Origin of the sequence: Microcoleus sp. w1-18aA5 (assembly GCF_036701705.1) — a bacterium.
Lineage (GTDB): Bacteria > Cyanobacteriota > Cyanobacteriia > Cyanobacteriales > Microcoleaceae > Microcoleus.
Genome location: NZ_JAUPTE010000005.1, coordinates 57,672 through 115,342, shown reverse-complemented (window position 1 = coordinate 115,342; position 57,671 = coordinate 57,672). Strand labels below are relative to the sequence as shown.

Here is a 57,671-nt window from a genome sequence, read left to right as displayed (position 1 = left end):
ATGAATCAAAGCTGCTTTCCGGTGCGCGTTTTCACCTAAATGAAAACCAATCAAATCAGCTTCAGGATCTTTGACATCTTCAGGATGGAACACCTCCCAACTGATGTCTCTGCAGTCATGAAATACTATGCTATAAGGCAATCGATCGCCTGTCGGATCGTAAATACATTCAAATAAAATTTCATTCCCCCACAAAGACACATTGACATTGGTGATGAGGGATGTAAGTCCACCTAAATTAAGCAAGTTGTAGTCATCGGGCATATTAATTACTCACTTTTTCTCCAGTATTGTGCGTCCCAGGAATATTATTGCCAAATTCATCGCTTGTTTTGACCAAACTGCCATCTTTGTCAAGACGCAAACCTTTGTTTATTTTTCGGCCATCTGAACCGTATCTGGGAGCTGGGGTGCGTACAACTTCACCATCAGGACGGATATTGACTCGCGAACGATCGGCAAATTCGTATTCAAGATAACCCCCTTCAGTAGTTCTGATTTCTGCACCCAATCCGCGAAAAAAATCATCGACTTCTTGGCGAGTCATCCCGGTTAAGTCTCCAAACTCAGATGCAATTCCATTTGCTCCCACTCCCTGACTCGGCACGCAAGTCTCCTCACCAACCATTGCTTATTGGAGTTTAGCACAGGTGGAAAATGGGAAAAAGGAAGTTTGACAACGAGCAATGTACGGGATGTAACGGATGGATGGATCGATGGATATCGAAGAAGGAAGAATCCTTCCTCAAACTCCCAATGCCCAATGCCCTGTTTGGCCAATACCCAAAACAAATAGGGCGCGCACCGCACGCCCTATCTATCAGCAATTAGCCAACAATTATTAGCCGCCGATTTGCACTTTAACCACGCGGTTCTTTTCTGCTTCCGCTTTGGGCAAATTCAGGTGCAAAACTCCATTTTTGTACTCAGCTTCTACGCTGTCATTTTGAACCCGTGCCGGTAGGGGAATCACCCGGCGGAACGAACCGTAGCGGAACTCAGAGCGAGTCATGCCTTTATCTTCACTCTTAGTTTCTTGACGGCGTTCGCCACTGATAGCAACAGCTTCTGCGGTTACTTGTACATCCAAATCCTTAGCTTCCATGCCCGGAATTTCTAACTTAAGGTGGATGGCTTCGGGAGTTTCATCGAGTTCGGCGGGGGGTAGAAAAGCAGAACCGTTAGATCCGCGATCGGTTGCCGGAGTCAAGCTATCAAACAACCGATTCATTTCTCGCTGCAAGGAGTCCATTTCCCGCAAAGGTTCCCAACGAATAAGTGCCATAACTAATACCTCGACTATCTGAAGTTTTTAGGGGTTGAGAAACACTTGACTCAACTTGTATTTAATATATTCCAGCTCCCGAAACATGGGGATTCGGTTTTCCGCAAAAAGGCCGATCGCATTTCCGAACATTCGCGATCGATACTGCTAAATAATTGCGGGTGCGGAGATCCGATCCAACCCGAACCAAGCAATTTTAGATTTTAGATTCGAGCCAGGAATTCCCATCTAAAATCTAAAATCGAAGGTTCGATTAACTCCACCGCGAATGCTGATAAGAAGCGTAGGTATCAAACAAAGCACCCACCAAACTAAAAGTTAGGCCGATCACGAAAAAACCCTGGAGGGGACAGCCACTGCCGAAAGTAGCTAAGAACTGCAAAATCAGGTCTTCTCCAGAACGACCAACTCCTTGGAGAGCAGGCACGAAGCCAATCAGCGAAAAGCTAGTCAATCCCCCGCCGATTAACAATAAGGGGGCGACAAAGCTCAACAGGCTGGTCAGCAGTACAGAGCGAAGAAAATTGGGAAAAATGCTCATAAGAGTCAGTAAATTCAGCTAAACTGCCGAAAGGTGCAAGCAAACAAAACTTGTCCTTTTCTACGATAGGCAGCGATCGCCCTCCGTGGCCAGTTCTGTCAGAAATCTTAAATGTTATAGAAAAAACTTGTTTAAGATTTGTAGATAGATTTCATTTTTGGCAGTTGTTCTATACTCGAAATCCCCTTGAGCACCAGTACATCTTCGAGCCTCAGTTTGTGGAGTCAGCGGTTGCTGGCAGCAGCTTTATTGGGCGGCCAAGTCATGCTGCACTTGCTGAGGGGCAAAATTCACCGCCGCAACACCCTCGACCAAATGGCAGCAGTCGGCCCGGAATCTCTGCTGATTGCTTTGCTGACTGCGGGTTTTGTCGGCATGGTATTTACTATTCAGGTAGCGAGGGAGTTTATTAACCTCGGTGCAGGCAATGTCGTCGGTGGCGTTTTGGCTTTGTCTTTGACGCGCGAGCTCGGCCCCGTCTTAACAGCCGTAATCGTGACGGGGCGGGTAGGTTCGGCTTTTGCAGCGGAAATAGGCACGATGCAGGTAACAGAACAGATAGATGCCCTGCTGATGCTCAGAACAGACCCGATCGACTATTTAGTAATTCCCCGCGTCCTTGCTTGCTGCTTGATGCTGCCAATTTTAACCATCATGTGTCTCGTCACCGGCATCCTCGGCGGACTGCTGATTGCTACGACGATGTACGGGATCTCTCAAAGCGTGTTTTTAGAATCAGTCCGCAATTTCCTGAGTCTGTGGGATATTTGCAGCGCGGCAATTAAGGCTTTTGTATTCGGTGGCTTGATTGCTGTAATCGGCACTAGCTGGGGTTTGACCACCACCGGCGGGGCAAAAGGCGTCGGTCAATCGACGACTACGGCGGTGGTGACGGCTTTACTGGCTATTTTTATTGTGAACTTTTTCCTGACTTGGCTGATGTTTCAGGGAACGGGTTCTAGCGTACTCAAGGGCTTGTAAGCTAGGAAACAGATAAAATATGAATAATTGGCAACATTCGTTTACTACCCTTGATTTAAACCCGTGACTACAACTGCCTCTTCGACTGCGCCGACAAATACGATCGAACTCGCTCCGAGTTATGCGATTCCCCTAGTCCTGGTACTGGCGGCCCTACCGCTACTGTTCGTTCAGAAGTGGGTGAGTTTGCCGCTTTCTGTGTTCGGCTTGTTTCTGATGTACCAAACCGCCACCCTCCGGCTACAATTTACCCCAACAGATTTGGACATTTATCGATCGTCCAAGTTAATCCGCCGCTTTCCTTACCGAGAATGGCAAAATTGGCGGATATTTTGGCCCGCGGTGCCGATTTTGTTCTATTTCAAAGAAATTAACAGCATTCACTTTCTGCCGGTTCTGTTCGATCGTAAAATGCTACAGACCTGCTTAGAACAGCGCTGTCCCCGTCAAGACTAAAAAAGTTGTTAATTTTTAATTTTTAACTTTTCCGTGCCCTACGCCGAACAAAATTTCCCATGAATTCAGACGAATCTCCAACCCAAGAACCGCAACCACAACCAGCCGCCCCAAGCGGTGACGGCGAACCAAATTTACCCGTGAATGAGACGGAGTACCAAGTTCTATCTCAAACACAAGATTTGTGGATCGACGAAAATGAGCTGCCAGCCCAAGTTCCGGCAGAAACAAACCCGCCGTTGGACGAGGAAGATGCCGAAATCGCCCAATTCGTGGACGAAGCAGGCGCAATCGCCCAAATTGGGCCCAACAACGACGATGCCGAATCAGAAAGTCCGATCGCTCAAATCGAGCTTCCAACAGACTCTGTGCCAACAGCAACCGCAGAAACGGTAACGCCCATCCCCGACAATGTTACCGAACAGTTGGCAGAGAGAGTCAAAGAATTGCACCAGCAAGAACAAGCTTTGACTGAAAAAATTGCAGCATTGGAAGCCGAGAAAGCCAATGCTATAGAAGCGTTGGGCCAGGCTCAAGCCTCGATCGGGCGTTTGGTACAAGACGGCTTGATTCAATTAGATCAGCGCAAACAAGCGCTACAAATAGAAGTAGAAAAACTCGAACGTCGGCGCGATCGAATTCAAAAGGAAATGCGAACCACTTTTGCCGGCGTTTCCCAAGATTTAGCAATTCGAGTCCAGGGTTTCAAAGACTATTTAGTAGGCAGTTTGCAGGATTTGGCCGCTACCGCCGAACTCTTAGATTTGACACCGCCAGTGCAAGAGACACCACAGCGAACTGCTGCTGAGGAGTCTCAATCCTCAGCACCGGTAAATCCCAAATTTGCCGAACAGGGATTTCAAGAACAAGCCAAACAAATTCGCCGCACCCTCGATCAATACCGCACTGTCCCCGACTACTACGGCCCGCCTTGGCAACTTCGCCGCACTTTTGAACCCATCCACGCGGAACGAGTTTCTAACTGGTTTTTCACCCAAGGAGGAAGGGGTGCTTTGCGGACTATGGGTTCGCGCTTGCAAAATATCTTGATTACTTCGACAATTATTTCTGTACTCAGAAGCGTCTACGGCGGGCGGGTGCGGACTTTGGTGCTCGCGAACAGTCCCGAACGTTTGGGAGAGTGGCGCCGGGGTTTGCAGGACTGTTTGGGCATTACTCGCAGCGATTTTGGCCCGGAAAGGGGGATTATTATGTTTGAGTCTGCGGAGGCTTTGGCTCAAAAAGCCGATCGACTGGTGAAAGATGGCAAATTGCCACTAATTGTCATTGATGAAACTGAGGATTTAATTAGTTTGTCAATCCTGCAATTTCCGTTATGGCTGGCCTTTGCTGCCGATCCGCAAACTTTGATGGCGGCTAAGGATTTTTGATAGGGGGTAATGGGTAATTGGTAATTGGTAATTGCTAATTAGTAATTGCTAATTGCTAATTATGCTAGGGGAAAGGTTGAAAATTTTAAAAGTACACGAAATCTAAAATTAAAAAATGGCTAGCTGGATAATTTTAAATGGCGCATTGCTAATAGCCGCTTATCTGCTGGGATCGATTCCGACTGGGTACGCCTTGGGGAAATGGATGCTAGGAATTGATATTCGAGAGGTTGGTTCGGGTTCGACTGGTGCGACTAACGTACTGAGGACTTTGGGGAAGTGGCCGGGGTTGGGGGTGTTGCTGGTTGATGTGTTGAAGGGGGTAAGTGCGATCGTCCTAATCCGCTATATTTACTCTCTCACTTTTACCAGCCAGCTAGCAACCGCCGCAGGTTTAGAAAATACTGCAACTGTCCTCCCTTGGATGGCAACTTTGGCGGGTTTCTCGGCTGTTTTGGGCCACAGCAAATCTATTTGGCTGGGGTTTACCGGCGGTAAATCAGTGGCTACGAGTTTGGGAGTTTTGCTAGGTTTGTACTGGCCTGTTGGTTTGGGAACTTTCGGAATTTTCGGGATAGTATTTGCGGTATCGCGAATTGTCTCTTTAAGTTCGATTATCGGGGCAATTAGCGTTTCTGGATTGATGTTTGCTTTACATCAGCCGCTGGCTTATGTATTGTTTGGAATTGCGGGCGGGGTATTTGTAATTGTGCGGCACAGGAGTAATATTCAGCGCTTGTTGAATGGTACTGAACCGAGGATTGGAGAGAAATTGGAAACAGCAGCTAGCGATTGAGCGGTAGAATTGTTGTTGTTTTGTAAATATATGTTGCAACCAGTAGAAAAAAGAGCCAATTTCATAAAATTGGCAACGCAAGTCTTGATTTCGCCCAAATATTCATAGAGAGTACCAAAATATGCGGCCAAATCAATATTAACTAACCGATCGAGTCGGGGAATCGGAGAATCTATGTGCCTAAAGCCAGGGGATATTCTGCGCGATCGCTACCGAATTATCGCTAAATTAGGTGAGGGAGGGTTTGCTAAAACCTATACGGCTAACGACGCTTTGGGCCGCCCCGAAAATCTCCTGTGCGTCGTCAAGGAAATTCCGCCTCCTGAATCTAACGATGAGCGGCTGTTGGAGGAAGCACAGCACCAATTTGAAAAAGAAGCTAAAACCCTGAACTATCTCGATAAGTGTCCGCAGATTCCCAAGTTAATCGATCGCTTTCAAGAACAGGGAAAATTTTACTTAATTCAAGAATACATCGAAGGAAATCCGCTCAACAAAGAACTCGCATCTCTCAGGCAGTTTCAGGAGTCAGAAGTTATTGATTTATTGCAAGATATTTTGTCAGTTTTAGATTGCGTCCACTCTCAAGGTATTATTCACCGCGATCTGAAACCGTCAAACTTAATCCGGCGCAAGCTTGACGGCAAAATTGTGTTAATTGACTTTGGGGCAGTAAAAGCGATCGGCACTTTGGGGATCGAGCACGGTCAAATAACTCAAACTCGCGCGGTTGGTACAGAGGGTTATATGCCAGCCGAACAGTGGAAAAATCAACCAAGATTTAACAGCGATATCTATGCTGCGGGAATCATCGGCATTCAAGCGATCGCAGGGTTAGATATTGAAGACTTTTTTCATGATAAAAAAACGGGGGAACTCGTCTGGCACTACTCAACTGACGATCGCCCGATGGTACAAATTAGCGACAAGCTGAAAAAAGTTTTAAATAAGATGGTGCGTTACCACTTTAACGATCGCTATCAATCTGTTGCTGAAGTGTTGCAGGATTTGATCTCGCTAACAGCGTTGCACTCACCTGCGCCCTCTTCACAACAACCTCTGCTGCCGAAGCCTCAACGCCAATGGCAAGATACATTGAGAGTCTGCTTGCCGATCGCGATCGCAGGATGCCTCGGGCTAGCAGCATTTTTAATACACAAAATTTTCACCCCTCAAACTTGTCCCTTAATCCAGGGAGATGCTGTGAGTTGTGGCGATGAAATTCTCATCAAAACATCTGCTTCGCGATTAAAGCAATGGGGAGTAAATGATTTTTTTAATGGAAACCATCAATCAGCTTTTAATTTATTAAAACAATCGTGGAACGAAGAAGAACGCAAAGATCCAGAAACTTTAATTTACATGAATAATGCTCTTTTGAACGCCCAAAAAGCTGATTACTACACCCTGGCAGTTGCCGTTCCCATCAGCAACACCGAAGGAGGTACTGTCAATTCTGATTTGGCTAGAGAAATGTTGCGCGGCATTGCCCATGCCCAAACAGAAGTCAACCTAGGAGTGTTTCATTCCGATCGCAATAACTACTTTCCCGGTCAAGGTTTTTTAGCAGGGAAAGCCATTAATGGCAAGGGTATTAGAGTCATTATCGCTGACGATGCCAACCTCAAAACAGAAGCAAAAGCTAGGGCCTCTTCACTCGTGAAGCAAACCGAGGTATTGGGCGTCGTCGGTCACTATACTAGCGAGATGACTGTGCATGCAGTCGATACTTATGACAAAAATCATTTAGTCTTAATTTCGCCTGGGACTACAACGGAACAATTAACAGAAAAACCTCGGAAGTTTTTCTTTCGCACTGTCCCTAGACATCAAATTACTGCTGAAAACTTCAAGAACTATCTGATTGAAAACGCAGGTCAGAAAAAAGCGGTGGGTTTCTACTGTCCGGAGATTCAAGCTACTTCCTCATTGTGGGAAGAATTCAGAAAACAGTTTAGACAAGCAGGAGGAAATATTTTAAGCATCACTGAATACAATGTGTGTAAGAAAAATTTCAACGTTGAACTAGCATTACAAGAAGTCGAACGAAGCGAGAAAACAGCGATCGTCTTAAGTACGAGTCATGTCCCGGATGCAGTCAAAAATGCGATGGCACTTATTAAAGCCAATGGCGCTCGCAATTGGGTAGTGGGAACCGGGGGCATCTACAGCCAGAAAACCTTAGAAACTGCCTCCCAGTTACCGTCTTTTGAGAAACTGGTGACATCATCCTCTTGGCATCCCTTAGCTGCTCCCAACCGCACATTTGCCGAAAACGCTCGAAAGCTTTGGGGAGGAAACGTCAACCACCGCACAGCTTTAACCTACGATGCAACTTGGACGCTAATTACAGCAATAGAAATGCAACAGCAACCGAGCCGCGAAGGGATGCAGAAAACTATTGCGAGTCCGAATTTTAGCGCCACAGGAGCAACAGGAACTATTGAGTTTGATGCGAACGGCGATCGCCAAAATTTTCAACCGGATTTAGTGCATATTGTCAAGTGTCGAAAAGAACAGTTCGGTGTAGCTTTTGTTCCCGTCAAATATCGGACGGCAAAATCGGCAGGTTTAAAGTGCGATTGAACTCGTTTTTGACGGTTTCTGTGCGTTATTCCTGACTTATTTACCTAACTCTTGAGAACGCAAACAAGCTGCTTTCACGGCTTCGATTAGCGCAGAACGAAAGCCGCTACTCTCTAATTTAGCAATTCCCGCAATAGTTGTACCGCCGGGACTCGTAACTTGATCTTTCAATTGTGCCGGGTGCATTCCCGTTTCTTGCATTAGCTTCGCTGTACCGAATACTGTTTGTAAAGCTAATTGAGAGGCGATCGCCCGTGGCAGCCCAGCACAAACTCCGCCATCTGTCAACGCCTCAATCAAAATTGCTACATAACCAGGCCCGGAACCCGAAAGCCCAGTCACCGCATCCAGCATACTCTCAGGTACTTCTACCACTTCTCCCACGGCCTGAAAGATGCGCTTTACCAATTCTAAATCAGCCGGTTGAACAAGTTTTCCCGGAGCGATCGCGCTCATTCCCGCCCCTACCGTGGCTGGAGTATTCGGCATCACCCGCAGCACTCCCCGCCCCGGAAAAGCTGGTTCGAGCTTGCTCAGTGGCACTCCTGCCAAAATCGACACTACCAGCGCTTGTGGCGGGGAATTAGCCGTTTCTCCATTATTTCCCTGTTGGCGATCGGCCGCCACCGCCAACTCCAAAGCTACCGTATCAAAAACTTGGGGTTTAATTGCCAAAAACAGCACTTCTGTAGCGACAGCAACTTCTAGATTGCTGGCTGTTGTTCCAATCCCGTATTTCTCAGTCAAAAACTCGCGGCGCTTTACCCCAGGCTCGCTCACCAATATTTCTGAAGGCAAATAAACTTTTTCTGCTATTAAGCGGGATAAGAGAGCTTCTCCCATTACCCCGCCGCCGATCGTACCAAATTTTATGTTTGTCATTAGTCAGTTGTCACTTGTCACTTTTGAGTTATCAGTTGTCAGTTGTCAGTTGTCAGTTGTCATTGGTTACTTAGTTGTTAGCTAATGTTATTAATCCGCAGTGTTTATTCCACAGTTATTAGTTGTTAACTATTGACTACTGACTACTAACTACTCACCACTGACTACTGTCAACTGTCAACTGTCAACTGTCAACTGAACTACTGAGCTACTGGAGCTTGTTCTGCCGGCCAGACTGTCGGTGCAGGAGCAGCAGCACGAGGCCGTCCTTGAGCAGGAGGCACTTCGTGAACCACACCAGACTGAGTTCTCACCTGCACGCAGCTAGGCGTAAACAAGAAAATACTTTCGCCAATTCGCTCTTGATGACCGTCAAGGGCATAAGTACCGCCCGCCACAAAGTCCACAGCTCTTTGCGCTTGGTCTGGGTCCATCACCGTCAGGTTCAAAACCACAGACTTCCGTTCCTTAAGGGCTCGAATTGCTGCCGGCATCTCTTCAAAAGTGCGCGGCTCCATTACTACTACTTCCGAAATCCCGTTCATAGCTCCAGGCATTCCAATCACGTTATTCATTACTGACCCTACTCCGCCGGTTGGTGCAACGACATCCATACCTGTCGATCCTACTACTGACCGCTCTCGCATTCTACGATTTTGACGACGTTCTTCTTCTGCGGCTGCGACTGCAGCGGGGTTCGGTTCAGGCGCTTGGTAGAAGTTCTGATAGCGCTCCCCTTCCGTTTCGTCGTAAACGTCATCGTACTCAGGCTCATTGTTGATGCCTACAAAATCTCGCAGTTTAGAAAAAATATTCATGATTCACGCTCCTTCACGACTTGGCTGCCCCGACTATACTCGCGTTGCGCGTTAGTCGCGGGTAGCTGACTATTCTATATTTAACCCAAATTGTCTTTATCAGAAGATTTCAATTATTTATCCCCTCCTAGAGCCAAATAAGGTTTGTCCTAGCCGTACCATAGTAGCACCTGCTTGAATTGCCAAATGATAATCTCCCGACATCCCCATCGAGAGCTGCTGCATTTGAATGCAGGGCAAATTTTGGTGCTGGATTTTCTGTGCAAGTTCGCGAGTGCTGTTAAATAATTCGAGGATTTGCGAGTCATCTAATCCCAGCGGAGGAATTGTCATCAAACCTTGAATTTTGATATGCTGACATTTGTTGAGTTCTGGAAGGTCGGCCAGCAGTTCTGGAACGCTCCAGCCGTATTTGTCCGGGTCGGGCAACATTTTGACTTGCAGGCAGACTTGTGGAGAGGAGGACATTTCCCCCGCCAAGCGCGAAAGTCGCTGAGCGAGTTTTAAATTGTCGAGAGAGTGAATCCACTGGAAATGCTCTAGGGCTTTGGCGACTTTGTTGGCTTGCAAGTGGCCGATCAAGTGCCAGTTGATATCCGGTAAATCTTGCAGTTGGCTTTGTTTTTCGGCAGCCTCTTGAACCTTACTCTCGCCAAAATCCCGGATACCGGCGTCGTATGCTTCGCGGATAGCATCAGTCGGTACCTGTTTGGTAACGGCAATTAACCGCACTGAGTCCGGCAAGTGTTGGCGAATGCTTTTAATTCGAGAGGCTATGGTCATGGGTACTCAACGCTCTTGACGGGAGGGAAGGAAAATTAAGACAGTTACCAATTACCAAATTACTGATTTTCGTTATTGAAATGTGCGCTGGTGAATGGTCTGCAATTGGTCGTACTCGTGATATTGACCGCTGCGACGCAGGGTTCGCAGGCGAATTTCAACCATGAGGCGAGCGTCGGAGCGGCTAATTGGTTCAAATCTCAGCCCGCCAGGGCCGTTTGTCACCAAAAAAAACAGGCGCTGGGCGTATAGGGTGGTAAATAATTCTTGGCTGTCTTCAACCTGGGATACCCTGAAGAGGAGGCCAAAGTTTGGATGATTCAGGTAAGTTTCGGTAGTCATTCACGCTCACAATCGATCAATTTTAGATTAAAGATTTAGATTTTAGATTTTAGTTTCGCTCGATCGCCCGACGGTGTTGTTTGACGGCGGGCTACAAAGGGCGATCGCCGTAGCCGTGCAGTAGTCTCCGTCGTGGCTGAGGCTTAATTGCCACTGGCAATTTCCCCAAACAGAGGCTTGTGCTGCTGCGGTTCCGTGCAGTTGCACATTGGGAGCACCGTTTTCGGAGCGCCGAATTTCCACATCTGCATACCGTATTCCCCGCCATCCCGTGCCTAGAGCTTTGACAACGGCTTCTTTTGCTGCCCAGCGCCCCGCTAGCTGGTTGCAGGAAACTCGATTCATTTTACCTTTAATGCTGCTGTGTTGAGAATTTAGTTGCCCGCAATCCCTTTGTTCGGCGGGCGTGTAAACTTTTTCGAGGAAGCGATCACCAAACCGATCTAATGCGGCTTGTATGCGCGGAACATATACAATATCTGTCCCAAGATAGATGTTCAAGGTCTTGGTTCTCTAAATATTTGTCTCCATTACTTTAGCAGGACTGTCGCGCACCAGACAAAACTTACTCAAATCTAGGCCGGTGTTCCAAACCCCGCTCGAATCAGTCATTCCCAATTCTTCAATATTATTCAATCTAAAATCTAAAATCTAAAATCTAAAATCTCAACTGTCCCAGCCCCAAACGAAGCGGGCGCTCCAGAGGACGAGCAAGCAGCCGAGGGCGATCCAGTCTCGGATTTTCAATTGCAACTGGTGCCATTCTACCCGGTGTCGATCGGGACTGGTGAAGCCGCGAACTTTCATGGCGCTGGCAATTTGTTCAGCTCGCAGGAGCAAGTTTTCTAACAGCCGCTCTGCTATCATCAACCACACTTGAGCTGCGCTGCGAAATCCGAGTTTTTTCCAGTTTATCGCTCTGGTTCTGACCGATCGCACTAAATTTTGTATTTCTTCCAATACTAGGGGAATGAATCGCAAAGATAAGGTTAATGTTAAGGCTATTTCGGTAATAGGCCAGTTCAAGCGGCGCAAGGGCTGCATTAAGTTTTCAAGGGCGGCGGTAATTTCTTCGCTGGCTGTGGTGAGAAGGTAGAGGTTGGTGCTGTAAATTACTGTGAAAAATAGGGTGCTGACGTTGATAGCTAAATCTAGGGATTTGCGAGTGATTTTAATCGGGCCTTGTTTGAATACAACGTAACGGTAGTTTGTGGGTTGGGGGAGTTGATTTGAGTTTTGGGCTTTGGGATTGGGGATTGGGGAGTTTGAGCCTAAGTTAAAAGATTGGTACCAGGGTTTGGGCTTTTGAGGGGGCGAAAGGGTTGCCGGCTGTTGGGAAAAGGCTAATTCGTCGGCGGGGATGCGGGGCTGGTGTTCTGCGGGGAGTCCGTCGGGGGCGATCGCGCTGAGGCAAAATACTAATAGGCAGAATAGCAGCAGCATTCCCATTTGCTGTTTCCACACGCGCCAGGGAATTGCTGCTGTTAGTGTGAGTACGATTAACATTCCTACTAGCATCAACCGCCAGATGGGATTGGCGAGTATGGGTGCAATCAGAAATGTCATCAACCAAGCTAATTTTACGCGGGAGTCTAGCCGGTGAAGCCAGGTTACTGGTTGTTCTAGGTAAAGTCCTATGGGGAGCGATCGAAGTAAGTCCATCTTGTCGATTTTAGATTTTAGATTTTAGATTTTAGATTTTAGATTGATTGATTGATTGATTGATTGATTGAGGGATTGATTGATTGAGGGATTGATTGAGGGATTGATTGAGGGATTGATTGAGGGATTGATTGAGGGATTGATTGAGGGATTGAGGGATTGAGGGATTGAGGGATTGAGGGATTGATTTATTGATTGAGGGATTGATTTATTGATTTTTGAATGGGATTATTTGATTGAGCAATTGATTTTTTGAGTGGGGATTATTTGATTGTTTGATTTTTGAGAGAAAATTTTTGTTGAATTTTGACATTTTTTTATTTGCGATTTGCTGTTGGGTTTTTAGCAATTAAAGTTTTGATGGACGCAACTGTCATCGCTAAAATCTCATTGGTTTCTGACATGATACTTTTCAATTTAGTGGCATCTACCAATTCAGCTTCAACTATTAACTCCATCCAGTAAAGACTTTCATCCGCTTCTTCTTCCACTATCCTGAGTTTAGAAATTAAGTCTGCTGTTGACTTAGCACGACAAGCCGCTCGATAATTGGCTCCTACAGAAGTTGCTGAACGAATTAACTGCTTGCCAATTACCTGAGAAGCGGAGCCTTTGGGCAGCGCATCTACTAGCTTAATAACTCTCAATGCTAGCTGCTTTGTTCTTCTTTTAAACTCTTGTTCGTCCACCTTGCGATTTTAGATTTTAGATTGTTTGATTTGGAATTGTTTCAAATACCAAGTAATTGAATTGCCAAGAGGCGAAGGAAGACAAAAGAAAAAAATCGCAACTTAATTATACCATTAAACTGCGTTTTCTCTTCAATCTAAAATCCCAAATCTAAAATCTAAAATCACTTCACGCGCAGTGCTCTGTTTGTTGTGCTCATTTCGGTGGCACGAACTTTTTTGCCTCTCCAAAGTAGCCGCATTGGTGTACCGGTAAAGCCTAGGTGTTTGCGGAATTGGCTTTCCATGTAGCGGCGGTAGTTTTCGGTGAAGCGTTTGGGATCGTTGACGAATAGGGCGATTGTCGGTGGCTGCGATCGCACTTGAGTACCGTAATAGATTTTGCCTTGTTTTCCTTGGCGGGTAACTGGGGCTGAGTGCCAGGTTGTGGCTTCTTCTATCACTTCGTTAATGACGGCGGTAGGGACGCGACGTTTGTGTTCGTCGGAGGCTTTATCTACTAATTCAATGATTTTTTCAACTCGCTGTCCACTCATGGCGCTAACAAAAATCATTTCTGCCCAGTCGAGGAAATAAAGTCGGGTTCTTACTTCTCTTTCGTACTCGTATATGGTGTCGGACTCTTTTTCTACGGCATCCCATTTGTTGACGACTATGATGCAGGCGCGACCTTCTTGGCTGATGCGATCGGCTAATTTTTGGTCTTGATCCGTAACGCCGTCAATTGCGTCAATTACTAACAGTATGACATTGGCGCGGCGGATGGCTTTGAAAGCGCGGTTGATCCCGAAAAATTCTGCGCCGTATTCGACGTTTTTCTTTTTGCGAATTCCGGCTGTGTCAATCAGGCGGTAGGTTTTACCGTTGCGTTCTACTAAGGTGTCGATCGCGTCGCGGGTTGTGCCGGAAATCGGGCTGACTATGGCGCGATTTTCTCCGAGAAATGCGTTTAACAAACTCGATTTTCCAACGTTGGGACGACCGATAATTGCTACTTTAATTTCCTCAACTTCTGGTAATATTTCCGTGGGAAGGTAAGTAATTAATTTGTCAAGCAATTCGCCGGTGCCGTTGCCGTGAATGCCGGAAATTGGGTAAGGTTCTCCCATTCCCAATTGCCAAAAGTCGGCTGCTTGGGTGAGTCCTGTATTTTCCGATTCGCATTTGTTGACGGCGAGAATGACTGGGACTTTTTGCAGTCTCAGCCAAGATGCGATCGCTTCGTCGCCGCCGGTGAGCCCGGTTTTTCCGTCAACTACGAAAATGGCTGCGCTGGCTTCTGCGAGGGCCGCCATTGCTTGTTCGCGAATTAAAGGCAGAAATTCGGTCTCGTCGTCGAATACTAGCCCGCCGGTGTCTACGACTTGATATTCCCGATCGCCCCAGTATGCTGGTCTGTAAGTGCGATCGCGCGTGATTCCTGGTTCGTCGTGGACGATCGCGTCTTGGGTGTTGGCTAAACGGTTGACGATCGTCGATTTGCCTACATTGGGGCGTCCAATAATAGCAACTATAGGTAGAGACATAAAAGTAGCAGCAATGAGGCTGCGCCGTAATTTTGAGCTTTAGTCTTGTATTGTAAGCTAATCTGACGAGATTTTTATAGATTGAGGCTGTGTTTCTGTCTTTTCATGCTGTAGGCGGTGTTTTACTGATCGCCCGTTTAAACATCGAACCCTAAAAAATAGCCACAGCCTATGGATCTGCATTCCCAGCCCCACTCTGAGAATTAGAAATAAAACTTAAATAACTCAACAAATCATCTCATCTGTGGTAATTCTTTGATGATTATGAAGGTAGATATAGGATTTTAGCGATCGGCTATTATTGAAAAAAAGCAGGAGTTTAGTTTTTGACGAAAGCTTAAAACAGCAGCTTAAAAATGGAAACTAAATTTCCCTCAAAGCTCAAAACATTAGGTGGTAATATGGCTGTTCTGCAACTAGAAGACGGTAGAACATATACGGATATCCGGGGGATCGCGAGTCAACTGGCCGTTTTAAATATTGAGATCGATTCCCTGCCCACAAACAAAAATCCGGCGTTTCAGGAACTGCTAGTTCAAGACATTCTCAATGTTACAGAAAAACAGCAGATTCTCGGAGCATTTAATAGCGAGTTTGAAGAGTTTAAGCGCGCCAGCGGATATAAGTGGTGCGACTTGAAAGTGCTGCATCCAGGTTCGCAGCAGATTTACGCGCTGATGACTCAAAGCGATCGCACTCACACCCACACAGATGCAGAAGTTCTTCACATTTTAGCTGGGGAATGCGTTTTTGGGTTTGTGTATTCTAACGGCTCTCAGGTACAATTAATGCTGCAAGCTGAAGAATACATTAAAGTGCCTGCCAATACCGAACATTGGTTTTATCTCACTCCGTCGCTGTACTTGAAAGCCTTGCAGTATTACACCAGTGCTCAAGGCTGGGTTCCTCAGTATACTAACAGGAAACTAAAAATTAAAAATTAAGAGCCAGAAGAAGAGGGGAAATTTGTAGAGGAGGAAGAAGAAGATGAAACAGAATTGGGTGACTTACTATCAAGCGGTGGAAGGTCGCCCGCCGCATGAAACTTTGCTGAAAGCTTTGTCAATTTTTGACACGGAACCGTTGCTATATCGTCCTCGATTCGCTGTAGATTTAGGCTGTGGCGATGGACGAGATACGGTGGAACTCCTGCGTCGAGGCTGGCGGGTTTTAGCGATTGACAGGGAACAAAATGCCTTCGATCGCTTGCTGGATCGTCCGATTCAACGCGATCTGCTCCAAACTCAATTGATGCGTTTTGAAACCTTAACTTTGCCTCAATCGATCGATCTAATCAATGCCAGTTTTTGCCTCCCTTTTTGTCAGCCCGCCGATTTCCCCCATCTTTGGGAAACGATCGTGACATCGCTAAATCCAGGAGGATATTTCTGCGGTCAATTGTTTGGCGATCGCGACTCATGGGCTGTTTACCCCGATCGCACTCATCATACTCGCGAACAAATTCAAGTGCTGCTAAAGTCCTTGCAGATTGAGTGGTTTGACGAAGAAGAACATCCTGGAGTAACGGCGCTAGGCGAGGAAAAACACTGGCATATTTTTCACATTGTTGCTCGTAAGAGAGATTAATATATAGTGCCGACTGCTTAAAGAAGTCGGCACTCTCTTGAAGTCGGAGTTCTGGAAAAGTTGCAGCTCGTTTTTACTGAATTTTTCGGAATTTACCGTTAAATTAGCTTCCTAATTGCTAAGGAATGAAAAATAAAGAAGGTGACTAATAGAGCAATAGTTTACCTTGGATCAAAGCTTCTGGGGTTTAATTGTGCAAGTTATTGATTTTTCATTTTTTAGTCTCGAACCTTTCTGATTTTTTAAATGCTCTCAGCTTCATTAGGTGCCGCCATTTCAATTTCTTCGCAACGCTGCAAAAGCGCTTCTATTTCCTGAGCCAAAAAAATTACTTCCGGCCAAGAAGAACCGTTAATTAAATCTTGAGCGTGAGCTAATTTGTTTCTCAATGCTTCTGCTGACTTTAAAAAACGCTCCCCGTAGCGTTTGGATTTGAGCCCCAGCCGATCGACTATTTCAGCAGAAGTCAGGATTAAATCTCGCTTGTCGCAGAATTGCAGGTAATCAATTAAGTCAATTGCTTCATTTCGCGATCGCCCCAATTCCCAAAGGTGTTTGGCGGCTAAAATGCGATCGCCCTTAAGCAATTTTTGCCAAGAATCTTGGGGAAAGTAAATCCGCACGATCCGTAATAAATTCATTTCCAGAAGCGTCACCAATCCAAACAGCAGCATCCGCACCGGTGCTTTTTGCAAATCGCCGCAGGTAACGATCCCGTCGATCCTGTTGCTTTCTAATACAAATAATCTCGGTTTTTCTCGCAGCAGTGGCAGCAATTCCATCAAAGGAGTGGCGGCGGCAATTAATTGGGAGGGGTGAAAAATTTGCTGGTAGTCGCTGCACTTGCCTGTCTTTAAGTGCGATCGTTCTACATAGCCACAAACCGTGCCGTTTTCTTCGATACCGAGTACGTCAAAATCGCGGGCCTCCATCCACGATCGCAACTTGGCTGCGTCTTCGCAAGCGGGGACAGCTTTCAGCGGTTCCGCGAGATATTTAACTGTAATGCTGTCTTTGAATAAATCCCGCAAGTCGGCGGAACTTGATTTTAAATGTTTCATTTCCGGTAATTTCATGGATCGTTGCTGCAAGTAGAGACGCGGCATTACCGTGGGAAGCATCTCAGTTTTGTAACAAGTATTTTTTAGGAGTGGGAGGCGGACGATCGCACAGGGATAGTAAAAGCAAAACTGAGATGCTCGCTTAGCGTGTCTCTCCAAATTTCATGATATTACTTACTGGCTAACTCCGGGCAATAATGGTTGGCGGCAAGAGTAGTAATAATATCGGCATCCGCCAGAAAACTTTCTTTGACAGTTGGATTTTCGATACTCGCTGCTTGCCCGATCGCTCTTAATTTAACTTCCGGCAGAGAAACTCCCGATTTTGCTTCCGCACACATTCTTTTAGCGGCCGCAATTTTTTGACCAGGGGCCCTTTGGATGGCTTGCAGTAAATTATCCGTTGCTTCGGGAGAGTAACTTTTTGCTAAGCGTTTGTAGTCTTCGAGAAATTTCCCATCGTTTCCTGTCAGCTTAATGTCTGATTCTTGAGGCGAACACAACAAATTTAAGTTAATTACTTCTCCCACTGAATTAACAAGAAAACATCCTTCGCGTTCTTGGGCGATCGCGCTTTGGTTGCTGGGTACAAATTGTATAATAACGGCGGATATAACAGCAGTTAAGCGCGAGTAATTTAGCATGGAAATTATGTAATATATTGGCATTTTTAACCGCAGAATGCGGAGCAAGGCGGGTGTTTTTGAGTGAGAGCGTGTCTGGTAAATTAACCAAAATAATTGTAGGGTCTGGTTTCACCAACAATCTGTAATTCTAACTAAAAATCTACATAAGCCCGCCCTCCAAGCTGTCGGTAATTCAACAAACATAATATCAGACGAGCATTTCGTTGTCTATGGAAGTTTTCATTAACAGCAAACATCCCCCTTGTGTGAGGGAGGAATGTATGGAACCGGGAACCGATCGAATGTAGTCGCCTTGATGGCAAATTTCCCCTTCTACAATTAAGTCTCCTTCTAATACAAACACTTCCTCCGAGGCAGCGTGTCGGTGCAGGGGAAATGTTACTCCCGGTTCAAGTCGCAGCAAGCAGGTAATTTGGCGATTTGTTTTGTCAATATAAAGCTTGCCCAATGAGACTCCCGCAACTCCATAAGATTTCCATTTGACATCATTCGATCGCACGATTAAAGATGGAGCATTGTTCTCTTTTGGGGAGGTAACAATTGGGTTGATATTTACTGATTCTGCCTGGGTTGGCGGCAGTTCGGCTATGCGCTGTAACAGGCGGTTTTTGAGGTCGGGGGCGACTGGAAATGGGGGGGCTGTGTAGGCGATCGCGGCAATTGTTGATTCCAAAGCAGCTAATTCACTTGTAAGTTCTGCGGACTCTTTCAATTTTTCTGCAAATGCGCCGCGTTCTGACTCGTCGAGGATATCGAGAGCTTGAAGGGCTGCAAGGATTTTATATTCCTCGTCTGGCATCATTTCCATCTGTTTTCCGCCATTAATTGTAATTCAGCCTAGGTTGATTTTAAACTGGAAATTGGTCTGCTGCCCTCGCACTCAAGATGGATGATTGGAGAGACCATAATTTTAGATTGAGGTTAAACAACTTAAATTTTGTTTTTTGACCATCTAAAAAAAATGTTCGCTCAAAGCTTGACGCAATTTGGAAATACCCAACCGAATTCTGGTTTTAATTGTACCTGTCGGGATACCAGTTTTAGCTGATATCGCCGCGCAAGTCAGCCCTTGATAGTAGGCGAGTTCGATCGCCTCTTGCTGTTCCTTTGGCAGTTTTTCTAAGGCTGCTTTGACTTGTTCCCTGCGTTCTTTAAACATTGCATCTTCCATCGGTTCTGCAACGCTAGAGATGGGTATTTTAGCATCTTCCAGACAAGCTTCAGCAGCCCGGACTGTTCGCTGAATCGCTCGGAGCCGATCGAGGGAACGACTGCGGGTCAGCATGAACAACCACGTATCTGCTCGACTGCGAGAAGGATCGTAAGTTGCTGCTTTTTGCCAAATTTGGGAAAAAACATCGATTACCACTTCTTCAGCTTCTTCTACCGAACCCAGGATTTTGTAAGCGAGAGCGTAACTTGGGCGACCGTAGCGATCGTAAAGTTTAGCTAATGCCGTTTGGTCTTTCCGGGCAATCTGCACTAAAAGCAGCGATTCATCGCCTGACTTCTGGCCTGTCATTTCAGTGTACCCAAAATTTTTGTTTTGACGGCACAGATCCAAAATTAACAATTCGGCGTATATCACTACAGAACATAATTGTAAGTTTGAAGTTGGGGGTACAAGCTGGAGGATGCCTTTTCAGGCTAATTTTGTCGTGCTTTGAATTGTAAAAATCCTAAGTCATCTTGGATTTTACCACCTAATTAGTGATTTTTTGGATACTTACCAATCCGCTTTATGCAGAACGAAAAAATCCCTGAGCGTGAAGAGTCAAAACCGCGCCATTCACTCGTTCCCAAGCTTTGTTCGATCGCTCCCAAGAAGAGTCTGGAAACCCATATAAGCGACGCTCTGTCTCTTGTATAGCGAGGGTGGATGTGTCTCCGATCGGGCATTTCCAAGAATAGTCCGGGCACGAGTAAATCCTTAATTACCCACTTTTTTATATAAATTAGTCTGGCCGCACAGATCCAAAATTGCCAAACCTTCGTATACCACCAATAGGAGAAGGCTCAGCAATAGCGCAAAAGCCCGACAGGTTGACAGATTTCAACCTGTTGCTACAAAAGTAAAACCCGCGAATGCGGGTTATTTAGCATTGATTTGTGCAAAAATTTCATTGAAATAAAGGTGCTAACTGTGAAGCTCACAAAAAAAATTCGCCGAACCATACTAGCTATTGAAGTAGCTTTAATTGCTCTATTAACTCCAGGGATAATTGTCGCTTCCGACCACGACGACGGCGAAGTAGATATCAAAGGTCGCGCGGTCAATTTAACTGACCTGTATGTATATCGCGAAAAAGACCAAAACTCAGGTGCTGCGGACGGGGATTTAGTATTTACTATGAATTCAAATCCCAGGTCTGTCGCCCGTTATCAATATTATTTCAGCACTACAGCCCTTTACCAATTTCATATCACGCAGGTAGGTGACGTGAATTCTACACCTACTGGACGCTCGGATATTATCTTGCGGTTTGCCTTCAGTCCGCCTAACAATAGAGGTATGCAAGCGGTAGCTGTAACTGTTGTTCGCAACGGCTCGGAGACAACTACTAAGGCTACAGTTAACGGCGGGCTAATTGCCACAACTCCGCTGAATTCTAATGCTGTTTTGAATACAGTACCTGTGGGCGGTTCTAACTTGACTGTATTTGCGGGTTTACGGGAAGACCCGTTTTTCTTTGATGTGGAACAATTTTTCCGAGTTCGCGCCGCAGCTTTGGGAACGGGGCCGCGCACTGCTTTTAAAGAACCGAGTCAAGCGATTGACTTTACTAAAGGTTACAACGTCAATACAATTGCTGTCCGCGTTCCGAAAGCATTTTTGCAAGCAGGAAGTGGGGCGAATACTTTTGATGTTTGGTCAACTGTTTCTATCAGAGACGGAGCTGGCGGTTTCAAACAATTCGAGCGTTTGGCCAGGCCTGCAATTAATGAGGGTTTAATAGTTACTCCCGCTTATCTGGAAGCATTCAATAATATTCCTCCGAGATCTGATTTAAGCGCTGCTGCTGCTCCGGTGCGTCAGGAAGCTGTTGCTACTCTGAATGCTGTCGATCTTTTGGACGGTCGGGATAATGTCGATCCAAATGCGATCGCCGGAGCTTTCTTACCCGATGTCATGCGGATTGATACCACAAAAACCAGCGGCTACGCTAGCGCTACAAATGCTCAAGGAAGCTTGATCGGAGGTCGTATGCTGATGGACGACGTTATTGATATTACTCTGGGAGCTTTGGTGGGTTCTCCGGTTGGCGATAATGTTTCATATAACGGAACTCCGGGAAATCCGGCTCAGGGACACAAACCTTTAGAACGGAATTTTCCTTATTTGGCTTTGCCTAATTAGTCAGTTGACAGTTGACAGTTGACAGTTGACAGTTGACAGTTGACAGATCTATGAATGTAGGGTGCGTCGCTATGAGATTTTTAATGAAACTTGCAGATTATAGATGGCGACGCACCTTACCACAATAGAAAAGACTTGTTTTGACCGCAGATGAAGGCGGATTAACGCAGATGAACGCGGATGTATGAAAACTAAAACTAAACAGGAAATAAAGTCGGATATTTTCTCGTGGTGGCTGCTGATAGTAGTTCCTTTTGTTGGGATGGTAGTAGTGAATTTACCTCCTAATTTTCGTTTTATTTCAGAAAAATTTTCCAACAAAAGCCCCGAAAATCTAGATACTAATTACCGCTATCATTTTTCGGAAAGTTTGAGAAATAATCCGAATCAAAAGGAAGCAATTCAGCAAGAAATAGCTTTTTACCAGCAGCGATTGGCTGTTGATTCCCGCAGCGGTTTGAACCGGGCGGCGCTGGCGGGATCTTATTTAAAAATGGCTCGCGCTACTGGGGAGGGAGGTTGGTTTTTATTGGCAGAACAAGCGGCTCAAAGGTCGATCGCCGATTTGCCTTTTGACAACAAAGGTGCGCTGTTAGTTTTAGCTCGGATTGCTGAGGCGAGACACGATTTTGCTACTGCTTTGCGCTTTGCTAAACAGGCGGGTTCTGATAATGAAGATGCGATCGCCCTTTCAGTTACATCTCACTTAGCGATGGGTAAAGTGAGCGAGGCAAATGCAGCCGCAGAAGCCTTAGTTAACCGGATTCCTAACTTGGGTTCTCTCACTTTGAGAGCTTTAGCGAGAGAGTCTCAGGGCCGAGATGCTGAGGTTTTGCAGGATTACCGGCAAGCAATGGCGGCGGAGGAACCGGGAGAGGTTGCTGGTTCGGCGCGGGCCCGATCGCTCTTGGGTCGATTTTACGCGCGTCGCGGGCAGTTTGTGCAGGCGAAAGCGCTGTTTTTGGAGGCGCTGCGGTTGGTGCCGCGATACCCGCTGGCGCTGATTTATTTGGCGGATTTGGAGACGCGGCAGGGCAATTATCGGGAGGCGGAAGGCTATTACAGCAAGGTTTCTGCGTATTCTGGCCCGGTTGCGACTGTGTTCGATCGCATTGTCGATCGCGGTATGGCGAGGGTGAAGGATTTGCAGGGTGATGCGATCGAATCCCGGCGACTTCGCGACAAAGCAGAAGCAGGGCTGCGACAGGAACAGGTTTCTGGAGCTCGCGGTTTCGGACACCGGCGCGATTTGGCAAGTTTGCTGCTGGAAAAAGGTCGATCGCAGGATGTTGCGGAAGCGCTGGTGTTAATGCAGGATGAGGTGAAAATTCGGCGGGATGCTGTGACGTTGGATACTTTGGCTTGGGCGCTTTCCGCCGCTGGGGAATGGCAAAAGGCCGATCGAGTGATGGCCGAAATAGTGCGATCGGGCATTCGGGATGCGGGTATGTTTTACCGGGCTGCTGCGATCGCCCGTACTTTAGGTAAGGATGCTGAATCTCGCGCTTATTTTCAAAAGTCCAAGGAAATTGACCCGAATTTTGACGATCGATCTCGCCAAGCATTAGGTTTGGGAAGTTATGAATTTTGAGATTAGCTAATAGCAGCCATTCGGCAAAGTTCGCTATTCCGTCAATCCGCCAGGGGTTTCAACCCCTGGCTAAAAGCTTAAGTCCTGTCAAGAGGACTAAAAGATTTCACTAAAAAGTAAAAAATCTTTTAGTCGGTTTCAACCGACTTTCGCTATGAGACAGGGGTTTCAACCCCTGGCGGACTGTGAGACTCACGAAAAGATTGATCGCCTCAAAAATCCCAACAAACACAAATAATTCACAAACAAATTACCTAAAAACGAAGGTATTTATGCACTATAAGTTGAACCAATTACTAAGGTTTTTCCTCCTATTCTTCCTGACACTTTCCTTGTTACTAACAACCTCAACCAGACCAGTTTACTCGCACTGGTCAGACTTATCCGTAGCAGAAATAGTAGTCAAAGATTTGCAAACCGAAATAACATTAACTTTCCCAACCGGTTTAACAAACTTCGCCGACGACAATCGAGACAGCCAGCTACAACCTGCTGAAGTTCGCAAGCACCAAACACAGCTAGAAAAGTTTTTTAGCCAACAAATCCGCATCGCCAACAGTAGCAATATTCAAGGCTCCGTAGCAGTAAACCCGCTAGAAATAGCAGCTAAAACCGCCATTTCAATCCAGCAGCCGAATACCCACAGCACCTTAATTTTAGACTACACCTGGCCCGCACCTTCTCAAGATAAAACCCCCGCTTTGCCTGACTCAATTTCCATCTCCAAACCAGAGAAATTGCGGATTAATTACAATCTGTTTTTGCCCGAAGTTTCGACAGCTAGCTGCCAAGCCACGATTGTGCAAGCGGGTGCTGTAAAAAGCTTTGTATTTACGCCGCAAAACCGCGACTTTTTGTTAGCCGGAAATGAATCTCTCTGGGATTCAGGTTGGAGTTTTTTACTAGCAATAGCGGGAGCATTTGCTTGGGGATGCGTGCACGCGATGTCGCCCGGACACGGAAAAACCATAGTCGGCGCTTATTTAGTGGGTTCGCGGGCTACTCCCCTACACGCTTTATTTCTAGCAGCAACCACTACAATTACTCACACTGCCGGCGTGTTTGCGGTGGGCGGAATTACTTTGTTTGCTTCTAACTTAATTGATCCAGAAAAATTAGATCCTTGGCTAAGTTTAATCTCGGGTTTATTAGTGGCCTTCATCGGGCTAAATTTACTATTAAAAAAACTCAAGACTAGGTTAGTCGTGAAAACTGAATTTATCAAAAAAATTAAGACTAAATTTTTCAATAAAAACTGTTTTTTAAGAACGGAACTCCTTAATATAAACCGTGAGGAACCAGTAAACCTTTTAAATAGAGGAAGTTGGGAGAGAGAATTTACACCTGTAAAACCAGATATATCTCACCACTACCACCATCACGGAGACGGCCGGATTCATTCGCATTTGCCTCCTGGTGCTGACGGTTCTGCTATTACTTGGAAAAGCTTATTAGCGTTGGGGATTTCCGGCGGTTTGTTGCCTTGTCCTTCCGCTTTGGTGATGCTGTTGAGTGCATCGGCTTTGGGCAATGTTGCTTTGGGGATGACGTTAGTTGTAGCGTTTAGTTTGGGATTGGCTTTAGTGCTGAGTGCGATCGGATTAATCTTAGTTTATGCCAAACGAAATTTTGATAAACTGCCCAAACAGATCACAGCAGTCAAATTTATGCCGGCGATTAGCGCGATGTTTGTAATGTTATTGGGGTTGGGAATTACCGGACAGGCGATGTTGAAAATATTGGCTGCCAATCAATGGGTAGTTGGCAATGGATAAGCATAAAATTAGGACTCTCCCTCCTAACTACAAACTTACGAATAAGTCGGATTTGAGATACCCGATTTCTTGAAGAAGCCGGGTATCTGGGTATTCTGTTTTTTAGCCGTTGCTCACTTATCAGGCCGCACTATGTTTATTAATAATTTCGGCTAAATCCGGTACTCCGTTTTCCACGTAAGTCTTAGCTGAGGGGCGGAGTTTGGCATAGGCACCTTTAACCATCGATCTTGTGCTTTTCTCGACCCTTTTGTCACTTATCTGGAGCAATTCGTCTGCTACTTCACCTTTTCTTTGGGCTAGATATTCTACTGGGTTGCCATTGTTTACGGCTTCAGTCCACATCGGATCGAGTGCGATCGAGATTTCTGGCAGAAGTTGATCGAGGACTTGGGCGCAATAGTCAGCCCGTATCCCCTTGACAGTAGAGTAGGCAGCTTTAAGAGCCAAACCACCCAATCCCGGCGCTGCTGCAACTTGTTGGTCTATCAACTTTACACAGTCATCAACAAAAGTTTCTCTGTGGTTTTCATTCAAGAGAATATCGCTAAGTCCCATTTTCACTTTCCTTGATTTAATAGTCAATGTGCTTATACCAATTTTTTATGCGGCTGCATAGAATCCGATCACCCTGGCGCCCCCCTTAATAAGGGGGGAACAAGATTCTTATCAAAGTCCCCCTTCTTAAGGGGGATTTAGGGGGATCGAGATATGTGCAACTTTACAATAAATTGGTATTATTAGCTTCGATCTCAATCTGACATCATATATCTATTTTGAGCCATTACTCAAGGTTTCCCAAGTTTTTTAAGGTTTAAAAGTCTTTACTTGACAAGTTGATGTTGAGATTTGTCTAGTAGTATGTTATAGGAATTAATGTTCAATCTGCTACTCATTATTGACCTACGGTTTGTAGTAAGGGCTTTAGTCCTTATTAGGTGAGATTAATGAGGACTAAAGTCCTGACTACAAACTGATGAGTTGTGAACAGCCACATAGAAAAGAGGACAGCTCGAAAAAAATATTAGAAAGGCTCTGCCTAAGTCCGATCGCATTTGCACGTATGAGCTGGCACGTATCATTAGGATTGGACATTCGGCTGGATGCCTGCAGGTACTGCAACGATCGGAAGTTTCTGGGTTTGAGCCGGCCGATCGCTCGATCGCAATACCAAATTTTTCGGTAACGGCGCGGAAGTGCTGAGTCCGGGAAATATTTGAAGCGATAAGGTTAAGCCGGCAGCTAATAATAGTTTTTCTAACATGGCATTGTCTCCCATACATACGCCCTAGGGCATAATTCCTCTTACACCTACAACATATAAACATCCTCAGTCCCTTGGTGCGATCGCACGGGCATAGTTTAAGTGACATCTATCACCACTGAGCAGGGGGTGATGGGAATAGGGGGTGTGGGGATAGGGGGGTGATGGGAATAGGGGGTGTGGGGAAGATTGGGAAATCTTGACTCGCACTTCTGGCGTCAACATCCGTTGAACGTGTTAAATCCTATACACGGCGCATTGCCAAACTTCCCTAAAAATCAAGAATTGTCCTAGAGAAAGAAGCCGTTGAGTCTCTCTCAAAGGTAGAATTAGCGCGTAGAAGTTATTTGACACAGCGGAGGTACCGACAATATGCTTGCATACTTTCTGGCGTTAGCGGTCGGTCTAGGCAGCTTCAGTATTTACATGGCGGCCTTCTTTTTTCCAGAAGTACACCGCAAAAGTGATTTTACCTGGAGCGGGGTAGGGCTTTTTTATGCGTTAATTTTATGGGCTTGTGCGGGACGAATTACTGGTGCTCTCCTGCTTGGTCAAATGGCGGGCGTGGCGATGTTGGGCTGGTTTGCCTGGGAAACTCTGACTTTGCGCCGGCAGGTGACACCGGTTGCTGAGCAAACGCCGATTCCTCAGTCGGCGAATTTGGCTGCAGGAGGCGTGCCGTTTGCTGGCTTGTTTGCCAAGAAAAAAGAACCCGCAGCAGCGAAAAAACCTAAGTTTGTTCGATCGCCCAAACCGAAAACTGATGTGGTTCCAGCACCCACTCTGGATAAGGGCGAGGTAAAGCTAGAGGAACAACCGGCGATTCCCCCCATAGTTGAAAGTATTGCTGAAAGTGCGATCGCCCCAGACTTGAAAATTCCCGACTCGAAACCACCTGCAATTGCAGAAATACCAGTGTTTTCAGTCGAAACTCCTGCTGCTGAGACTTCACCAACACCAGCAGAATTAGCCAGCAGCTTCACTCCTCTACCTCTACCTCTAGAAATTTCAGAAATAGCGGTTGCACCAAGTGTGGAGCCAGCAGAGGCTCAGCCAGAACCTCCACTGCAGCCAGAAGCCGATGATTTTGACGAGGAAACAGAATGGAGGACAGCCGTTAAAGAGTCGCAGGCGGCAGCAGCGGCGGTGGCTCCAACTCCTCCTAAACCAGCTAAAAAATCCGGCGGTTTCGCAAGTCTGTTCGGCAATATCAAAAATAGTCTCGGCGGTATGTTGGGAAGAGGTGTGGCTAAAAACAAGTCTGATGCAACTCCCCAGACGCCAAAACCCTCAGTGACTCCAGAATCGATCGTACCTGAATCTAAAATAACGGCAACTCCTGCACCGGGTATCGACCAAATTCTCGAATCCGAATTAGCCCAGGCGGCTGCGGAAGTGGCAGCCGAAACCAGCAACACTGCTGTCGAAACCAGCCTTGGAGTGCCTTTTCCCACCAATGTTGAAGCAATGGCCGCGTTGATGGCCACAGAAACCGCGAGTTCTGACAAAATAGGGGAAACTCCGATCGAAGATCGATCGTCCGCTGAAATTCAGACACCGCTGGCAGCAGTTGGCGAACCAGAAGCAGCAGCCCCTGCTGTATCTCTGGAAACCGAGACACCGCTGGCTGCAGTTGATGAACCGGAAGCAGCAGCAGGCGAACCGGAAGCAGAAGCCCCTGCAGCATCGATAGAAATGACTGTGGTGGAAATGGCAGCGCCTGTAGAGATAGAAATACCGGGAGAACCTGGGTTGAGCGTGCAGGTGGAAACGGTTTCAGTATCAGTGATCTCGATCGAATCAACAGGTGAAGAACTCTCTTCTGAGGCAGAACAAACTGAATTGAGTCCCCCGAATCCCCCCGATCCGAATCTAGTCGAAACTGCTAAACCGGCCACTGAATCCAAGTCTGAGAAACTATCCGACGAAGATAAGCCGTCATCTTAAGGCAGAAAACAAAAGGTAGAAACCAGAATTTTTTTAGATTCTGCCTTCTGCCTTCTGCCTTCTTACTTTTTACTTTTTACTTTTTACTTTTTACTTTTTACTTTTTACTTCTTCCTGACATCCGTTACATCCGTTACATCCGTTATATCCGTTACATCCGTTACAGAATCCGTTGCCGAACTTCCTTCTTCCCTCTCTCTTAATATTATGAAAGCAATTATGGTCGTGGGAACAACATCTCACGCAGGAAAATCTTTACTCGTGGCAGCTTTGTGTCGAATCTTTGCTCGGCGAGGCTGGCGGGTAACTCCGTTTAAAGGTCAGAATATGGCGCTGAATTCCTATGTCACAGCGGCGGGCGGAGAAATTGGTTACGCTCAAGCAGTGCAAGCTTGGGCTGCGGGCGTCGCACCTTGGGTAGAAATGAATCCGATTTTGCTCAAGCCGCAAGGAGACATGACTTCTCAATTGATTGTCAAGGGTCGGGCGATCGCCAATGTGCGAGCATCTCAATATTACGAGCAGTATTTCGATATCGGCTGGCAAGCTATTCGGGAATCTTTAGAATTTCTCAAGCAAGAATTTGACATGATTGTGTGTGAGGGAGCCGGTAGCCCTGCTGAGATTAATCTCAAACACCGCGATTTAACAAATATGCGGGTAGCTAAACATTTAAAGGCTCGAACTTTGCTAGTAGTTGATATCGATCGCGGCGGTGCTTTTGCTCACATTATCGGTACTTTGGAATTACTCGATCCCGACGAACGAGCTTTAATTAAAGGATTCATTATTAATAAGTTCCGAGGGCAAAAATCGATATTAGATCCGGGCCTGACTTGGCTAGAAGAAAGGACGGGAATCCCGGTAGTTGGGGTGATTCCTTGGATAGACGAAGTGTTTCCCTCAGAAGATTCTCTCGATTTACTCGATCGACGTTCTCCCAATTCTCAAACTGACATCAATATTTCTGTCATCCGCCTGCCCCGAATTTCTAATTTTACCGACTTTGACCCCCTGGAGTCCGAAACTACTGTCACAGTCAAATATGTCAGCCCAAAAGACCATCTAGGCCATCCAGACGCCGTGATTTTACCAGGGTCTAAAACTACAATTTCCGATTTGCACGTGCTGCGCCAAACAGGTATGGCAAAAGCTATTCAAAATTATTTAGTAGCTGGCGGTACAGTCATGGGAGTTTGTGGTGGCTTTCAGATGCTGGGAGAAAGTATCACGGATAAAGAAGGCGTTGAGGGAGAAAGGGGAGAATTTCCAGGATTGGGATTGCTGCCTTTGAAAACTGCGATGGCACCGAACAAAATTGCCCGCCAACGCATCGTAACATCTAACTATCCTCAACCGGGTTTGCCAGTTTCCGGTTACGAAATTCATCAAGGAAAAACGCAAATCCTAGAGTCAGATTTGACTCAACCGCTATTTGACGATGCTAGTTTAGGCATTGTCAATACTTCTCAATCAATTTGGGGTACATACCTGCACGGCATCTTTGACAACGGAGCTTGGCGGCGAGCTTGGTTAAATCACTTGCGGCAGCAGCGGGGACTCCGCGCCTTGCCTACTGGTATTCCTAATTACAGAGAACACCGAGAAGCTCTGTTAGACTCTCTAGCAGATACAGTGGAAAAGCATTTAGATATCAAGCATATTTTAGGTTAATTAGTTAACAGTTGACAGTTGACAGTTGACAGTTGACAGTTGACAGTTGACTATTAACTATTGTTTGTTAGAGTTGAGGTTCAAATTCAATGACAAAAGTTTGTTTTTTACCTGATAACGTGACAGTTGAAGCTGAACCAGGAGAGCTTTTGCTAGATGTAGCCAAACGTGCAGGGGTTTCTATTCCTACCGGTTGTCTCATGGGTTCTTGTCACGCTTGCGAAGTAGAAATTGATGGCGGAGATACAATTTGTGCTTGTATTTCCGGCATCCCTTCGGGGAAAAAGCAAGTGACAATTAATCTGTATGTTGACCCGACTTGGTAATTGGTCAGTTGTCAGTTGACGGTTGACTGTTGACTGTTAACTGTGGACTGACAACTGACAACTGACAACTGACAACTGACTAATTCTTTTGCCATTCTTGCTGTTTCTTGCGAGCAGATTGCAGCCATTTTTGGGATTCGGGATACACAGTTGTACCGGGTTTGACGGATTCTAATTGATTGATAATTTGTTGCAACTGGCTGAGGGAGTAATCGGGATTTTGAGAATTCACATTATTTTGCAAGTTGGCAAACAAGCTTTTAGCTGCTTGCAAAGCTTTTACAGAATCTTTTTCTGCTTCCAGTCTAATCTGGGTAGTTCCTAAATCTTGTTGATATTTAGCGAGTTTGGTTTGAGCGTCGAGATACCCAGGGTTATCGACAGAAATCAATTTCAGTCTGTTAATAGCTTCTTGCCACAATTGTGCTATTTGCTCCCACTGTGCGGCGGGATGGGGAGGTTTTTGGGAGGCGACGGCGGCGGAGAGAGCAAATTCTTTGGCAGCTTCAATTAAGTTGTCAGCCTGCACAGAACCGGTGGCGACGCCGCCCATTGCTTGAAAGTCTCTTTCTGCTGCTTTGAGTGTTTTCTTAGCCGTTTCTCCTGCAAGGGTTTCGGCGGGAATTTGATTGAGTTGGTCGATCGCACTTTGCCAATTTACCGTCGCTTTTTGTCTATCCGCAGCAGTTTTGGCTTGCTGATACTCCTGTTTCGCCGCGTTGAGAGTTTGTTCGACTTGATTTAACTGAGTAAAAGCATTTTTTTGCTGGAAAATCTGAGCCTCCATCCGCCCCACATTTTTGCGGGCGGCTTGAAATTCATCGACTGTAAACCGCCAACTGCAGCCAAAAAAATTGCAGTAAGTTTGTGGGTAATAGCCGAGGAACCACACCGGCAAGGCGTCGAGGTGTTTTTGCGCCTCTTTTGCTTTAATTTCGCCCAAGTCAAAATCAGCGACAGCCGTGGCTTTATTCACCAGTTGATCGGATTGTTCCACAAGGGCGATCGCCTGCCGGTAATTATGATCCATACTCATAAAACTCGGCAGCAATAATATCGGCATTGTTTTCGCCACGGGCCAGCGAATCATGGGAAAAGGTAGGTTAATCAGCCAAATTATCCCCGCAGCACTTCCCAGCAAACTCCCAGCAAAGATGATTTTACCGAACAATCCGGGCGGGCGGTTGGCTTTGACGGCAGCTTTGAGAGCTTGTTCGCTGAAGTTGGGAAATTCGTCTTTGAAGGTATCGCGGATTTCTTCTCTTGAGGCGAAAGTGCCGTTTTGCAAGCGCAACTTCTCCAACCGCTTGATTACCATCCGTCGGTAGACATCACCCGCTAGACTATCAGCCGCCGCGCACTTGTCAACTTCTGCCCGCAAAATTTCAAAAGCTCGATCGGTAAGACGCGCCATAAAACTCACCTATTCCCTTTTAATTATTTTACAGGTTCCCGTGTAAATAATTGTTAAAATATATAAAGCCCACATCAAATATCCGAATTAATTTCATGCCCACTGCTTTAATCACTGGTGCTTCTGGTGGAATTGGTGCAGCCTTTGCCGCCGAATTAGCGAAACGCCAGCACAATCTAATCTTGGTAGCTCGTTCCGAAGACAAATTGCAACAGTTAGCTGCTAAACTGCAACAGGAATTCAATATTTTAGTCGAAATTATCGTTCAAGATTTGACCGCAGCCGGAGCCACAAATGCTGTATTTGACGCGGTTGTTAAAAAAGGTTGGACGGTTGATTTGTTGGTGAACAATGCGGGTTTTGGCGATTACGGTGCTTTTGCCGATCGCCCGCTTGCGAAACAGCTAACAATGGTGCAACTAAATATTGTAGCATTAGTTGAACTCTCGCACTTATTTTTGCAGGGAATGCGGCAGCGAAAAGCAGGAAGTATCATCAATGTTGCCTCCATCGCAGCTTTTCAACCGATGCCGTACTTGTCAATGTATGCAGGTACTAAAGCCTTTGTTTTGAGTTTCAGCGAGGCACTGTGGGCGGAAAACAAAGATTTAGGAATTGGCGTTTTGTGCCTTTGTCCAGGGCCGACAGAATCGGACTTTTTTGCAGTAGCTGAATTCCCGAAAGCTATGGCATCCAGCAGCGGGCAAAAACTCGTTCCCGCTGCGGAAGTAGTGCGAGATGCTTTGAAAGCTTTAGACAAAAATGAGTCTAATGTTGTGACAGGGGGAATTCCCAATCAAATCATCGCCAATATGCCTCGATTGATGCCGCGAGAACTCTTGGTGAAGTCGGTAGAAAAGGTGTTTCGGGCGAAAGAGTAATTACGAAGGAAGTAGTCTACGGGATTTAACGGACTTAAACGATGTGAGTTATAGGAAAGTTCGGCAAAAAATTGTGGACGAGATTTAACCCATTTAGCAGAGATCAGGAAAAAGTAACAGGGAAAAGAATTCCCAATTCCCAATTCCCAATGACTATTTCCGAGAATTACAAATATCGAGTTAACTGGACTCGATAGCGTTCCTTCTTAGTAACAGCAACTTCCCCAATTTCCAATCTTCCCTTGCCCGTAACAGCAATTAAATCTCCCGACTTGACATTATAACTAGCTTGAGTAACGTCTTTCCAGTTAACTCGCACATCACCGCTGCCAATTAAATCTGCCATTTTGCTGCGAGACATTGCGAATCCAGCCGAGGCGACAGCATCCAATCTCATGGATGCTTCAACGGTTGTCATTTCTTTCTTTTTGGGTTCTCTAATTTTGAGTTCGCTCAACTCAATGCGCCGCGTTTGTACAGGAACCGATCGCACTTGCTGCAAACTCATCTCCAAATACTCTACCATCTCCGGCATGACAATGGCTTGCGCGCCGCGTTCACCCAAAACAATCACATCGCCAGTTTTCTCGCGGACAATTCCCGTACCCAACATCGCCCCCAAAAAGTCGCGGTGAGAAGCTGTATCGAACAAAAAATTGCCAGCGATTTCTACCGCAGCAACGTTAACGCTAGCAGAGTCGATCGGGATATCCGATCGCGCGATCGCAATTCTTTGTCTTTCAGCTTGCGGGTAGCCGCCCCAAGCCACTAATTCCACGTCTGTTAAGCGCTTAAATACCGTCAGAGTGTCCGCCAATTCTGGAGGCGACAGAAAATCCGTCTGAGTAACTTCCCAAGTTTTAATTGCTTGTTCCGCTTGGTCGATCGCCCGCGCCACACATTCGCGGTTTTCGATGCCTTTTAACAGTTCTTCTCTTTGTAACATCAGTCAATTTTAGATTCTAATTTGAAATTGCCAAAGCTTGCTGTAACTAAAAAGTCTACTTTTTTAACAGTCGCACTAATTTAATTATAGTCTAAAATCATCAAATAACGCTCCTATGATTTTAGTTGCTGGTAAAGCTGATATGATGAGCACGATTATTGTACCAAATCTATGAAGTCTTCGAGTTAAAGTTTTTGCAAGAGCTCGATCGAGTAGGGCAGCAAAATTGTCCACCCAACTACTTATTCTTCTTCACCCGCAAATACAGTTCTTCCATCGCCTCAATAAACGAACCATCCTTGTGCCAAAACTGTGGAAAATCTCCCTGTTTCTTCACAACGATCGCACTTACCCCACTTGGCGCTGCCACCTCAATCGTCTGCGGTAATCGCTTCGCACCATGCCAAAACTCTTTCAGGCTGACCGTTTGCGCCTCACTGGCGATCGCCTGCGTGTAATAGGAATCCACCGCCACAGGGGCCGCTGCATCAGCCGTCAACTCTGCAGAAAGCGCCAAGCCCAAAGGCGTTTTTGCTAATTCGCGGTGCAGCACTTCCTTAGAAAGCCCCCGTAATTCAAACAGTAAAAATGGATCTTTGTCCAATTCGGCCGCCACCAAATAATAAACTCCGGCAATATGTTTGCAGGGATTGCTATAGTCTGGGCAAGAGCAAGTGGTTTTAAAGTCCTCACGGCTGCTGGGTAAAAGGTGCAATCCGAGGGGTGCAAAAGCATTTTCAATGTTGTCAGGCATTTCGTTGAGCAGCAGCCGAGAGATGAAGCTGGCTTTTGATGCCATTTGGGCGATCGCCACTTTCCACTTTGCCTGACTAATCGGCTCAAACTCAATTTTAGTTTTGTACAGAGGCTCCTTATAAACCCCAAAATAAGGATTAACCGAGCCTCTTACTTCTGCCATCACTAAGCCATCATTAATCTTAAAGCTTTTTACCTTGTCATTCCGTGCATAGGAACGTCCCCGTCCGAGTCGCCCCGAATCTGTAAATCTTTCTAACGCATCGATAAATTTATTACCCCACCAAGTTCGAGTAAATTGTGACATATTTTTTGGTTTCTCCTAATCTAGAACCGCATTTTTATTGAGCCTAATTAATTTCTTAAATGCCTCATTATCCAACTCAGTCAACCACGATTCATCAGCACCAATAATTGACCCTGCCAATTTCTTTTTGTCCTCAATCATTTGGTCAATTTTTTCCTCCAACGTGCCAATTGCCACAAACTTATGCACAAACACATTTTTTTCCTGTCCGATCCGAAACGCCCGATCCGTTGCTTGATCTTCCACAGCCGGATTCCACCAGCGATCGAAATGGAACACGTGATTGGCTTTTGTCAGTGTAATTCCCACACCGCCGGCCTTCAGTGACAGAATAAATACCGAAGGTTCAGACTCTGGATCTTGAAACTCTGAAATCATCCGTTCCCGTTTTTCGCGACTGGTTCCCCCGTGGATGTAGTAAGTGTTGTAATGTAGCGTTTGTTTAATGTATTTTTCCAACGCGCTTCCCAGTTCTGTAAACTGCGTAAATACCAATAAACTTTCGCCTTCTGCTTTGACTTCCTCAATCATCTCGATCAGCCGTTCCAGTTTGTGCGATCGCTCTGGTGTAAACTCACTTTCATCTTGCAAAAACTGGCGCGGATGGTTACAAATTTGCTTCAGCTTCAGCAGTGTCGCCAAAATCATCCCCTTGCGCTTCATCCCTTCCGCCGCGTCAATTTCTTGTTCTACCTCTTTCACAATCGCTTCATAAAGCGAAGCTTGCTCGCGGGTGAGATTGCAGTAGAGCTTTTGCTCAACTTTGTCGGGGAGATCCTGAATAATCGACTTATCGGTTTTCAGACGGCGCAGGATAAAAGGTTCTACTAATTTTTTGAGCGCGGCTGATTGTATGCGACTCCCATGTTTTTGAATCGGTAATTCAAACAACTTCCGAAACTGTGCCTCTTTACCCAAATATCCGGGATTGAGGAAATTAAAAATTGACCATAAATCCAGCAATCGATTTTCCACCGGTGTTCCAGTCAATGCTAGTCGATGGGTAGCGGGTAACTTTAAAATCGCCTTGGTTTGCGCCGCTTTCGGATTTTTAATATTCTGGGCTTCATCAATTACCACGCGATGCCACGCTACGCTGCTCAACAGCTTCTCGTCTTTTCGCACCAAGGTAAAGGAAGTAATCAACATATCACAATCTTGGACGGCGGCTTTGAATGCTTTGGCATCTTGCAAACGTTGAGGGCCGTGGTGAATCAGCGATCGCAATTCTGGAGCAAATTTTTCCATTTCCTTTTGCCAGTTACCAACTACGGATGTGGGCGCAATTAGCAGCGTGGGTAGAACCGAAGGTGCGATCGCTTTTTCTGTCTCTTTTGTAGTAGATAAAACTTCCCGCTCTTGCAATAATCGAGCAATTACCTGCGCCGATTTACCCAAACCCATATCATCGGCAAGACAGCCATTTAATCCCAAACTTTCCAAATAACTCAACCAAGAAACGCCGCGCTTTTGGTAATCCCGTAACTTGCCCTGAAACTTTGCTGGATCTGCAATTAACTCTAACCGACTCTTATCGTTTAGCTTCTCCAACATATCCGATAAAGCCCGATCGCGCTCAACCTCCAACTGTTCGCTGGCTTCTCCTTCTGCCGTCAACTTCATAAAGTCAATCAGGCTTAAATCGGGGTTTTCTTCGCGATGTTTTTGCCAAAAATTTAGCATCTCCTGCATCTTGTCTTTGTCCAGTTCCATCCATTGTCCTCGGAACTGCACCAGCGGTGTTTTGCTATTTACTAACGCCTGCCATTCTTGTTCGCTAACCCGTTCACCCCCGATCGCCAATTCATATTGATATTCCACCAAGGAATCCGCCGAAAACAATCCTTTGCCCTTGATTGCAGCGCTCTTGCTGCCCTTCCCTTTGACTTGCAGGCGAATCTTCGCCCGTTGTCGTCCCTTCGGCGTCCACCAAGCGGGGACAATCACTTTGTATCCGGCATCTTCTAATACCCAAGCGGACTCGCTGAGGAAGGTGAAAGCATCATCTAAGCTGAGGGAAATGTTAACGGGTTTGTCGGTTTCTAGCCCTTGCCAAAGTTGGGGATAAATGCGGGCAGCGTAGCCGAGATTTGTCAGCAAATGTTGCTCAAAGTTGTCTCCGAATTGTGTTTGCAACTGTTTTTGTTGAGTCGATCGCGATCGCCAATAATCCTGCAACGGCATCCGCAAAGATGGGTCTTTTTTCGCAGCCACCTGAAACTCTAAAACCCAAGGCTGTTCGGGGTTTTCGGGGGATTGTAGTTGAAAGCAGAGGGAGAATGAGTCAGCAGATTGATTGCGCGTAATGCGATCGCGCCAGGTTTGCCATTGCCGATATTGTTCAAGGCTTACTCGCGCGATTTTTCGTGTTTGCTTGAGGCAGATTTGAAGTAAAGAATCCGCAATCTTATTTTCAAACGATGCTGGGATGGGGGTTTGAGTGACGATTTCGGCGATCGCACACTCGGAAAAATGCCGCAGCAACCGTTCGCGATCGTAGAACTTTGGTGTATCTTGTAGCTGGATCTTCCGAAAACCGGACACACAAACTAAAGGCATCCATTCAACATAGCGTTGTAAATCAGTTTCGTACTGTGTTGAAACAATTTCCCATCCCGGATAAATCTCAAAGCTGGGTGCAATTTTGGCAGGTGTTTTTGGAGTTTTTGCAGTTGTTTTGGTTTTTGTCTCGCCCGCTTTCTTACGCCCGCGCGTGGCTTTCTCAGCGGGTTCGGATGTTTCGATGGGTGCGATCGCGATCGGAGCAGTTTCTCGATAGCGCAACGCCGGAATATAATGATCTTTCAGAACAATTTGCTTAAAAGTTTGGGTGTAGTGATACCAAAATAGCAAGTCTGAACCAAACTGAACTTCTGCTACATCGTAGAGGGCAAAAAAATGCAGATCGTTCAATACTTTAGTCAAAGTGTGGGTGGCGATGGCCACACAATCAACTTCCCAATACTCCAACTCAAATGTTTCGGGTAACTCTGTCTCTAAATATCGCGCTAGTTCTAAAGATGACAACGGCTGGTTGTCAGCAGTGGGCAGTAAAAAATACCGAGGGACGATCGCGTATTCTCGCCCCATCGCACTTGTATTGCTGACTGCTGACAGTTGAATCCCGGCTTCTTTCGTTAGAAACTCTCTTAACTGTGCCGTCTTCAATTGTCGGGGATGAACCTTAGCAGGCTGTTTTTTCTTTTCAGTAGTTTCAACCCAAATATAAAACGTTCCAGGTTGAATAAAATTCTCTTCTGCTTGAGGAATCCAAGTCCCGTGGAGGATTTTCATAGGTTATACCATCAATTAGCGGGAAAAGATAAGACGGCGGTTGAAAGAGACTGTTGGCGAATTCGCAGGGGGTGTTACCCATCACCTCTGGGAGGCAGTATTTCCGTTCACTATTGGTAGTTAATGGCTATATGGTCAATTTGAAATTTAGTCTAGAACCACTATTTTTAGGGGTGAGAGGTGAAGCCCTTTATTGATTCGCCAACAGTCTCTAATAATAGACTTTTTGCAAAAGTCCTTTTAAGCAAATTTTCGGACGGGCAAGATGCCCATCCCACAAGAGAAAAAACTTTTTGTGGGATGGGCATCTTGCCCGTCCCAGCTATTTTTGCAAGAGGTCTAATCAATCCTCCACTAGCAGTCCGTTCAAATCTTAAATCCCGGTTGTCAATACACAACTGAAAAAACTGCTCGTCTGTTAATTCGAGGGTTAATTCTAGGGGAGAATCTAGGGGGATAGTTTGTGATTCCATAACTGCCTCCAAATATTACACGAGTTGAATGTCAACAGTTAACAGTTAACCGTCAACTGTTAACAAACAAATAACTAAGTCTCTGTATAACCTTGGATATTTTCCGGTTTAAACTGCTGCAAAATCTTCGCAGCTTTCCCAGTCAAATCATCAGTACCCTTAACGGCAATCAAAAATTTACCCGCATTCAAACGGTTGCGGTAGGGCAAAGCATCGCCGCTACCAAAAGCCATACCGCCCGCGCCTCCAACAAACACACTGCCCATTGCAGCGGCGATCGCACCGAGTACACCACCGATCGCATGATCGCCAATTTCTCCCGCCCAGGCAAAAGTCTTCAACTCAGTAATCAAGCTGAAAGTAACGCCAGCAATAAAGCCAAAGGGAATCAGCCAAATAGCCATGAGTTTAGCTTGTTTCTTCGCTTGCTGGTTCGGGTCGATCAAGCCAAATTCATCAGCAGTTTTGTAGCCGCGGCCCAAAATACTCACTTGCTTCATAGGCAAGCCTTCTTTTTCCAGAGCACAGTAGGCAGCTTCGGCTTGAATTCGATCGGGCAGTACGGCGATAAGATAATTCATTAGAAAACAATTCCTGATAGTTAGGCTGGAATAGCCAAAGTCTATTATAGACCGAAAAGACATACTAGCTAAGCACTTGAGGGATTTTCAGACGGTCAGAGAGTCCGATCGCCCGCAAAGCTAAAATATTTCACGCAAAAAACGGCCGACCTTGACCGAATACAGATACAATTCAAACTGCACAAAGGCAAGCTTGAGCTGAGCTGTTAGATACTGCTCTAAGTGTAAGTCTCAACTTTGAGCTCGCCAACGCTCGGTCTATTTTTACTATTGCACTCAATTGCTTGCTATGCCTAAAGTTCTAGTATCCGATCCGATCGACCAAGCCGGAATTGACATCCTCTCCCAAGTCGCGCAAGTTGACGTAAACACAGGACTCTCAGCCGAACAACTGGTAAAAATTATTCCAGATTACGACGCTTTAATGATCCGTTCTGGCACCCAAGTTACCAAAGAAATCATAGAAGCCGGGAATTCACTCAAAATTATCGGCAGAGCCGGCGTCGGCGTAGATAATGTCGATGTACCCGCCGCTACCCGCAAAGGAATTGTAGTCGTCAATTCCCCCGAAGGCAACACGATCGCCGCCGCCGAACACGCGCTTGCCATGATGCTCTCGATGTCTCGCCACATCCCGGAAGCTAACGAATCCGTCAAAGGGGGTAAATGGGAACGCAACCGCTTTCTCGGCGTAGAAGTTTACAAAAAAACCCTCGGCATCGTCGGTTTGGGCAAAATCGGCTCCCACCTCGCCGCCGCAGCCAAAGCAATGGGCATGAAACTGCTGGCCTACGACCCCTTCATTTCGACCGAAAGAGCCGACCAGTTGGGCTGCCGCTTGGTAGAACTCGAACTGCTGATGCGCGAATCCGACTACATCACCCTGCACATCCCCAAAACGCCGGAAACCCTGCACTTAATTAACGCTGAAGTGCTGTCGAAAATGAAGCCCACGGCCCGCATCATAAACTGCGCCAGAGGTGGCATCATCGACGAAGCAGCCCTCGCAGAAGCCATCAAAGAAGGCAAGATCGCCGGCGCAGCTTTGGACGTTTACGAACACGAACCGCTGGAAGCTGATTCCCCGTTGCGGAGTGTCGGCCAGAACATCGTGCTGACGCCCCACTTGGGAGCATCCACAGCGGAAGCTCAGGTAAATGTGGCGATCGACGTTGCTGAACAAATCCGCGATGTACTGTTGGGGCTGCCCGCGCGATCGGCTGTCAACATACCAGGAATTTACCCAGACTCGATCGAAAAACTCAAACCCTACTTGCAACTCGCCGAAACCCTCGGCAACCTCGTCAGCCAGCTAGCCGGAGGCCGAGTCGATTACCTCAACGTTCAACTGCAAGGCGAATTGGCCAGCAACCAAAGCCAGCCCGTAGTCGTTGCCGCCCTCAAAGGCCTGCTCTCCCAAGCCCTGCGAGAGCGCGTTAACTACGTCAACGCCAGCATCGAAGCAAAAGAACGCGGAATTCGCGTCGTCGAAACCAGAGACGCCTCAATTCGCGACTACACCGGCTCCCTGCACCTCTCGGCCAAGGGAACTCTCGGCGAACACACCGTGACAGGTGCAGTGCTCGGCGAAAGCGAAATTCGGATTACCAGCGTTGACGATTTCCCCGTCAACGTTTCCCCCACTCACCATATGCTGTTTACCTTGCACCGCGATATGCCGGGGATTATTGGCAAAATTGGTTCCCAATTGGGCAGTTTTAATGTCAATATTGCCAGTATGCAGGTAGGCCGTAAAATCGTGCGAGGCGATGCGGTGATGGTTTTGAGCCTTGATGACCCTCTACCAGAGGGGATACTGGCCGAGATCCTAAAAGTTCCGGGAATTCGGGATGCTTACACGGTAAATCTTTGACGGATTTGGGAGTTTAGATTTTGGATGCCAGGGCTGATAATTGGTAATGGGTAATTGATCATTGGTAATTAGCCTGAAAGCGGGAATTTTTCTATTAGCCAATCCTCCTTCCTCACTCTCCAGTTCCCAGTCTCCAGTTCCCCTGGGCCAATCTAAAATCTAAAATCTAAAATCTAAAATTGTATGGCACATAGCTGGTGGGAAATTAGAATTCTTTGCGATCCGGCGCTGGAAGATATCATCTTTTGGCGTCTGGAACGATTTAACTGTCAGGGAACTGCTACTGAGCTCAAAAGCAATTCCTGCCTGATGTCGGCTTATTTGCCCGAAGAACAGGCAGGATTGCTGGATTTGGCCGCTCTGTCTCTGTGGCTGCGCCAAGATGCTCTGTGTGCAGGTTTGCCCCTACCTGCGATGCAGTGGGATTTGATTGAAGATGAGGACTGGGGCAGCACTTGGAAGGAGCACTGGCAACCTCAAGAAGTGGGCGATCGCTTTTTAATTAATCCGGCCTGGCTGCCCTTACCGACTGATACCGATCGCGTTATTTTGCGTTTAGATCCGGGTGTGGCTTTCGGTACTGGTGCTCACGCCACTACTCAACTTTGTCTGGAGTCCCTGGAAATGCGGCTCGGTTTTGATGACAAAGAGTGTATCGTTGCTGATATCGGCTGCGGATCGGGTATTTTGTCGATCGGCGCGGTGTTGTTGGGCGCTACAAAAGTTTATGCTTTGGATACTGATCCTTTGGCAGTGCGATCGACTATTAGCAACAGGCTACTCAACCGCGTTAATTCTCAGCAGTTGGTTGCAGAGCTCGGAAGTATCGATCGCTTGAAAGAAATGGTAGATGAGCCGATCGACGGTTTGATCTGCAACATTTTAGCAGAAGTAATCATTGATTTAATCCCGCAGTTCACGGCAATTAGCAAACCAACTACTTGGGCCGTGCTCAGCGGCATTTTGCTCGAACAAGCTAAGCCAATTGCTGACACTCTCGAACAGCACGGCTGGATTGTGGCTACTCTGTGGAAGCGCCAAGATTGGTGTTGTTTTAATATTCGGCGTAGTTAACAATATGGTAATTGCTAATTCCTAACTGCTAATTGGTAATTTTGAGTTCATGTTTCATCTTTGGGAAGTGAATTTAAATAAATGTCGCACCTGAAAATAAACCGCGCCAGCCCAGTAAAAACCATTCACCAAAATCAACAACGTTTTTCCAGTATAAGAATTAACAAAACCAAAAACGCGGTAAGTTGAGATCAGCACTAACAACATTTCCACTAGAGAAACAATTGACCCATAGTGCTTCCTATCCCAATAAGAAAACGGACTGATAAAACGGTAATTGCTGAACGGAAAAAAGTGCCGGTGAGCGTCGTCATTGTGGACAGGCAAATCTCCCATAGAGTGTAGTATCATGCTGACAAACAGAATTTGCACACTTTGCCAGCCAAAGTAATAAGCAATTAGCAAACCAATAACCGCAAGGGGAATTGAATGGAACAGAGCCACAATATCTTGCACAAAAGGCTCATAATATGCTTTTGACCAAATTGTAGCTGCGGGCAAGCGAGCAATGTATTTCGCCCAAAAGTAAAATAAAAATATCGGAATATCCGGCAAAATTCCGCCAATGACAATAATGAGATTAGCTTGCGGCAGTTGCGGTTTGCCGAGAATAGCGAGATTGATAATAGCGTGGCTGGGAGTCTTCATAGGTAGGGTTCGTCAACTAGGATTATCTTATTCATGATGAATCAGATATGAGCTGACGCACCCTACGTGTGAGATAATTGGCTCGTGCTACAAGAAAGGTTGCACTCGATCGATCAACTGCGCCGGTTGCAGTACTCCCTCAATGCGATGGACCTCAGCGCCATTTTTGAACAGCACCAAAGTCGGCAAAGCATAAATGTGATACTGCGACGCCAACTGGTCGTACTTATCCGTGTCAATTTTGACAACCATCAGCTTGTCTTTTAATTGACCGCTCACTTGCTCCAAAATCCCTGCCATCATCTGACAAGGCCCGCACCAAGTAGCATAAAAATCTACCAACACCGGCAAGTCAGAGCCCGATAGTATTTCCTCAAAACTGCTGAACTGTTTTTGAACTGCCATAAGACAAAATAATTTTTTTGGTTCTGGCTCGATTTTAGTGCAAAATTCTCTGGTAGATTGCGAGGATACAATTATGGAATTATTACCAGAGACTTTTCAGAGATTGCGGGGTCAAGTTGCTGTCGTGACCGGTGCGTCGCGGGGAATCGGCCGCGCCGTTGCTGTAGCCCTAGCAGCAGAGGGCGCTAAAGTCGCCGTAAACTATGCGAGTTCGAGTGCTGCTGCTGATGAGGTGGTAGCAGAAATAGTCGCTGCTGGAGGAGAAGCTGTGGCACTTGCAGCAGATGTCTCGAAAACTGACCAAGTAGATTTACTCACCAGTAATGTCATGGAAAAATGGGGACGAATTGACATTTTGGTGAACAATGCCGGCATTACTCGCGATACTTTGCTGCTGCGGATGAAGTTGGAAGACTGGCAAGCGGTAATTGATTTGAATTTAACTGGCGTGTTTTTGTGTGCGAAAGCTGCCAGTAAAATCATGCTAAAACAGCGAAGTGGCCGAATTATTAATATTGCTTCGGTTGCTGGACAAATGGGCAATCCGGGACAAGCTAATTACAGTGCGGCGAAAGCTGGGGTAATTGGATTTACTAAAACTGTGGCGAAGGAGTTGGCGAGTCGCGGGATTACTGTGAATGCGGTTGCACCGGGTTTTATCACTACAGATATGACTAAGGATGTCAAGTCTGATGAGATTTTGAAGTATATTCCGCTGGGGAGATATGGGGAAGTTGAGGAAGTTGCGGGGATGGTGAAGTTTTTGGCGGCAGATGCGGCGGCGGCTTATATAACCGGGCAGGTTTTTAATGTGGATGGGGGGATGGTGATGGCTTAGGATTTGGGGATTTTTTTAACCGCAGATACACGCGGATGAACGCGGATATTTGCGGTTAATAATTACTTTAAGGCAGCACGCAACTGACTGAGGACTTTTTTGTATTTGGCAAGGCGTTGAAAATCTGCCTCTGTGGGATTGGCGATGCGACGAATATCAAGGTTATGAGTAACATCAGCGATTTTGACTCGCAGTGCGATGGGGTTGGCAATAACACGTTCTAAATAAGCTGGATAAGCTTCTCCTTCTATTTTGGTAATCGCCTCGATCGCCGAGACGATAACTTCAGGAAAACCTTCGCTGTTAAGTTGCTCAAGTGTAAGTTCAGAATCTTCGACCGCATCGTGTAAAACCGCTACGATTTTATGTTCTATAGAAGTTACATTTTCCATCACAAATAGCGGATGATCGAGATAGGGATTGCCTGCCTTATCAACCTGCCCATCATGAGCTTTTGCTGCGATCGCGATCGCCCGCTGTAGTAATAATTCGTACTCTGAATTCGTATTTGACAACATAGTACAGAAGTTCTCTATTAAAGTTTCAGTCTCCTCGCGGGGAAAACGTTGTGTGGGAGTTTTTATTTTAAATATTCCTGCAACAATTTCCAAGCCATTTGAGTACCTTCACCTGCGTTGACTTTTTCAAACTCTACATCTTTTCTCAAAATTACCAAACCCACACCTTCTTTGATTTCTATTTGATCACAATCGCTAACGATCGCCAAAAAAAGGTGGTTTTTTTGTAAAACTTTTCTATCATTTTGGGTCTTTTGGTGAGTAAAAGTTGCGATAAATTCCATTGTGTAATCATTGATTGTGAGGCAAGTTTCTTCCTCCATTTCTCGCACTGCTGCCTGCTGTGGAATTTCTCCAATGTCCACGCCACCACCAAAAGTAGAAAGCATTCCTTGACTGGCAATACCGGGAATATTATCTCGCAGTTGTGCCCCAATCTGACCGTTGGGAAGCATGAGAAAAATGCGAACTATTGACTGAGGAATATTCATCCGATCGAGGGAATAATACAACTAAAAAAAATTGCTCTAGAGTTTTCTAATTTGACTCCAAATTTGCCTAATCCAATTGTATACCGCAGCATACAAAGCCAACAATTTATTGACAAAACTTTGCCAAATAGAGTTGTCGGTGACTTCAGAAACTTCTTCGGTTTCCACGGGCAGCGGGGGCATCCCGACTACTTCATACAGCGGATATTCGCCACTTTTCCCCGGAATTTGCACGGATACGCACTGATTGACGATCGCCAATTTCTTAATTTCCTGATAAGTCTCCTCGGAAATCAGTAAACTGGTTCCCACTTGCTTATTAGCAGCCTCGATCCGGCTGGCAAAATTCACCGCATCTCCGATCGCCGTAACTGTCTGACTCTTCGATGCCCCCAAATTCCCCACAACCACCCACCCGTAATGTATACCAATTCCAATCCGCAATCGGTGACGGTATAGAGTCTCAAAATAGGGATTGAGTTTCTCTAGTTCCTCCAGCATCTGCACCCCAGCCCTCACCGCTTGTTCCGCTGCCCTGTCTGAATTTTCCAACCCAAACAGCGCCATAAAACCATCTCCCATATAATTATTAATCATCCCGCTGTTGCGGTTGATTGCATAACCCATTTTTTGGAAATAGCGATTTAAAATATAAATTACATCGTAGGGCAATAGCGATTCTGCAAAAGGCGTAAACCCTCGAATATCGGCAAACAAAATTGCAATTTTCTTCTCTTGACCCACAGGAGCAGAAATTGACTTTCCTGCCATTTCGTCGTTAAAGGATTCCAAGTCTTCAGAATCGATCGCCAATCGGCGCAAAATCACCTTGCCGCCCGCAACCTGTGTCTGACAAGCTAGCCTAATTTCCGGTTCTAAACGCAATTTTTGGGCAAGTTCCTCTTCCGGCGAAGTGCGCGGAGAGCAAAATTCCAAACCTTCGACAATCAATACCCGGCAAGTTGAACATCGGGCGCTACCGCCGCAGATGTGGGTGTGGGGAATGTCGGCACGCAGAGAAGCTTCGAGAATTATATCGTCGTCGTCTATCTCGATCGTGCGATCGTCCGGCAGATAGTGAATCTGTGGCATATATGGCGCGTCTAGCTAATTAGCGAGGAATCTCGCGGACATCTGTTATTGCAGCGAACCTGTATGCAAACCCGGTTTCTCGGCATTTTTTCTGTCTCCCCTCCCCTGATTCCTTAACTATAAGTCGCGATCGGCATTTGCTTCTCGTTTCATCAGCTCAACCGCCCAACTGACACCAGTTTAAAAAAAGAATGCAACTCTAGGCAATAGTCCCACTCTTAGCTGATCATTCATTCTCAATTCTAAAATCTAGAATGGTATAACTGAACACTACAATTTTCACCGTGAGATGAAAATACCCCAATTCAAGCTGTGGAGTTAATCTAAAATCTAAAATCTAAAATCTAAAATGGACTGACATAATTCTTAATAAAATTAATCTCCCCCAAAGCCCTATAAATCCGTTATCAAATCTCCTTCAACAGCCATATATTTTTAGAATTTAGGAAAGTTTTGCTGTGCAAACCTTACTTGGCAATAGTTTCAGCTTTTTTGCTCTGTAACAACCAGCTAATTTTGGTGAGATAGAATAGCAGCATCTTTAAAACCAGTATAACCATGACTTCATCAACAGCCTTACAAAACATCGAAAAGCACATTCCCATAGTGGGAGATGTACATATCAAAAGTCCGATCGCCTACGCAGCAACCCGCCTCGCAGTCAGTGGAGTTAACACGGTGCAAATGGCAGTAGCAGAGTCTTACATCAACGGATTAGAAGTCCCAGATTCAGTATTGCGATCGCTTTTTGATACCTGTATGCCCGTCTTTTTTAAGCATTTCCCGTCCCTGCTTGCACCCTACGAATGGGTACTAACAGAAACAGATCACACAGCCGAAGGGTCGCGGGATTTAATGAAGATTCAGTACGACTTACCTCAAGCAATGCTGAATCCGATGTTAGGTGACGGAAAACTCATTTACCCTAAATACAGCATGGGATTATGGGAAAAAGGAGCCGCCAACCTTGAACAAGCGCAAATCCAAATGATTGATGATGTGATTGAGAAGCTAGAAATTCAGGATGGCGACAATATTTTAGACTTTGGCTGCGGTTGGGGTTGCGTTCCCAATTACATTCTTTCCAAATTTCCCAATGTCACTTTTACGGGGATTAACCTCAGCCACCACCAATGCGAGTATATGCGTCAGAAGATGCAATACCCCGAAAGCTACCTTAGTTCAGGTCGATTTACCCTATATGAAGGCGATTTGAACGACGCCAACTTCGAGACAAAATTTGACAAAATTCTCTCCATCGGAGTTTTTGAGCATGTAGGCAATTTAACGAAAGCTTTCCAAAAGCTGGCATCTTTCCTGAAGGATAAAGGCAAAGTTTTCATTCACATCATTACAGTTCGCACCCCCAACAATATATCCAGTGTTTTCACCCACAAATACATTTTCCCCCACGGCCGTTACTGGAAATACGATGCCGTTCCCAGCTACAACAAAGACCTCAAAACCATTAAAAGATGGTATATCAACGGATACAATTACTCCACAACCTTTGCTAACTGGCTAAAAAACTTTGACGATTCTCAGGCAATAGTCAAAGATTTGGACTACGGCATCGACTATGCCAAATTTCGTCGCATCTGGCGGTTTTACTTGATTTGGTTTGTGTCTAATTTCGCGAGTTGCGACGGCGAATATAACGGCAACGGTCAATATTTAATGACTCATGCCTAATCGCTAATCAGTAGACCGAGCTCAAAAAACCTAACACCACGAGCCCCGACTTCTTGGAGAAGTCGGGATTCTCAAGTGCGAGCTACTTATCCGGATAATGAAACCTTTCAACCTAGATTTAGGGCGATCTAGAAGTGTTGCATTCTTTTGAGAAATTTGTCTGAGTTTAAAAAAGTCCGGAATCAGATGATCGATCGGTGAATAAGACTTATATCAAGCATGAGCCTGCACAATACTTTTTAAATTCCATCCTCGATCGGTAGTGATGATATCCGATATTTTACTACAAAAAAAGGGTTGATTTATACAATGGTAGACAATATGAAACCTTCTCTTCCTCAAGACGACCCGAACCCAGAACAGCGCCGCGATTCCTTGAATCGCCAGCAACAAGCTTATCAGTTTGACCATGACAGTTTATCACCTTTGGCATTATTGAAAGATCTGCCACCAGTCGAGAACTTTTCGAGCAAGTATATTGGAGAGCGGATACTAGCAACATCGGAACTTCCCGGAAATATGCTGGCGGCCGATTCGAGAAGTTTTCTCGATCCTCTCGATGAGCTCCAAGACTATGAAGATTTCTTTACTCTGCTGCCGCTACCTGCTGTTGCCAAAATCTACCAAACCGATCGCTCTTTTGCAGAACAGCGCCTGTCTGGAGCAAATCCGATGGTGCTTCGTTTGTTAGATGCCGGAGATCATCGGGCGCAAACACTGGCACAAATTTCCAGCTTTCACCCATTATTCGATCTGGGTCAAGAGTTGCAACAAAAAAACATTTACATTGCCGATTATACGGGTAGCGACCAACACTATCGCGCGCCTTCAAAAATTGGAGGTGGCAGCTATGAAAAAGGCAGAAAATTCTTGCCAAAACCGCGAGCTTTTTTCGCTTGGCGGTGGACGGGAATCCGCGATCGCGGTGAACTGGTGCCGATCGCCATTCAACTAGATCCGACGCCAAATAGCCATCTTTACACCCCGTTCGATCCTCCTGTGGATTGGCTGTTTGCGAAACTCTGCGTGCAAGTAGCAGATGCCAATCACCACGAAATGAGTTCGCATTTAGGTCGAACTCATTTGGTGATGGAACCAATCGCGATCGTCACCGCCCGACAGTTGGCTAAAAATCATCCCCTTAGCCTGCTGCTGAAACCGCACTTTCGGTTTATGTTGACTAACAACGAGCTGGCACGTTCTTATTTGATCGCTCCGGGCGGGCCAGTCGATGACTTGCTAAGCGGTAGCTTGCCAGAGACAATGGAAATAGCTAGAGAGGCTTGCAGTAACTGGAGTCTGGATCAATTTGCCTTCCCAACCGAACTGAAAAATAGGGGCATGGACGATCCAAATCAACTGCCTCACTATCCTTACCGAGATGATGGATTGCTGCTGTGGAATGCAATTGAAACCTTTGTATCAGGCTATCTCAAATTCTTTTACCCGACAAATGAAGCACCCGTCCAAGATGTGGAACTGCAAACTTGGGCCCAAGAATTAGCCTCGAATGAGGGCGGTAAAGTCAAAGGAATGCCCAGCAAAATCGACACAGTTGAACAATTAATTAAAATTGTCACAACCATAATTTTTACCTGCGGCCCGCAGCATTCAGCAGTCAATTTTCCCCAGTATGAATACATGAGTTTTGCTGCCAATATGCCTTTGGCAGCATACCGGGACATTCCCAAAATTAATGCTTCTGGGACTCTCGAAGTGATTACGGAAAAGGACATTTTACGCTTGCTTCCTCCGTACAAGCGAGCGGCTGAACAACTGAAAATTATGTTTATTTTGTCAGCTTATCGATATGACCGTTTAGGTTATTACGATAAATCTTTCCAAGAACTCTACCGGATGAGCTTCGATGAAGTTTTTGAGGGAACGCCGATCGCATTTTTAGCCAGACAGTTCCAGCAAAATTTGAATATGGCAGAACAAAGGATTGATGCCAACAATCAAAAACGAGTAATCCCTTATTTTGCTCTCAAGCCTTCGTTGGTACTCAATAGCATCAGTATGTAAAATTGTATTTTTTGGGGCGGGCGAGACGCCCACCCCACAAGAAAATTCATTCTTTGTGGAACAGGCCCAAAAGCCTGTTCTTCAGCATGGTTCAAAATGTGAGTTGCAATACGAATTCTCAGCTTTTATAGTCTTCAACAATCGAGCAATTCACGCACATTGTACCAGAGGAATCAGAGAAGGTGACTTCATCTTGATAATGCCGGGGTGTTTGCATCAGCAACCGCCAAGCTTCTCCAGCATCTATTAAATTCATGCGTCCGGGATAGTGAATTTGCAACAACTCTTGCACCATCGGATAATAGTCTGAGTTGATGCTGGGGAAAATATGATGCTCTGTGTGGTAAGAAAAATTTAAGTGCAGCAGGTCAAATATTTTAGGAACCCGCACTGACATACTGTTGATCAGCGGGTCATTAATGACGGTCATCCGGCAACCCATGTGGTTGGTATAGATGTAAAACATGGCGCCTGCATGACCAATTGCGATCGGCAAAAAGTAGGCAAGAGCGATTTTCAGCGGATGAAAGCCCAGGTAGAACAAAATGCTGGCATGAATTCCTAAAATTCCCAGACATTCAAATGCGATTGTCAATCTATCTTTAGGACTAACTGTAAAGGCAGCCGGTACGTAATCGACAGATTTATCGTTAAAGAACAGTACCGAGGTGAGATTGCGGAAATTATGCACTAACCACGAACCGGCCATCCCTACAATTAACCACACCGGGTTGACTTCCACCGACGGGACAAACAGATTTTGAATCCATTTTCCCCAAGTATCTGGTTGCTGGTACAGATAGTTGCGATCGGGGTCTGCCAAAGAATTCGTGTTATTGTGATGCACGAGGTTGTGCAGATTTTTCCACTGAGTAGGCGGCATAAACAGCATACTTAGTCCCAAAAAGGCGATCGGATAAGTGAGGCGCGACTTTTTCTGAACGCTACCGTGCATCAAATCGTGGGAGCTAAATAGCAAAACTATGATACTATTGCCCATGATGACGGCTAAAGGTAAGTAAAGCCCTAAAAGATAGACAGGCCAGCGATCGAGATTAGCAGCAATTCCCCATCCCAGCAATAAAATAGCAGCATTGATGAGTAGTATTGCTAACTTGCTAGGATCTGGTTCAAAGGCATCTGACGGCAGCAGCGGACGCAATTTTTTAACATATACCGAGTGGTGAATTAGCGTTTCTTCGCCGCCTAAAGTCGGCGTTGCCGCCTTGTCTAGAGTATTGAGTGATTTTTCTGATTTCATGTGATCGCTAAGAGTATTTTCATGTGAGTTAATAAGTTTCTAAATTTAATTAGATCCCGTACCCGATTTGAGATTGAACCCACACATAAATCCGGCTTATTGTTAGGATGCGGAGATTTTATCTGTCTCCACTGTGGCTATCCGAGAACTGGCGATCAAATTGCTTTAGATCAAGGCTGCCTGATTGTTCTACGAAGATATTATATCCCATAAAGAAAATTTTAGAAACAACTATTAAAGGCTTACGCATCGATAATAGTCTCCCACTTTTCAGTTTGGTTTAATCCCAATAACCAATCCTAAATAACCTAAGCTGATACGCATTTAAATTGGGATTTTTGAAGCCTAGACTCCTTGCACCATGGCTTTCAGGCAAAAAATTTAAATGCTGAACAGCTTATAAGATTAAAAAAGTCCGTTTCCCTGAACAATTTCTTTAATTGTCGTCAGCGTATCTAACCCGATCAATCCCCGGCGATAACCTTTTTGGTTGGACATTCCCAAAAATATCGCATCTCCCCGATTTTGATAACGCCAAAACCGAGGTGAGGCATTTATAAAAGTTGAGGCGCTGTTAACATCCAGAGCAAATTGGCGACTTTCTAAGTAAGATTCAGTGGCAATGCAGTCAGCGTGACCGCTGCTGTAGCGGTTGATCCAGCCGATCGCAATCTCTAAACTATCGACAACTTTAAACGCGATGGTTTTGTTTAAATACGGTTGAGTCCACTCGTATGGTTCCGCCAGCTTCAACTCTGGGAAATCTGCAACAAGATCCGCATCGCCGCTAATTTGAAAGCCTTTTTCTTTTAAACTGTTCCACAGCCTGACTAGGGAAGAAGGCTTTTGGTTGCGATCGATCAGCACTTTCTCGATCGCATTAACAGGATCGGGAACGCTTTGATGGCTGTCCAAAATCATCCACCTTGCCATCTCCAAACTACCAGTCGGCGACCAATAAAGGTAACAATTTCCCATTGCCGACCTCAAAACTGGTGCTGTACACAGCCTAACCACCTGCTGCACCAAACTTGGTCTACCGTAGGGAATAATTAAATTGAGATATTGGTCTTGAGTGACCAATTCTCGGATCGAAGCGCCCCGATCCGGCGGCAGTATCTGCAAACATCCCGATGGCAAACCGACCTCATCGATCGCCGAAACCAAAGCTTCTCCAATTACTGTATTAGTTTGCCAGCTTTCGCTGCCGCCTTTAAGAATCAAACTGTTAGCGCTTTTGAGAGACAAACCAGCAGCGATCGCCCCCAACTCTGGAAATGCCTCGTAAATGAGAGCGATCGCCCCCAGTGGTAGCGACTGACAGTAAACCTGACAGCGATCGACCTGATAAGAAGCATTGATCACCCTACCGATCGGGTCTGGCATTTCCCCCAACCGTTGCAGAATTTGCACAGTTGTCTTGATCCGTTCCGGCGTCAGCTTCAGCCACTCCACAATCAACTCGGGAATCGCCATGTCCCGACTCGCTTCTAGATCCAGAGTATTTGCTTCTAAAATGTCATTTTGCCGGCGTTTCAGCGAGCCCGCCATCGCCTGCAAACCTGCAGCGCGATCAGCACTCTTTGTCGCAGCCAACTCCAAAGAAGCTTGATAAGCGCGACGCGCGACATTTGCGGCATCTGATGAATGGGTAAAATCCTCTATTATCATCTAGCTAACGCCTATAAGCCAGCCATACCATCAGCGCCGGCAGCATTGCTAGCAGCACCGCGACCATTGCCCACAGAATAATATTCGGGCCAGGCGAGTGTAGCGCCAAGGGCAACCAAATCACTAGCGGCACCAATATCATACCCAAAGCCAGTGGCAAGTAATAAGCCTTCAAACCCGGATGCGCTCTGTTCCACTGGTTGCCCGTCCACCGCCAAGCCTGCTTGTAAGGATAGTTCGTTGATAGTTGCTCGATCACGTATCCACTTTCGTCCAATACAAATATTTGTTGACAGCGGTTGCAGCCCAAGGCTTCTGTCAACGTTATGGGAACTAGACGACCCCGGCGTCGGCAAGGACAGGGGTACTCATCGTTTAAGTCAATCTTGGGAGCTTTTTGAGAGGGCACTAGCGATCGGATAAAAAAAGCGTTTTTACAAAAATAATCGTTAACATATCCACTTAATCAAACTTGTCAATTCCGCCAAAGCGAGGCTTTCAACTGCCTGTTCCGAGATCACGCCCGATCGGCAATTTTGACTTGCAAGTTCTGCATTCAATCTTACCACTAACTTAGGTATTTTCAACCATCCTTCATTAGGAGGATACCGAAAACTTTCTTGATCTACTTTCCGGTTTCCTTGATTTTTTTATCTTCTAAAGCGGGTGACGCGATTCGAACGCGCGACATTCACCTTGGCAAGGTGACGCTCTACCACTGAGCTACACCCGCATTTCCTGCGGTATTAACAATATTGTCTCAATTCTCGAAATTTGTCAAGTCTTTTTAGTAAGTTTTTTTTCAGACACCCTGTAAAAACCCCCAAAGCCTATCCCCACCGGAAATTTCAGCAGCCAGATCATTAACCAAATCAGTAATTGCCGTGAAAATTGACCGCCATCCGCCGACGGCAAAGCTACAATCAAGCTGGAATTGTGGGAGAACACTGTCATGTCAGATTTAAATCGCGGAATCATGAAGTTCAAGGGAGCTGACAGTCCTATAGCGATCGCCATTTCGGCGATTGTCATTGCCGGCGGAATCGGCTTCTTGATCTGGTGGGCGCTGCAATCAGCCTACACCTTCAGCTAACAGACTACTCAAACGTAAAACTTATCAGGTCTTGCTCAGAAGGCAGAATTTAAGAAAAATTCTGTCTTTTGCATTTTTTGCCGTTAGCCTGGAATTGATGGCCCTGGAATCCGGATCGATTGCGGACGATCCAATGATTGCCATAAATCACCCGATCGGGCGACTCGCTAGCATGAGCCGAGATGACTCCCCGATCAACTACTTTTGTAGTACACTTGTAAACAAAGCGCGCCGAGAGCGCAATTTTAGATGCAAGTGTTTGCAAGGGTTGTATCTCAACAAGAATTTATGGCAAGCTTTCAGGACATCTTCAAATACTACAGTCGCTACTGGAAAATCTCAGTTTATAGCATAGGCGCATCCAGCGTTTTGGCACTAACCGATTTGCTTGTACCTTACGCGATCGGTCAAATATTAAACGTATTGTCGGGTCAACCTACAGATACAGTAACGCAAAAACTCATAACAGCGATCGCCTCCGTTACCCAGCACTCACCCAACAAAATATTATCGCTATCCGTCTTGCTGGGCATAATTTTTCTGGTAACAGTCGCCAAAGCACCGGTACAGCCTTGGGTGGGAAATTGGTTCCACTGGGCGATACCATTGAGGGCAAGGCGCGATCAAATGAGAAGTGCGATCGGCAAAATCCTCACCTTACCCCTAGAATTCTACGACGAAAACAACGCCGGACGGATTGCCAGCCGCATCGCCAAAGGCATCGCCAACCATACTTGGACTTACCCAGAAATTGCCGGCGAATTCATCCCCGAAGTCGTTCGCTTAATCGGCATTTTTGCCGTTATCTGCTTAATTGAGTGGCGGATTGGCTTATTAATTTTGGTTTCATTTCTATTTATCCTCACTTTCACCTTAAAGGGCCTGCAACAGGTGACGGCGCAGGAAGAAAGTCTGGATGAATACATCGAAGATACCGAAAGCCGCAACTCGGAAATTATCACCAACATCAAAACAGTCAAAGCTTTTGCGACAGAAAGCCATGAACTCAAAAGGCAAACAACCAGACTCGATCGCGAATCAAAAGTCGTGATCCACCGCATTCACAAAGGATACGTCATCCTGGGGACATACCAGCAGACGATCGTCCAGTTGTGTTTGTTTTCAGTTCTCGGTTTTAGCCTAGCAGCCACGGTTGCAGGCAAAATTTCCCTCGGATATTTTGTTACCGTCTACACCCTGGCAAGCATGGCATATTCCCAACTGCGTCCGATTAGCATTATCGCCGAATTATTGGCGCGGCGCTATTCTTCAATGATCCGGTTCCACGAGTTTATGCAAACGCCAGACGGTGTGGATGCGGTCAATTTAGCAGAAAATGCTCAATCGGCACAGCCACCTTATAAATTTACCGGCAAAGTTGAGTTCAGCGGTTTGACATTCGGGTACGACAGCCAAAAACCCGTTTTGCAAGATGTGAATTTATTGATTCATCCCCGTCAGACTGTAGCATTAGTCGGGCGATCGGGTTCCGGGAAATCGACTTTAGTTAAACTTCTGTTTCGCTACTTTGAACCAAACTCCGGCCGCATTCTGATCGACGGAGAAGACATTCGCAGCTTAGACGTGACTCGCTACCGCCAGCGTTTAGCCATTGTCCACCAAGAAGTAGACGTTTTTAACGGTACTTTGCTGGAAAATTTGACTTACGGAAACAGAAATGCAACTTTCGAGCAAGTTGAGGATGCTTGTCGCATTGCCAAAGTAGAGGATTTTGTGCGGCTGTTGCCCCAAGGTTACTATACCGTTGTCGGGGAGCGAGGAATGCGCTTGTCAGGCGGTCAGCGGCAGCGATTGGGGATTGCCAGGGCGCTGTTGGTGGAGCCGGATGTGTTAATTTTTGATGAGGCTACTTCTAGTTTGGACTATGAAAGCGAGCGATCGATCCAGATAGCCATGCGAAATATCCTCGGTACGCGCACCACCATAATTATTGCCCACAGACTGAGTACAATTCGCGAAGCCGATGCGATCGTCGTACTCGACGGCGGTAGAATCGTCGAAGTTGGCAGCCACGACGAACTCTTGAGTCAACAAGGCATTTACCGCCGCCTGCACTCCCTGCAAGAAACCGGGGAATTAGTGAATTAGGGATTTCCTCTTAGTCTAGACTTAGGGTGCTCCGGGCGGACACCCAGCCTAGACGTAGCAATGCACACCTTAAACAGTGTTCAATTTTCCCGTCTACCGCTAACTAACTTATGTGTTCTTAACTGAATGATTAGAGTTTCAAATATAATGTTGCAAATAAAGATTGTGGTGCTAGGATATATAACTGTGATGGAAATGGGTCGATGCCCGAGCGGTTAATGGGGGCGGACTGTAAATCCGCTGGCTACGCCTACGCTAGTTCAAATCTAGCTCGGCCCACCTCAATTTAATAAACAGTTAAAATTTAAGAATTAAAAATTAATTTTTTAATTGGAGATTCTTAATTTTTTATGCCCGTGTAACTCAGTGGTAGAGTACCTCCTTGGTAAGGAGGAAGTCACGAGTTCAAATCTCGTCACGGGCTTGCTATTCTCTGCTATATCTATCAAGAGTTTCACGCTCATCGCACAGTAACAAGGTTAGTTTTCCGCTCAACTTTAGTGCTGATGGTTTTCTAATATGTCCAAAACGACTTCCATATCTGCCAAGTCTGCCCTCGACTTTTTGCGTCTGGCTTTGAACTGATTGAGCAGGTCGGCCGGCTCTGGAAATTCTGCGACTACTGGAGAAACTTTGTTGCTATCTCTGGTAGTGTTGGGGCTGTTAATTAATATCGATCGTACCCATAGTTTAGCTCGTAAGCACGGTTTTGACATCACTGTTAGTGGCTGGCAGTATGGGTAGTTGAGAATGGTGTAACATCTCAGTGGGAACTGAGATGTTGCACCATTCTCGATAAATCTTTTATGAACAGGCAAGATGCCTGTTCCACAATAAAATTCATCTCTTGTGGAACGGGCATCTTGCCCGTTCTTGAAAATGGTGTAACATCTCAGTTCCAACCGAATTTAGCTATGAGACTAGGGTTTCCCCTCGGCGGACACTGCCACAAACTCATCACAATATTGTACCCATATCCAAATCCCCGACTTGTTCAAGAAATCGGGAATCTAATCATCCTCATCCAATCCCAGCGGCACAAAATATTGACTGTAAACCACACTATTCGGCTCCCAAAGCGGCCGCCAATAAACATTTTGGATCACCGCTTTCTCCCCATCACTATCCGCAGGCCACTGAAAACTGACGATCGCAATATTGCTATATCCCACAATCTCATCACCCTCTTGCAGCCAGCGATTGCGCCACAACAGCGATATAAAATTCCACAACCTACGCAGGAATGACAATTGTTTATTTTTATGTGTTCTATCTGACGGAGTTCCCTTTTCTAGCAGCAAAAACACCCGAGCTCTTTGCCGTTTAATCCAGTCAATTCGATAACCCCAATCAGGCAGAGATTGTCTATTCCTAACAGCAGCCTCCAGAGCTTTCTTTCTGCTACTCCTGGGGATTTTCATTAATTCCAGCGGCTCATTCCATCCCAAACATTCGTGCGATCGCTCAGGAAGCAGCGACTTAATCTTAGTATGAATTAAATGCGTTTTCCACTCTTCATTGATAAAAGCACTAGCAGTCAACTGCGCCAACACAGAATAGTGACAATTTGATTGATAATTCGCCAGATTCAAAGGCTCAATATTCGATCGAGAATCGCCAAAATGACAATCAGACCAATAACTCAGCCGCACAGCAGCAGCATAGTGAATATCCCCGCTCAACACAATCACCCGATCGCGCTGCTTAAAAAACTCCGACAACAGCTTCACAAAAGCCAACTCGTGAAAATTCCAAGCATCCCCCGCATCGCTATTAAAAACCTTCCCCTGTTCCACATCCCGCTTTTGCACCGCATCAATAATCCACAAACCAACCAAATTTGTCGGCACAACTACTAGCGTCGCCTCAATCTCAAACTCCCCAGTTTTATTCAGCAAATTAGTTTCTTGCAAAGGCTGCTGAATTTGCTCCTCAAAACCTTTGTGAGTCAAAAGCATCGGCGGATCGATCGCGCTTTTCACCGGATACCCCCGCCAACTCCGCGTATCCAGCACAATCACCTCATGCTTAAAACTTCTCACAATAAAATGCCAATTCAAAACCTCATTTACACCCTCGTCATCTCGATCCAAAATAAAAACATCTTCATCTAATTTCAACTTAGGCAAATGAGTTTTCGGATCGAGTTTTGGAATTCCCAAATACGAAGCCGCCTCCTCCCAAGCAGAAACATCAGTCCCCGCCGAAGCCGACCATTTTTCAGCCGCCTTTAATAATTTATCTCCCGGTTTTTCGCGATC

54 protein-coding genes, 3 tRNA genes and 1 pseudogene (2 of these 58 cut by a window edge) are annotated in these 57,671 nt (G+C 46.0%); 23 read left to right on the top strand and 35 right to left on the bottom strand.

All coding sequences use genetic code 11. From position 1 onward, the window contains the following. The 4 genes from Q5691_RS03495 to Q5691_RS03480 form a co-directional block, all read right to left on the bottom strand. Positions 1-264, bottom strand: partial view of a hypothetical protein gene (locus tag Q5691_RS03495; protein ID WP_333343913.1) — the 5' portion only. Its footprint begins 168 nt before the window's first position; the window shows 264 of its 432 coding nt (coding positions 1-264); its start codon is at positions 262-264; its stop codon lies beyond the left edge, outside the window. A 1-nt stretch (position 265) separates the two neighbouring features. Then, positions 266-628 carry a hypothetical protein gene (locus Q5691_RS03490; RefSeq protein WP_333273207.1) on the bottom strand — a complete coding sequence of 121 codons (363 nt, stop codon included), beginning with the start codon at positions 626-628 and terminating at the stop codon, positions 266-268. Positions 629-841: 213 nt separating this feature from the next. Continuing rightward, positions 842-1,285: an Hsp20/alpha crystallin family protein gene (locus Q5691_RS03485; protein WP_333226999.1), complete on the bottom strand. Its 444-nt coding sequence runs from the start codon at positions 1,283-1,285 to the stop codon at positions 842-844. A gap of 253 nt (positions 1,286-1,538) precedes the next feature. After that, positions 1,539-1,826: a hypothetical protein gene (locus Q5691_RS03480; protein WP_333158958.1), complete on the bottom strand. Its 288-nt coding sequence runs from the start codon at positions 1,824-1,826 to the stop codon at positions 1,539-1,541. A 186-nt stretch (positions 1,827-2,012) separates the two neighbouring features. Here Q5691_RS03480 and Q5691_RS03475 point away from each other — a divergent pair, with 186 nt between their 5' ends. From Q5691_RS03475 to Q5691_RS03455, 5 genes are all read left to right on the top strand, one after another. Beyond that, on the top strand, positions 2,013-2,807 hold the full coding sequence (locus Q5691_RS03475) for an MlaE family lipid ABC transporter permease subunit (protein ID WP_333273210.1): 795 nt from the start codon (positions 2,013-2,015) through the stop codon (positions 2,805-2,807). 63 nt (positions 2,808-2,870) lie between these two features. Next, positions 2,871-3,263 (top strand): DUF3119 family protein, encoded by a 393-nt coding sequence (locus Q5691_RS03470; RefSeq protein ID WP_333226993.1) that lies wholly within the window; start codon positions 2,871-2,873, stop codon positions 3,261-3,263. Positions 3,264-3,322: 59 nt separating this feature from the next. Further along, complete coding sequence (locus Q5691_RS03465; protein WP_333343912.1) at positions 3,323-4,654, top strand: DUF3086 domain-containing protein; 1,332 nt, start codon at positions 3,323-3,325, stop codon at positions 4,652-4,654. 115 nt (positions 4,655-4,769) lie between these two features. Then, positions 4,770-5,450: a glycerol-3-phosphate 1-O-acyltransferase PlsY gene (plsY, locus tag Q5691_RS03460; RefSeq protein WP_333343911.1), complete on the top strand. Its 681-nt coding sequence runs from the start codon at positions 4,770-4,772 to the stop codon at positions 5,448-5,450. A gap of 174 nt (positions 5,451-5,624) precedes the next feature. Then, a complete protein-coding gene (locus Q5691_RS03455; RefSeq protein ID WP_333343910.1) occupies positions 5,625-8,036 on the top strand; it encodes a bifunctional serine/threonine-protein kinase/ABC transporter substrate-binding protein in 2,412 nt (803 codons plus the stop codon). A gap of 36 nt (positions 8,037-8,072) precedes the next feature. Here Q5691_RS03455 and proC read toward each other — a convergent pair whose 3' ends face one another. From proC to der, 8 genes are all read right to left on the bottom strand, one after another. Beyond that, positions 8,073-8,918 carry a pyrroline-5-carboxylate reductase gene (gene proC / locus Q5691_RS03450; protein ID WP_333211844.1) on the bottom strand — a complete coding sequence of 282 codons (846 nt, stop codon included), beginning with the start codon at positions 8,916-8,918 and terminating at the stop codon, positions 8,073-8,075. 200 nt (positions 8,919-9,118) lie between these two features. Then, entirely contained in the window at positions 9,119-9,736 is a 618-nt protein-coding gene (locus tag Q5691_RS03445; RefSeq protein ID WP_333080778.1) for a cell division protein SepF, read from the bottom strand. 117 nt (positions 9,737-9,853) lie between these two features. After that, positions 9,854-10,519 (bottom strand): YggS family pyridoxal phosphate-dependent enzyme, encoded by a 666-nt coding sequence (locus tag Q5691_RS03440; RefSeq protein ID WP_333211845.1) that lies wholly within the window; start codon positions 10,517-10,519, stop codon positions 9,854-9,856. Positions 10,520-10,591: 72 nt separating this feature from the next. Beyond that, positions 10,592-10,861 carry a transcriptional coactivator PipX gene (pipX, locus tag Q5691_RS03435; RefSeq protein WP_333058020.1) on the bottom strand — a complete coding sequence of 90 codons (270 nt, stop codon included), beginning with the start codon at positions 10,859-10,861 and terminating at the stop codon, positions 10,592-10,594. A 42-nt stretch (positions 10,862-10,903) separates the two neighbouring features. Beyond that, entirely contained in the window at positions 10,904-11,362 is a 459-nt protein-coding gene (gene acpS, locus Q5691_RS03430) for a holo-ACP synthase (protein WP_333211847.1), read from the bottom strand. Positions 11,363-11,527: 165 nt separating this feature from the next. Continuing rightward, positions 11,528-12,523, bottom strand: coding sequence for an energy-coupling factor transporter transmembrane protein EcfT (locus Q5691_RS03425; RefSeq protein ID WP_333211849.1), 996 nt, complete (start codon positions 12,521-12,523; stop codon positions 11,528-11,530). A gap of 317 nt (positions 12,524-12,840) precedes the next feature. After that, on the bottom strand, positions 12,841-13,212 hold the full coding sequence (locus Q5691_RS03420) for a four helix bundle protein (RefSeq protein WP_333211850.1): 372 nt from the start codon (positions 13,210-13,212) through the stop codon (positions 12,841-12,843). Positions 13,213-13,376: 164 nt separating this feature from the next. Then, the gene (gene der / locus Q5691_RS03415) at positions 13,377-14,738 is read right to left on the bottom strand and encodes a ribosome biogenesis GTPase Der (RefSeq protein WP_333343909.1); all 1,362 of its coding nucleotides are present in this window, start codon (positions 14,736-14,738) and stop codon (positions 13,377-13,379) included. A gap of 356 nt (positions 14,739-15,094) precedes the next feature. On the opposite strand from der, the gene Q5691_RS03410 reads away from it, so the two are divergent. Then, positions 15,095-15,682, top strand: coding sequence for an acireductone dioxygenase (locus Q5691_RS03410; RefSeq protein ID WP_333211854.1), 588 nt, complete (start codon positions 15,095-15,097; stop codon positions 15,680-15,682). Between the two features lie 43 nt (positions 15,683-15,725). After that, positions 15,726-16,325: a class I SAM-dependent methyltransferase gene (locus Q5691_RS03405; protein ID WP_333343908.1), complete on the top strand. Its 600-nt coding sequence runs from the start codon at positions 15,726-15,728 to the stop codon at positions 16,323-16,325. 242 nt (positions 16,326-16,567) lie between these two features. On the opposite strand, the gene Q5691_RS03400 is transcribed toward Q5691_RS03405, so the two are convergent. The 4 genes from Q5691_RS03400 to Q5691_RS03385 all read right to left on the bottom strand — a co-directional run bounded on the left by Q5691_RS03400 (position 16,568) and on the right by Q5691_RS03385 (position 19,555). Then, positions 16,568-17,386: a hypothetical protein gene (locus Q5691_RS03400; protein ID WP_333211857.1), complete on the bottom strand. Its 819-nt coding sequence runs from the start codon at positions 17,384-17,386 to the stop codon at positions 16,568-16,570. Positions 17,387-17,556: 170 nt separating this feature from the next. Then, the gene (locus Q5691_RS03395; protein WP_333311389.1) at positions 17,557-18,054 is read right to left on the bottom strand and encodes a DUF732 domain-containing protein; all 498 of its coding nucleotides are present in this window, start codon (positions 18,052-18,054) and stop codon (positions 17,557-17,559) included. A gap of 166 nt (positions 18,055-18,220) precedes the next feature. After that, a complete protein-coding gene (locus tag Q5691_RS03390) occupies positions 18,221-18,835 on the bottom strand; it encodes a cupin domain-containing protein (protein WP_333343907.1) in 615 nt (204 codons plus the stop codon). Positions 18,836-18,985: 150 nt separating this feature from the next. Next, positions 18,986-19,555, bottom strand: a complete 570-nt coding sequence (locus tag Q5691_RS03385; RefSeq protein WP_333211863.1) for a sigma-70 family RNA polymerase sigma factor — start codon at positions 19,553-19,555, stop codon at positions 18,986-18,988. 621 nt (positions 19,556-20,176) lie between these two features. On the opposite strand from Q5691_RS03385, the gene Q5691_RS03380 reads away from it, so the two are divergent. From Q5691_RS03380 to Q5691_RS03370, 3 genes are all read left to right on the top strand, one after another. Further along, positions 20,177-21,391 (top strand): DUF4331 domain-containing protein, encoded by a 1,215-nt coding sequence (locus Q5691_RS03380; protein WP_333211864.1) that lies wholly within the window; start codon positions 20,177-20,179, stop codon positions 21,389-21,391. Between the two features lie 184 nt (positions 21,392-21,575). Continuing rightward, positions 21,576-22,982 (top strand): hypothetical protein, encoded by a 1,407-nt coding sequence (locus Q5691_RS03375; protein ID WP_333343906.1) that lies wholly within the window; start codon positions 21,576-21,578, stop codon positions 22,980-22,982. A gap of 272 nt (positions 22,983-23,254) precedes the next feature. Continuing rightward, positions 23,255-24,757 (top strand): HoxN/HupN/NixA family nickel/cobalt transporter, encoded by a 1,503-nt coding sequence (locus Q5691_RS03370; RefSeq protein ID WP_333311385.1) that lies wholly within the window; start codon positions 23,255-23,257, stop codon positions 24,755-24,757. A gap of 120 nt (positions 24,758-24,877) precedes the next feature. Here Q5691_RS03370 and Q5691_RS03365 read toward each other — a convergent pair whose 3' ends face one another. Both Q5691_RS03365 and Q5691_RS03360 read right to left on the bottom strand, forming a co-directional pair. After that, positions 24,878-25,315, bottom strand: coding sequence for a DUF6918 family protein (locus Q5691_RS03365; RefSeq protein WP_333311384.1), 438 nt, complete (start codon positions 25,313-25,315; stop codon positions 24,878-24,880). 523 nt (positions 25,316-25,838) lie between these two features. After that, positions 25,839-26,021, bottom strand: coding sequence for a hypothetical protein (locus Q5691_RS03360; RefSeq protein ID WP_333080764.1), 183 nt, complete (start codon positions 26,019-26,021; stop codon positions 25,839-25,841). Positions 26,022-26,393: 372 nt separating this feature from the next. Between Q5691_RS03360 and Q5691_RS03355 the strand changes: the two genes are divergently transcribed. The 3 genes from Q5691_RS03355 (at position 26,394) to Q5691_RS03345 (ending at position 29,968) form a co-directional block, all read left to right on the top strand. Beyond that, entirely contained in the window at positions 26,394-27,968 is a 1,575-nt protein-coding gene (locus Q5691_RS03355) for a Ycf66 family protein (protein ID WP_333343905.1), read from the top strand. 207 nt (positions 27,969-28,175) lie between these two features. Then, positions 28,176-29,642, top strand: coding sequence for a cobyric acid synthase CobQ (gene cobQ / locus Q5691_RS03350; protein WP_333211873.1), 1,467 nt, complete (start codon positions 28,176-28,178; stop codon positions 29,640-29,642). A gap of 89 nt (positions 29,643-29,731) precedes the next feature. After that, positions 29,732-29,968, top strand: coding sequence for a 2Fe-2S iron-sulfur cluster-binding protein (locus Q5691_RS03345; RefSeq protein ID WP_006634188.1), 237 nt, complete (start codon positions 29,732-29,734; stop codon positions 29,966-29,968). A gap of 79 nt (positions 29,969-30,047) precedes the next feature. Here the strand turns inward: Q5691_RS03345 and Q5691_RS03340 are convergent, their stop codons facing one another. Then, positions 30,048-31,382 carry a hypothetical protein gene (locus tag Q5691_RS03340; RefSeq protein ID WP_333343904.1) on the bottom strand — a complete coding sequence of 445 codons (1,335 nt, stop codon included), beginning with the start codon at positions 31,380-31,382 and terminating at the stop codon, positions 30,048-30,050. Positions 31,383-31,477: 95 nt separating this feature from the next. On the opposite strand from Q5691_RS03340, the gene Q5691_RS03335 reads away from it, so the two are divergent. Then, complete coding sequence (locus tag Q5691_RS03335; protein ID WP_333343903.1) at positions 31,478-32,263, top strand: SDR family oxidoreductase; 786 nt, start codon at positions 31,478-31,480, stop codon at positions 32,261-32,263. Positions 32,264-32,429: 166 nt separating this feature from the next. On the opposite strand, the gene Q5691_RS03330 is transcribed toward Q5691_RS03335, so the two are convergent. The 5 genes and pseudogenes from Q5691_RS03330 to Q5691_RS03310 all read right to left on the bottom strand — a co-directional run bounded on the left by Q5691_RS03330 (position 32,430) and on the right by Q5691_RS03310 (position 38,620). Beyond that, positions 32,430-33,209 carry a photosystem II S4 domain protein gene (locus Q5691_RS03330; protein WP_333226951.1) on the bottom strand — a complete coding sequence of 260 codons (780 nt, stop codon included), beginning with the start codon at positions 33,207-33,209 and terminating at the stop codon, positions 32,430-32,432. A 238-nt stretch (positions 33,210-33,447) separates the two neighbouring features. Then, positions 33,448-34,272, bottom strand: coding sequence for an SWIM zinc finger family protein (locus Q5691_RS03325; RefSeq protein WP_333343902.1), 825 nt, complete (start codon positions 34,270-34,272; stop codon positions 33,448-33,450). Positions 34,273-34,287: 15 nt separating this feature from the next. Next, a complete protein-coding gene (locus tag Q5691_RS03320; protein WP_333343901.1) occupies positions 34,288-37,566 on the bottom strand; it encodes a DEAD/DEAH box helicase in 3,279 nt (1,092 codons plus the stop codon). A 341-nt stretch (positions 37,567-37,907) separates the two neighbouring features. Continuing rightward, positions 37,908-38,039: pseudogene (locus Q5691_RS03315) on the bottom strand (Uma2 family endonuclease); the annotation flags it as partial. A gap of 74 nt (positions 38,040-38,113) precedes the next feature. Further along, positions 38,114-38,620, bottom strand: coding sequence for a hypothetical protein (locus Q5691_RS03310; RefSeq protein ID WP_333084683.1), 507 nt, complete (start codon positions 38,618-38,620; stop codon positions 38,114-38,116). A gap of 289 nt (positions 38,621-38,909) precedes the next feature. On the opposite strand from Q5691_RS03310, the gene serA reads away from it, so the two are divergent. Further along, a complete protein-coding gene (gene serA / locus Q5691_RS03305) occupies positions 38,910-40,493 on the top strand; it encodes a phosphoglycerate dehydrogenase (protein WP_333211887.1) in 1,584 nt (527 codons plus the stop codon). 183 nt (positions 40,494-40,676) lie between these two features. Beyond that, complete coding sequence (prmA, locus tag Q5691_RS03300; RefSeq protein WP_333211889.1) at positions 40,677-41,567, top strand: 50S ribosomal protein L11 methyltransferase; 891 nt, start codon at positions 40,677-40,679, stop codon at positions 41,565-41,567. Positions 41,568-41,621: 54 nt separating this feature from the next. Here the strand turns inward: prmA and Q5691_RS03295 are convergent, their stop codons facing one another. Together Q5691_RS03295 and trxA are read right to left on the bottom strand one after the other, a co-directional pair. Further along, positions 41,622-42,215: a hypothetical protein gene (locus tag Q5691_RS03295; RefSeq protein WP_333343900.1), complete on the bottom strand. Its 594-nt coding sequence runs from the start codon at positions 42,213-42,215 to the stop codon at positions 41,622-41,624. 87 nt (positions 42,216-42,302) lie between these two features. Beyond that, positions 42,303-42,620, bottom strand: a complete 318-nt coding sequence (gene trxA / locus Q5691_RS03290; RefSeq protein ID WP_333211892.1) for a thioredoxin — start codon at positions 42,618-42,620, stop codon at positions 42,303-42,305. 73 nt (positions 42,621-42,693) lie between these two features. Between trxA and fabG the strand changes: the two genes are divergently transcribed. Beyond that, positions 42,694-43,458 (top strand): 3-oxoacyl-[acyl-carrier-protein] reductase, encoded by a 765-nt coding sequence (fabG, locus tag Q5691_RS03285; RefSeq protein ID WP_333343899.1) that lies wholly within the window; start codon positions 42,694-42,696, stop codon positions 43,456-43,458. A gap of 62 nt (positions 43,459-43,520) precedes the next feature. Here the strand turns inward: fabG and Q5691_RS03280 are convergent, their stop codons facing one another. The 3 genes from Q5691_RS03280 to Q5691_RS03270 all read right to left on the bottom strand — a co-directional run bounded on the left by Q5691_RS03280 (position 43,521) and on the right by Q5691_RS03270 (position 45,559). Then, a complete protein-coding gene (locus Q5691_RS03280) occupies positions 43,521-43,976 on the bottom strand; it encodes a GTP pyrophosphokinase (RefSeq protein WP_333343898.1) in 456 nt (151 codons plus the stop codon). A gap of 62 nt (positions 43,977-44,038) precedes the next feature. Beyond that, the gene (locus Q5691_RS03275; RefSeq protein ID WP_333343897.1) at positions 44,039-44,488 is read right to left on the bottom strand and encodes an NUDIX domain-containing protein; all 450 of its coding nucleotides are present in this window, start codon (positions 44,486-44,488) and stop codon (positions 44,039-44,041) included. A 15-nt stretch (positions 44,489-44,503) separates the two neighbouring features. Then, the gene (locus Q5691_RS03270; RefSeq protein WP_333311359.1) at positions 44,504-45,559 is read right to left on the bottom strand and encodes an adenylate/guanylate cyclase domain-containing protein; all 1,056 of its coding nucleotides are present in this window, start codon (positions 45,557-45,559) and stop codon (positions 44,504-44,506) included. 558 nt (positions 45,560-46,117) lie between these two features. On the opposite strand from Q5691_RS03270, the gene Q5691_RS03265 reads away from it, so the two are divergent. Both Q5691_RS03265 and Q5691_RS03260 read left to right on the top strand, forming a co-directional pair. Then, a complete protein-coding gene (locus Q5691_RS03265; protein ID WP_333311358.1) occupies positions 46,118-47,251 on the top strand; it encodes a class I SAM-dependent methyltransferase in 1,134 nt (377 codons plus the stop codon). 321 nt (positions 47,252-47,572) lie between these two features. After that, positions 47,573-49,276, top strand: a complete 1,704-nt coding sequence (locus Q5691_RS03260; protein WP_333343896.1) for a lipoxygenase family protein — start codon at positions 47,573-47,575, stop codon at positions 49,274-49,276. Positions 49,277-49,394: 118 nt separating this feature from the next. Here the strand turns inward: Q5691_RS03260 and Q5691_RS03255 are convergent, their stop codons facing one another. The 4 genes from Q5691_RS03255 to Q5691_RS03240 form a co-directional block, all read right to left on the bottom strand. Further along, complete coding sequence (locus Q5691_RS03255) at positions 49,395-50,537, bottom strand: fatty acid desaturase (RefSeq protein WP_333343895.1); 1,143 nt, start codon at positions 50,535-50,537, stop codon at positions 49,395-49,397. Between the two features lie 405 nt (positions 50,538-50,942). Next, positions 50,943-52,208 (bottom strand): glutamate-5-semialdehyde dehydrogenase, encoded by a 1,266-nt coding sequence (locus Q5691_RS03250; RefSeq protein WP_333211906.1) that lies wholly within the window; start codon positions 52,206-52,208, stop codon positions 50,943-50,945. Positions 52,209-52,212: 4 nt separating this feature from the next. Then, complete coding sequence (locus Q5691_RS03245; protein WP_333084666.1) at positions 52,213-52,617, bottom strand: hypothetical protein; 405 nt, start codon at positions 52,615-52,617, stop codon at positions 52,213-52,215. Positions 52,618-52,869: 252 nt separating this feature from the next. Then, positions 52,870-52,941: transfer RNA gene (locus Q5691_RS03240), tRNA-Gly, on the bottom strand. 219 nt (positions 52,942-53,160) lie between these two features. Here Q5691_RS03240 and Q5691_RS03235 point away from each other — a divergent pair. The 4 genes from Q5691_RS03235 to Q5691_RS03220 all read left to right on the top strand — a co-directional run bounded on the left by Q5691_RS03235 (position 53,161) and on the right by Q5691_RS03220 (position 55,834). Continuing rightward, a complete protein-coding gene (locus Q5691_RS03235; RefSeq protein ID WP_172188980.1) occupies positions 53,161-53,301 on the top strand; it encodes a hypothetical protein in 141 nt (46 codons plus the stop codon). A 288-nt stretch (positions 53,302-53,589) separates the two neighbouring features. Next, entirely contained in the window at positions 53,590-55,410 is a 1,821-nt protein-coding gene (locus Q5691_RS03230; RefSeq protein WP_333343894.1) for an ABC transporter ATP-binding protein, read from the top strand. A 197-nt stretch (positions 55,411-55,607) separates the two neighbouring features. Beyond that, a tRNA-Tyr gene (locus tag Q5691_RS03225) sits at positions 55,608-55,689 on the top strand. 73 nt (positions 55,690-55,762) lie between these two features. Then, positions 55,763-55,834: transfer RNA gene (locus tag Q5691_RS03220), tRNA-Thr, on the top strand. A 73-nt stretch (positions 55,835-55,907) separates the two neighbouring features. On the opposite strand, the gene Q5691_RS03215 is transcribed toward Q5691_RS03220, so the two are convergent. Both Q5691_RS03215 and Q5691_RS03210 read right to left on the bottom strand, forming a co-directional pair. Next, positions 55,908-56,126, bottom strand: a complete 219-nt coding sequence (locus tag Q5691_RS03215; protein WP_333311354.1) for a hypothetical protein — start codon at positions 56,124-56,126, stop codon at positions 55,908-55,910. A gap of 294 nt (positions 56,127-56,420) precedes the next feature. Continuing rightward, positions 56,421-57,671, bottom strand: partial view of a PhoD-like phosphatase gene (locus Q5691_RS03210; RefSeq protein WP_333211910.1) — the 3' end only. It continues 1,308 nt past the right edge of the window; 1,251 of the gene's 2,559 nt are visible here — the last part of the coding sequence; its start codon lies off the right edge, out of view; it ends in the stop codon at positions 56,421-56,423.

Coding starts and splice junctions, on each gene's coding strand:
- Q5691_RS03490 (WP_333273207.1), bottom strand. CDS start 628: ATGGTTGGTGAGGAGACTTGCGTGCCGAGTCAGGGAGTGGGAGCAAAT.
- Q5691_RS03485 (WP_333226999.1), bottom strand. CDS start 1,285: ATGGCACTTATTCGTTGGGAACCTTTGCGGGAAATGGACTCCTTGCAG.
- Q5691_RS03480 (WP_333158958.1), bottom strand. CDS start 1,826: ATGAGCATTTTTCCCAATTTTCTTCGCTCTGTACTGCTGACCAGCCTG.
- Q5691_RS03465 (WP_333343912.1), top strand. CDS start 3,323: ATGAATTCAGACGAATCTCCAACCCAAGAACCGCAACCACAACCAGCC.
- plsY (WP_333343911.1), top strand. CDS start 4,770: ATGGCTAGCTGGATAATTTTAAATGGCGCATTGCTAATAGCCGCTTAT.
- Q5691_RS03455 (WP_333343910.1), top strand. CDS start 5,625: ATGTGCCTAAAGCCAGGGGATATTCTGCGCGATCGCTACCGAATTATC.
- proC (WP_333211844.1), bottom strand. CDS start 8,918: ATGACAAACATAAAATTTGGTACGATCGGCGGCGGGGTAATGGGAGAA.
- Q5691_RS03445 (WP_333080778.1), bottom strand. CDS start 9,736: ATGAATATTTTTTCTAAACTGCGAGATTTTGTAGGCATCAACAATGAG.
- Q5691_RS03440 (WP_333211845.1), bottom strand. CDS start 10,519: ATGACCATAGCCTCTCGAATTAAAAGCATTCGCCAACACTTGCCGGAC.
- pipX (WP_333058020.1), bottom strand. CDS start 10,861: ATGACTACCGAAACTTACCTGAATCATCCAAACTTTGGCCTCCTCTTC.
- Q5691_RS03425 (WP_333211849.1), bottom strand. CDS start 12,523: ATGGACTTACTTCGATCGCTCCCCATAGGACTTTACCTAGAACAACCA.
- der (WP_333343909.1), bottom strand. CDS start 14,738: ATGTCTCTACCTATAGTTGCTATTATTGGACGCCCCAATGTAGGCAAA.
- Q5691_RS03410 (WP_333211854.1), top strand. CDS start 15,095: ATGGAAACTAAATTTCCCTCAAAGCTCAAAACATTAGGTGGTAATATG.
- Q5691_RS03405 (WP_333343908.1), top strand. CDS start 15,726: ATGAAACAGAATTGGGTGACTTACTATCAAGCGGTGGAAGGTCGCCCG.
- Q5691_RS03400 (WP_333211857.1), bottom strand. CDS start 17,386: ATGAAACATTTAAAATCAAGTTCCGCCGACTTGCGGGATTTATTCAAA.
- Q5691_RS03395 (WP_333311389.1), bottom strand. CDS start 18,054: ATGCCAATATATTACATAATTTCCATGCTAAATTACTCGCGCTTAACT.
- Q5691_RS03390 (WP_333343907.1), bottom strand. CDS start 18,835: ATGATGCCAGACGAGGAATATAAAATCCTTGCAGCCCTTCAAGCTCTC.
- Q5691_RS03385 (WP_333211863.1), bottom strand. CDS start 19,555: ATGACAGGCCAGAAGTCAGGCGATGAATCGCTGCTTTTAGTGCAGATT.
- Q5691_RS03375 (WP_333343906.1), top strand. CDS start 21,576: ATGAAAACTAAAACTAAACAGGAAATAAAGTCGGATATTTTCTCGTGG.
- Q5691_RS03370 (WP_333311385.1), top strand. CDS start 23,255: ATGCACTATAAGTTGAACCAATTACTAAGGTTTTTCCTCCTATTCTTC.
- Q5691_RS03365 (WP_333311384.1), bottom strand. CDS start 25,315: ATGGGACTTAGCGATATTCTCTTGAATGAAAACCACAGAGAAACTTTT.
- Q5691_RS03360 (WP_333080764.1), bottom strand. CDS start 26,021: ATGTTAGAAAAACTATTATTAGCTGCCGGCTTAACCTTATCGCTTCAA.
- Q5691_RS03355 (WP_333343905.1), top strand. CDS start 26,394: ATGCTTGCATACTTTCTGGCGTTAGCGGTCGGTCTAGGCAGCTTCAGT.
- cobQ (WP_333211873.1), top strand. CDS start 28,176: ATGAAAGCAATTATGGTCGTGGGAACAACATCTCACGCAGGAAAATCT.
- Q5691_RS03345 (WP_006634188.1), top strand. CDS start 29,732: ATGACAAAAGTTTGTTTTTTACCTGATAACGTGACAGTTGAAGCTGAA.
- Q5691_RS03340 (WP_333343904.1), bottom strand. CDS start 31,382: ATGGCGCGTCTTACCGATCGAGCTTTTGAAATTTTGCGGGCAGAAGTT.
- Q5691_RS03335 (WP_333343903.1), top strand. CDS start 31,478: ATGCCCACTGCTTTAATCACTGGTGCTTCTGGTGGAATTGGTGCAGCC.
- Q5691_RS03330 (WP_333226951.1), bottom strand. CDS start 33,209: ATGTTACAAAGAGAAGAACTGTTAAAAGGCATCGAAAACCGCGAATGT.
- Q5691_RS03325 (WP_333343902.1), bottom strand. CDS start 34,272: ATGTCACAATTTACTCGAACTTGGTGGGGTAATAAATTTATCGATGCG.
- Q5691_RS03320 (WP_333343901.1), bottom strand. CDS start 37,566: ATGAAAATCCTCCACGGGACTTGGATTCCTCAAGCAGAAGAGAATTTT.
- Q5691_RS03310 (WP_333084683.1), bottom strand. CDS start 38,620: ATGAATTATCTTATCGCCGTACTGCCCGATCGAATTCAAGCCGAAGCT.
- serA (WP_333211887.1), top strand. CDS start 38,910: ATGCCTAAAGTTCTAGTATCCGATCCGATCGACCAAGCCGGAATTGAC.
- prmA (WP_333211889.1), top strand. CDS start 40,677: ATGGCACATAGCTGGTGGGAAATTAGAATTCTTTGCGATCCGGCGCTG.
- Q5691_RS03295 (WP_333343900.1), bottom strand. CDS start 42,215: ATGAAGACTCCCAGCCACGCTATTATCAATCTCGCTATTCTCGGCAAA.
- trxA (WP_333211892.1), bottom strand. CDS start 42,620: ATGGCAGTTCAAAAACAGTTCAGCAGTTTTGAGGAAATACTATCGGGC.
- fabG (WP_333343899.1), top strand. CDS start 42,694: ATGGAATTATTACCAGAGACTTTTCAGAGATTGCGGGGTCAAGTTGCT.
- Q5691_RS03280 (WP_333343898.1), bottom strand. CDS start 43,976: ATGTTGTCAAATACGAATTCAGAGTACGAATTATTACTACAGCGGGCG.
- Q5691_RS03270 (WP_333311359.1), bottom strand. CDS start 45,559: ATGCCACAGATTCACTATCTGCCGGACGATCGCACGATCGAGATAGAC.
- Q5691_RS03265 (WP_333311358.1), top strand. CDS start 46,118: ATGACTTCATCAACAGCCTTACAAAACATCGAAAAGCACATTCCCATA.
- Q5691_RS03260 (WP_333343896.1), top strand. CDS start 47,573: ATGAAACCTTCTCTTCCTCAAGACGACCCGAACCCAGAACAGCGCCGC.
- Q5691_RS03255 (WP_333343895.1), bottom strand. CDS start 50,537: ATGAAATCAGAAAAATCACTCAATACTCTAGACAAGGCGGCAACGCCG.
- Q5691_RS03250 (WP_333211906.1), bottom strand. CDS start 52,208: ATGATAATAGAGGATTTTACCCATTCATCAGATGCCGCAAATGTCGCG.
- Q5691_RS03235 (WP_172188980.1), top strand. CDS start 53,161: ATGTCAGATTTAAATCGCGGAATCATGAAGTTCAAGGGAGCTGACAGT.
- Q5691_RS03230 (WP_333343894.1), top strand. CDS start 53,590: ATGGCAAGCTTTCAGGACATCTTCAAATACTACAGTCGCTACTGGAAA.
- Q5691_RS03215 (WP_333311354.1), bottom strand. CDS start 56,126: ATGTCAAAACCGTGCTTACGAGCTAAACTATGGGTACGATCGATATTA.